The sequence below is a fragment of the Puniceibacterium confluentis genome (assembly GCF_007923445.1).
GTDB classification, from domain to species: Bacteria; Pseudomonadota; Alphaproteobacteria; order Rhodobacterales; family Rhodobacteraceae; genus Puniceibacterium; species Puniceibacterium confluentis.
In genome coordinates this window covers 167899-224261 of record NZ_VOJI01000005.1, presented here as the reverse complement: position 1 = coordinate 224261, position 56363 = coordinate 167899, and the positions used below count along the sequence as shown (strand labels likewise).

Here is a 56363-nt window from a genome sequence, read left to right as displayed (position 1 = left end):
CCAAGGTCATCCTCAAAGGCGGCGTCGCTGGACAGGGTATCATCAAACAGGTTGTCGCCGTCGTCCTGGCTGTCGGTCTCATCTTCCGCTGCCCGGGCGACTGCGGCCACTTCGGTGTCAGCTTCGTCAGTCTCTTCGCTGTCGTCCGCAGGCAAGGCAAAATCGGACAGATCGAGATCGTCCAGATCCTCGTCTTCCACGTCCTGTTCGGCGTCATCCGTTACCACAGGCGAGGCTTCGGCCAGGTCACTCTCGTCTTCGTCCGGGCTGCCAAGGCTGCCCATGAAGGTCGAGATGGCGGCGCTGTCAAAGCCGTCGTCTTCGTCGTCACCGTCCTGGAGCGTGACATCTACAAGCGACGCCTCCGGCTCTTCGGCAGAGGCCGCGATGACGTCTGCATGTTCGTCCTCGGAGTAGGCGGCGGGCGTGCTGCCGCGGCTGGCCGACACGACCGCCCGGATACGTTGCAGCTTGGCGGCGACGCTGTTGGCCTCGGTGGCGACCGGGGCCGAAGCGGGCATCATGACTTCGGCGTCATCCTCATCGCGGTCATCCAGATCGGAGTCGGCCACGTCGGACTCTGCCTCGTCCGCACTGTCGGCTTCTGTAGCCGCGCTGTCGGCCTCGGCTGCCGCATCGTCGGCTTCTGTCGCCATCTCCGGCTCGGCTGCCAGGGGATCGTCTGCATCGGCCACAGGGGCAGGGGTCACGGGGGCAGGGGGCGCCTCGGCAGCGACCGGCGCGGGTTCCTGCGGTTGCATCGCTGCAGCCTGCGGCGCCGGTTGCGCCTCGGCCTCAGGCCGGGCGGCGGCGGGTTCCTGGCGGGGGGCGGGCTCCGCGCGGGGGGCGCCCAGCGATGGCCGCAGCACGTAACTGCCGTTTTCCATCCGCGCTTCGACCCGGCGCTCGATCTCGCGTTCAGCGATTCGGGCCAGCATCTCAGCATCCGGGGTCGGGGGTTCAGCGCCGAAATAACGATCGTCCTGCGCGAGGTCGCGGAAGTATTCCGCGATGGCCTTCATCGTGTCGAACGAGTCGTCGAACCCCTCAAGGGTACACGAAAACGTTCCATAGGAGACCGTTAAGATCTTGCTTGAACTGACCATGTGCTGCTCACTTTCACATTTCTTGCAACAGTGTGTTTAGCATATACCCCAAGACCAAAGCTGACCGAATCTGTGCCTCTGAGGGTATCATTTCGTGGCCAGATTGTGATCTGTTTCCCAAGTGGCCCCTAATAGCATATGAAAAATCCAATTGTTCTCAAAATGGCGACAGTTCTGCTCGTTGGCGGTGGGGCAACCCGTCCGGACGGGCTGATGGCTCTGGCGGCCAAGGTTAACACGGTCATCGCCGCGGATGGGGGAGCAAATGTGCTGCACGCGGCGGGGATCGTGCCGGAAGCGGTGATCGGCGACATGGATTCCGCCAGACCCGAGCTTCTGGCCGCGCTTCCAGAAGGCGTGGTGCACCGGATTTCCGAGCAGGACAGCACCGACTTTGACAAATGCCTGCGTCATGTCACGGCGCCGCTGGTGCTGGGTTACGGGTTCCTGGGCGGGCGGGTGGATCATCAGCTTGCCGCGATGACTGTGCTGGGGCGCTACCCGGAGCGGCGCTGCATCCTGATCGGGGAGGAAGATGTGATGATGCTCTGCCCGCCGGAACTTGACCTGACCCTGCCGCCGGGCACACGGGTGTCGTTGTACCCGCTTGGGCCGGTGCGCGGTCAGTCGCAGGGGCTGCGCTGGCCGATCGACGGCATTGACTTTGCCCCTGACGGGCGGGTCGGGACATCCAACGAGGTGGCGGGGCCGGTGCATCTGCGCTTCGAGGCCGCGAAAATGCTTCTTATTCTGCCAGCGCGCTCACTGGATCAGCTGATACTGGCGCTTGCCGCGACGACTTCATCATGGCCCGCTCTCTGATCACGATGTAAAGTCCTGCGGCGATGGTGATGCAGATCCCGAGAGTGGCAAGCGGGTTGGGGAATTCCGCGAAAACCACAAATCCGATGATCGTCGCGATGGGAATTTCCAGATATTGCATCGGCGCGAGAGTGGCCGCAGGGGCGTAGCGCAGTGACCAGGTCATCAGAAGATGGCCCAGCGTCCCCAGCAGGCCGATGCCGAACAGCAGCTTCCAGGTATGGGCATCCGGCTGTTCCCAGGCAAAGACCGGCAAGATATCGTCCGGCGCCAGCAGCAGGAACGGCGCGATCAGGCAGACGGCCATGACACCGCTGACCGCTTGCAGGCCGACCGGGTCGGTATCCTTGGCGATCTGGCGCGTCACCAGCATGAAGACGGAAAAGTTGACCGCAACGCCCAACGGCAGCAGCGCCGGCCAGCCGACTTCGGCGAACGAGGGCTGGACGACCAGAAGCGTGCCGATGAATCCAACGGCGCAGGCCAGCAGGCGGCGTATTCCAACCTCTTCATCCAGCACAAAATGCCCCAGCACCAGCATCAGGAAAGGCATGATGAAGGCAATGGCCACGGCATCGGCGAGCGGCAGATACATCAGCGCGGTGAACATCATGCCGATGCCGAGAATGTGCAGCACGGTGCGCAGAAACGTCAGCCTCAGCACCCGACCGTGCATCCGCCACACCCGGCCCGTGCACAGAATCAGTGGCAAGAGGACAAGGGCCTGTACCCCAAAGCGGATAAACAGCATCTGCCCCATGGGAACCTGACCGCCCAGCAGCTTCGCCACCGCGTCCCCCATGGGGGCAACGACGCAAAAGCCGAACATCAGCGCGATGCCCAGGAGGGGGTTATCCTTGCTCATTCCGGAAAGCTAGACAGAGTCTGATTGTCTGGCAAGCCACTACTAAGAGCATTGTGCCGCGAAATTGTTCAACTTTTGCGGGAAGGTTCTGAAACTGCGGCAGGTCGGGTCGGGCGACCGGTTTCGGGGGTTGCAGCGGTGTCAGAGTGTCGGGTCACCCTGGGCGACAGAATCAGCAGTTGGGCACATTGACCGCAAGCCCTCCCAGCGAGGTTTCCTTGTAGCGCTCCGACATGTCGGCACCGGTCTGGCGCATGGTTTCGATACAGGCATCCAGCGGCACCAGGTGCACACCATCGCCGCGCAGCGCCAGAGATGCCGCCGAGACTGCCTTGATGGCGCCCAGCCCGTTGCGTTCGATGCAGGGCACCTGCACCAGCCCCTTGACCGGATCGCAGGTCATTCCGAGGTGATGTTCCAGCGCGATTTCCGCGGCGTTCTCGATCTGCGCCGGGGTGCCGCCCATGACGGCGCAGAATCCCGCAGCGGCCATGGCGGCGGCCGAGCCGACTTCGGCCTGGCACCCGGCCTCGGCGCCGCTGATGCTGGCGTTGTACTTTACCAGGCCACCGATGGCGGCGGCGGTCAAAAGGAAATCGGGCACCTTCGACGTGCTGGCCGAGGGCACGTGGTCCAGCCAGTAGCGGATCGTGGCCGGCACCACACCGGCCGCGCCGTTGGTGGGGGCGGTGACGACCTGACCACCGGCGGCGTTCTCTTCGTTCACTGCCATGGCATAGGCCGACATCCAGTCGTTGATCGTATGCGGTGCGTTCTGGTTCAGCCCGCGTTCGGCCAGCAGCGCGTCGTGGATCGCCCGGGCGCGGCGTTTGACCTTCAGCCCGCCTGGCAGGATGCCGTCATTGTGCAGCCCCCGGTCGATGCAGTCGTTCATCACCTGCCAGATCCGCGCCAGACCGGTGTCGAGGCTGTGCGGCGTCCCGCGTGCCAGTTCGTTGGCGCGCTTCATCTGTGCAACCGACAGGCCCGAGGCCTGCGCCATCGCCAGCATCTCGTTCGCGGTCTTGAACGGGTAGGGCACCGGCGGTCCGTCGTCGGTATCCTTGCCCCCGGCCAGTTCGTCGGCGGTCAGGACAAAACCGCCGCCCACCGAGTAATAAGTTTCCTGAAGGATCACGTCGCCCTGTGCGTCCGTGCCCATCAGGATCATGCCGTTGGCATGGCCGGGCAGGTTCGGGCCAAAGTCGAACTTCAGGTCGTGGACCGGATCGAAGATCAGTTCCGGCAACCCTTCGGGATGCAGCCTGTGGGTGTCGCGGATCTGCGCCAACGCTGTCTCGGCGGCGGCGGCATCATAGGTTTCCGGGCGGAACCCGGCGAGGCCGAGCACGGTGGCGCGGTCCGTCGCATGGCCTACGCCGGTAAAGGCCAGACTGCCGTGCAGGGTGGCGCGGACTCCGGCGCACTGAAACGGGGCGGCGCGCAACGCATCCAGAAATCGGGCGGCGGCGACCATCGGACCCATCGTGTGGGAAGAGGAGGGGCCGACGCCCACCTTGAACATGTCGAAAACGGAAAGGAACATGGTTAAGTTGCGCTTCCTATCGGAGGGATTGCGTGTCGTGGAGCGGTAAAGGGGCGGGGGCCGAGCCCTTCGGCGTGTGCAGCCGCGCGCACAGTGTCGCGCGCCTCGAGCCGGGCGGCAAGCTCTGCGAGGGCAGGATAGGTCTGCAGGTCGAACCAATCGGTGTGCCCCGCAGGATAGAGCGCGCACCAGCGCAGCAGGGGCGCGAGATACAGGTCGAGCGCCAGGGCGTGAGCGGAACCGAAACTGCCGGTGTCGGTTGCGGCCTGGCGGTTGAGCAGGCTCAGGTGGCGCTGCAGGCCGGCCGTCAGGGGCGCGCGAATCTGTTCGCCGGCCCCGGGGCCGGCATAGATTTCGGGGTAGAACAGCATGCGCAATTCCGCGTGCAGGGTGTTGGACAGGAAAAACAGCCAGGACAGCGCCGCGCCGCGTGCCGGATCATCGGCGGCGGGCATCAGGGCGCCATGCCGGTCGGCGAGCCACAGCAGTATGGCGGCTGTCTCGAAGATCGGCCCCTGCGGGGTTTCCAGCGCCGGAATCCGTCCCACCGGATTGACCCTGCGGTAGGCGGCGCCGTCCTGTGCCCGGCTGGCGCGGTCGACAAGCACGGTGTCAAACGGCGCGCGCAGTTCCAGAAGCGCCAGCCGGATGATCAGCGACGCATTGTCCGGGGCATAGTGCAGGCGATACTCTGGTGTCATGCGTTGGTGTCTACAGCGCCCTCCGGTCCGGGCAAGGCCGGGAAACGACCTGCGAGGCGTGGAAAGCGCACCGGCCGACGGCGGGCAGGCCGGGCGGGCGGCACCACGCGTGATCCGGTTGAACGCCTGCGGCGCGCCGGTGTCCGGCGGCGGCTGGATCGCACACCGCAGCGGACATCTGCCGGACAGGCGGCACGCCGGTACCGATTCGGCCTCGCACGCGGGGCACATCCTTTCTATAAGCGGCACAAAGCAGAGGAGTCATGCCATGTCCGGAGAACTGTCGCCCATCGACAAGGCCAAGTTTGTCGCCGCCCGTCGCGCTGCGGATTTTGTCGAGGATGGAATGCGTGTCGGTCTGGGGACCGGCTCGACCGCCGCCTGGCTCGTGCGCTGTCTCGGGGAAATGGTGCGCCAGGACGGGTTGAAGATTAAGGGTGTACCCACGTCCACCCGCACCGCCGAACTTGCGCGCGAGGTCGGCATCGAGGTCATCAGCCTGGATGAGGCGCGTTGGCTGGACCTGACCATTGACGGCGCCGACGAGTTTGATTCCGAGCTGAACCTGATCAAGGGCGGCGGTGGCGCGCTGCTGCAGGAAAAGATCGTGGCGACCGCCAGTGACCAGATGATCGTGATCGCGGACGCGGCCAAGGAGGTCGGGACACTGGGAGCCTTTCCGCTGCCGGTCGAGGTCATCCCCTTTGGCTGGCCCACCACGCAGGCATTGATCGAAGAGACGCTGGTGGCAATGGATGTCATGGGCCGCAAGGCCAGTCTGCGGATGAACGGCGAACGCCCCTTCATCACCGACGAGGGCAACCATATCCTTGATCTGCACCTGGGCCGGATCGGCAATGCGCGGCAGCTGGCTATGGTCCTGAACCAGATCCCCGGCGTGGTCGAGAACGGGCTGTTCATCGACATCTGCGATGTGGTGGTGATCGGGCATGGCACTGGCCGGGTCGAATTGCGGGATATCAACGCCGGAACGGTGCAGGAAGATCGGCTGGAATTTGTCGAAACCGACAATCTGTTCAGCGATCTGGGGGACTGAAGGCGCCGGGCGGCAGCAAGGACGAAGCCGCGCTTCTGAGGGTGAGCGGCCAGGCGCGGACAGGTGCCGGATCTTGTGCCCGCGGACCGCGGACGGCTGTCTGTTGCATCTGCCCGGAAGGGCCCCGGCGCAATTCTGACCCGCTGCGGCTTGATGCATCGGGTCGGGTCATCGGGGTTTTTCCGGCTCGGGGCTATGGCCAAGCCGGGGGTCCTGTGGGATATCTGCGCCCCGAGGACGGAGAGGGACACTGCAATGCGTGAATTTGACTACGACCTTTTTGTCATCGGCGGCGGTTCGGGTGGTGTTCGTGCCGCGCGGGTGGCCGCAGGCGAAACCGGAGCAAAGGTCGGGCTGGCAGAAGAGAGCCGCTACGGCGGCACCTGTGTGATCCGCGGCTGCGTGCCGAAAAAGCTGATGGTCTTTGCCAGCGAATTTTCCGGTCTGTCCGAGGACGCGGGCCTCTATGGTTGGGATGTCACCGGCGGCGCCTTTGACTGGGGCCGGTTCTCGACGCGGCTCAACGGCGAACTGGACCGGCTTGAAGGTGTCTACCGCAAGCTGCTCAGCGCGTCGGGGGTCGACACATTCGACTGCCGGGCGACGCTGAAGGATCCGCACACCGTGTCGCTGGCCAATGGCGAAGAGAAAACGGCCAAACATATCCTGGTGGCGACCGGCGGCCGCCCCGTGCGCCCCGACATGAACAACGCCGACCTGGGCATGGTTTCGGATGACATCTTCCATCAGGAGACGCTGCCCAAGTCGATCCTGATCGTCGGCGGCGGCTATATCGCCTGCGAATTTGCCTGCATCCTGCACGGGCTTGGCGTCGAAGTGACGCTATACTATCGCGGGGCACAGATCCTGCGCGGCTTTGACGAAGAGGCCCGTGGCCTGATCGCGGAATCGATGCGCGAGCGCGGCATCGACCTGCACATCGGCACAAACATCGTGGAAATGGACTGCGCCGGGTCAGACGATTCCGACACTGGCATGGGCGGGCCGATTCAGGACACCGGTGAGACCGTGGGCGACAGCGGCATGAGCCACCGGGGCAGGCAGAGCGGCGACACAAGCGACGGGCCGATCCGCGTCAAGGCCACCAACGGCAGTTCCCGGGTGTTCGACCGGGTGCTCTTTGCCACCGGTCGCAGGCCCAACACCGACGGCATGGGGCTCGAGGAACTGGGCGTGAAGCTGGGCCGTGGCGGCCAGATCGAAGTCGATGCCTACAGCCAGACCGCCGTTCCGTCGATCTATGCGATCGGCGATGTGACGGACCGCGTGAACCTGACCCCGGTCGCCATCCGCGAGGGCATGGCCTTTGTCGAGACCGTGTTCAAGGGCAACCCGACGCCGGTCGATCACGCGTTGATCCCCAGTGCGGTTTTCACCCAGCCCGAACTGGGGACCGTCGGGATGAACGAGGAAGACGCCCGCGAGCAGGAGGAGATCGATGTCTATTGCACATCGTTCCGCCCGATGCAGACCGCGTTTATCGGCAAGCCCGACCGGGTGTTGATGAAGCTGATCGTGTCCAAGGCAAACCGCAAGGTCCTGGGGTGCCACATCGTCGCGCCCAATGCCGGCGAAATGATCCAGCTGGCAGGCATCGCGATCAAGATGGGTGCCACCAAAGAAGATTTCGACCGCACCGTGGCAGTTCATCCGACGATGTCGGAAGAGATCGTGACGATGCGCAATCCGGTGCGCAGCGCTTGAATTCCGTGCGCGATTGCACAGGTTAAAGGCACAGCGCCCAAGATGAATTTGACCGAGAGGGAAAGACACCACATGGCAGGCAACAACGGCGGCCCCTGGGGCGGCGGCGGAAGCGGACAGGGCGGCGGCAATCGCGGGAACAACGGCGGTGGCAGACGTCCCGAGGACGGCGGGTCGCAGATTCCCGAGATCGACGAGCTTGTGAAAAAGGGGCAGGAGCGTCTGCGGGTGCTCATGGGCGGGCGTGGCAACACCGGGCCGACCAATGGCTCCGGTGGCTCTGGCGGCGGCGGTCCGATGCTGACCCGCGGCACCCTGACCATCGGCGCGCTGCTGGTCGCCGGGTTCTGGGCGTTCAACAGTTTCTACACCGTCAAGCCGGAAGAGCAGTCGGTCGAACTGTTTCTGGGGGAATATTCCAGCACCGGCGATCCGGGTCTGAACTTTGCGCCCTGGCCACTGGTGACCTACGAAGTGGTCAACGTGACCTCGGAGCGGACCGAAAACATCGGCAGCCGCCGCGGCGGCAATGGTGACGGACTGATGCTGACCACCGATGCCAACATCGTCGACATCGAATTCCAGGTGGTCTGGAACATCAACGACCCTGCCAAGCTGCTGTTCAACATCCGCGATCCGCAGCTGACCGTCGGTGCGGTGTCGGAATCGGTGATGCGCGAGATCATCGCGGCCAGCAACCTTGCGCCGATCCTCAACCGGGACCGCGGATTGATCGCGGATACCGCGATGGCCAATGTGCAGGCCACGCTGGATGAATACGAAAGCGGCATCAACATTGTCCGGGTAAACCTTGAAACCGCCGATCCGCCCCGCGAGGTCATCGACAGCTTCCGCGAAGTGCAGGCCGCCGAACAGGAGCGGGACCGGTTGCAGCGTCAGGCCGATGCCTATGCCAACCGTGTCCTGGCCGAAGCCCGCGGTGAAGCGGCGCAGATCCAGGAAGAGGCCGAAGGCTACCGCGCCCGTGTTGTCAACGAGGCGCTGGGCGACGCCAGTCGCTTTACCTCGGTGCTCGAGGAATACTCCAAGGCCGAGGACGTGACGCGCAAGCGCCTGTACCTTGAAACGATGGAACGTGTTCTGGGCAATGTCGACAAGATGATCCTGGACCCGTCGGTGACCGGCAGAGACGGGCAGGGGGGCGGCGTGGTGCCGTATCTTCCGCTCAACGAACTGGGCCGCAACCGCACGCAGGAAGGGAACTGAGCCATGCAAAAGCTGAATATCATCCTGATCGTCATCGCGGTCATCTTCGTCGGCATCTGGTCCTCGGTCTTTGTTGTGGACGAGCGTGAAAAGGCGCTGGTGCTGCAGTTCGGACAGATCAAGGCCGTGAAGGAAGACCCGGGTCTGGCGTTCAAGATCCCCTTCATCCAGGACGTGGTGAAATATGACGACCGCATCCTGTCGCTGGACACCGAAACCATCGAAGTCACCCCCTCGGACGACCGCCGCCTGGTCGTCGACGCCTTTGCCCGCTACCGCATTGCCGATGTGGTGCAGTTCCGTCAGGCCGTGGGCGTGGGCGGCATCCGGGCCGCCGAGGATCGTCTGTCGTCGGTCCTGAACGCTCAGATCCGCGAAGTGCTGGGTGCCGATCAGGTCACCTCGGACACCATCCTGTCCGAAGACCGGCGCCAGCTGATGACCCGGATCCGCGATCAGGCGCGCAACTCTGCGCGCGGTCTGGGACTCGATGTGGTCGACGTGCGGCTCAAGCAGACCAACCTTCCGGCGCAGAACCTCGAGGCAACGTTCGCAAGGATGCGCGCCGAGCGGGAACGCGAAGCGGCCGACGAGATCGCCCGCGGTAACGAGGCGGCCCAGCGGGTGCGTGCGCTCGCGGATCGTACCGTGACCGAGACCTTGTCGGAGGCAGACCGGGATGCAAACATCATCCGCGGTGAAGCCGACGCCCGTCGCAACCAGGTGTTTGCCGAAGCCTACGGCGCCGATCAGGAGTTCTTTGCCTTCTACCGGTCGCTTCAGGCCTATGAAAAGGCCCTGACCGGCGACAACTCGACCATGGTGATGACGCCGGATTCCGAGTTCTTCGACTACTTCAAGTCCGAACGGCTGGCGGGACCCGCCCGCGCCCCCCGGGCGCAGACGGCACCCGCGTCCAACTGATGTCGGACGTCCTGCTGGGGATCGGAATGGTCCTTGTGATCGAGGGGCTGGTGTACGCACTGGCCCCTTCTCTTGTCGAACGCCTGCTCGAAACGCTGCGCGCCATGCCGGTCGAGGCCCGGCGGACATTCGGGCTGGGCGCCATCGCCTTGGGTCTGGTGTTCCTGTGGGGCGCGCAGCGGTTCCACTGAAGGCACGCGGTCGGAATACCGGCAAATGCGCCCAGTTTTTTTGCTCCATTTTTCCGGTTTTTGCGGTATATTGAATCGGTATCGTCAGACGACGGAATTTCATGGCCCTGCAGGCGTCGGCGCTGCGGGCAGTCACGCCGTGGTCACATCCGCTTGATCGGATAACTCTGGCTTTGAGTGTTGCCCGAACGCCCTTATGTTCCTAACTGTAAGAGGCAAGACCGCCGCCGCGCACCTGATCCTCACAAAGAAGGAGTTCCCTTTGAAACCCGAAGCAATTGCCCGGACATGCGAGTCTGCTACGCCGCTGCGCCTGTTCTGGTTGTCGACGCTGTCGATGATTCTGATCCTGTCGACCTCTCTGATGGCCGCCGCTCAGGGGGCGCCGAAAAGCTTTGCGGACCTCGCCGCACGGATCAGCCCCGCGGTGGTCAACATCACCACTTCGACAACCGTTGCCGGGCGCACCGGCCCGCAGGGCATCGTTCCCGAGGGGTCGCCTTTCGAGGATTTCTTCCGCGAATTTCAGGACCGCAACGGTCAGCAGGGTGATCGGCCGCGCAAATCGTCGGCGCTGGGGTCGGGCTTCGTGATTTCCGAAGACGGCTATGTGGTCACCAACAACCACGTCATCGAAGGTGCCGACGAGATCCAGATCGAATTTTTCGAAGGCTTTGAATTGCCCGCCACCCTTGTCGGCACCGATCCCAACACCGATATCGCGCTGCTCAAGGTCGAGGCGCAGACGCCGCTGAAATTTGTGAATTTCGGCAACAGCGACCTCGCCCGCGTCGGCGACTGGGTCATGGCCATGGGCAATCCGCTGGGGCAGGGCTTCTCGGTCTCGGCGGGAATCGTTTCGGCCCGCAACCGGGCGCTGTCGGGCACATATGACGATTACATCCAGACGGACGCGGCGATCAATCGCGGCAACTCGGGTGGGCCGCTGTTCAACATGGATGGCGACGTGGTCGGGGTGAACACGGCGATCCTGTCACCCAACGGGGGGTCGATCGGGATCGGCTTTTCGATGGCGTCCAATGTCGTGCAGCGGGTGGTCAATCAGCTCAAGGAATTTGGCGAGACGCGCCGTGGCTGGCTGGGCGTGCGCATCCAGGACGTCACAGACGATGTCGCCGAGGCGATGGGGCTTGCCTCCGCCGCCGGGGCGCTGGTGACGGATGTGCCCGAAGGCCCTGCCATGGAGGCGGGCATGAAATCGGGTGACGTGATCCTGAGCTTTGACGGCAAGGACGTGGCGGACACGCGCGGACTGGTCCGGCAGGTCGGCAACACCGAGGTGGGCAAGACCGTGCGCGTGGTCGTCAACCGCGAAGGCAAGACCGAGACGTTGCGGATCACGTTGGGCCGCCGCGAAGAGGCCGAAAGCGCCGTGCCTGCGGCACAGGTTGTCCCCGACGAGGAAGAGCCCGCCGAGGTCGATCTTCTGGGACTGACACTGGTGCCGCTGACCTCGCAGATGCGCGACGAGATGCAACTGGCCGAGACGGTCAAGGGTCTGGCGGTGACCGCGGTCGACGAAAGTTCGGAAGCGTTTGAAAAGGGGCTGCGCACCGGGGATGTCATCACCGAAGCCGGACAAAGCGCGGTGCTGAGCGTGGCCGATCTCCAGGATCGCATCGCCGAGGCGGAAGAGGCCGGGCGCAAGTCGTTGTTGCTGCTTGTCCGGCGCGGCGGCGACCCGCGCTTTGTGGCGCTGAGCCTGGCCAAGAAATAGACCGGCCCGAACCTTTGGGTTGACTGCAAAGCGCTCCGGCAACGGGGCGCTTTTCGTTTTCGGCCTGTCGGCGCGCGGACCCGCAGGGTTGCCGGACCGTCCAGAGCCACGCTGTGACCTGAGTGTCCCGGTGGGCAGCCTGACGGGTGTGCCGGATCCGCGCCATGGTGGCGCGGCGTCGGGGTTCCGCGTCACGGTCATGTTGCGCGGCACCTGTGGTCCGAGGGTGGCATGAGGTGCTGGCGTGCCCGGCCAGAGAGGCCCGGTCTGGTCGAACCGGCGGCCCGGTGCAGAGGCTGAGCCTCTGGGTTCACAGATTTGCTGTTCGCGGCGCTCGCGCCCCAGCCGTCGATGCCGGGGGCGGACCCTGGCGGTGTGCGGCCTCGGGCGGGACGCATGGCCGGGGCGGCGCGGGGCGGTCTCGAACCCGTGGGCGCCGGGGTCAGGGGGCGGGGAGTGCGACCGCGACCAGTCCGAGATCCCGGGCGGTGTCGAGCGCAAGGTGGCCGCTGTCCAACCCCCGTCCCGACTGGTAGCGCCGCACGGCCGCAACCGTGGCGCTGTCCATGCGTCCGGTGATGGCCGCCGTATAGTAGCCCCGGGCCAGCAGGGCGCGCTGCAACGTTGCGATGAATTCGGGGGTCATGGTCTCGGGGCAGGGCACCTCGAAGCGGATCTCGCCGCGGGGTCGCACAATTTTGGGCACGGTGGCGTTGCGGTAGATCGGCGGGCGGATCACGGTGCCGTCGGCGGCGCGCTCAGCCTGGACCACCTGCACCTGCCCTGGGACCTGTTCATAGATCGCCGGCACGATTTCCCGTGCCTGGCACGAGCCATCGGACCGGCGCTCGGCGGCGAGGGCGGCCTGCTCCGGGCCAGACGCACCGGGGCCGCCCTGCGGCGCGCAGGCGACCACAAGGCAAAGCGCGGCGGCGGGTGCCAGTCTGATAATCATGGGCTGCTCGGGCCTCGGGGCGTTTGACGTCTTTGGCGCGCACCCTAACGGCTTTGCCGGTCCGGGGAAAGCGCCTCGGCCGGGCATAGCAGGCGGTCAAGCAAAGGTGAGATATCCTCGATCCGTTCGGCCAGGACGTGGGTCACGCCGCCCTCGCGCTGGAGCCGTCCGGTGACACGCAGCAACCGCCCCGAAATAACGGCGCGGCGGAACGTCTCGTAGAGACTGCGCCAGACGATGATGTTGATGACGCCGGTTTCGTCCTCAAGCGTGAGAAAGATCACCCCCTTGGCTGTCCCGGGCCGCTGGCGCAGGATGACCAGCCCGGCCACGGTGATGCGCGCGCCACTGGGCGGCTGGTCCAGCCCGGCGGCCGGCAGGCAGAACGGCGGCCGCGGCCAGGGCGCATCCTGCGAGGGCCGGGTCTGCGAGGGCCGGGTCTGTGGCGGCTGGGGCCGCGGGGCTGGGCTACGTGCAACTTGCATGAGAACATTTATGGAACATTCGGCAGGGTCACGCAAGTCTCCGCAGACATCTGCTGCAAAAGGGCTGGCAGGTCCGCGCGTGCTTGACTAGGTAGGTCGGCAAGCAAAGTCGAGGAGAGAGATCCACATGGCAAAGATCACCTATATCGAGCACAACGGCACCGAACATGTGGTCGAGGTCGCCAACGGGCTGACCGTCATGGAAGGCGCGCGGGACAACAACATTCCCGGCATCGAGGCGGACTGCGGCGGCGCCTGCGCCTGTTCGACCTGTCACGTTTACGTCGATCCGGCCTGGGCTGACAAACTGCCCGCCAAGGAAGACATGGAAGAGGACATGCTGGATTTTGCCTACGAGCCTGATCCCGCGCGTTCGCGCCTCACCTGCCAGCTGAAGGTCAGCGATGCCCTGGACGGGCTGATCGTGCAGATGCCGGAGAAACAGATCTGATCCCGCACGGATCAGATCCGGCGCGGCGCCCGCTGTCGCGCCGGTGGACCCGGCAGGCCCGCCGCGCGCTGCATGCGCTGCCCCTGTGGCTGGCGTTGCTGGGCGCCTGTGGTGCCGTCCGGGCCGAGATTGTCGCGGCGCGCTACCTGGCACCGACCGAGCGCTATGACCACGGCGTTCTCGGAGACGCGGTGGAGTGGGGCGGGCTTGAGCTGAGCCTGGACGATGGCCGGGTGCTGCGCGCGATCCTGCCCGAGACGCTGGTCTTCGAGGATATCGCGCCGCGGCTGGCGGATGTGGACGGCGACGGCGCGCCCGAGGTGCTGGTGGTGGAAACCAGCCTGACACAGGGCGCGCGGCTGGCGGTCTGGGGCGAACAGGGCCGCATCGCGGCCACGCCGCATATCGGCCAGCGCAACCGTTGGCTGGCACCTCTGGGGGCCGCGGACCTGGATGGCGACGGCCGGATCGAGATCGCCTATATCGACCGCCCGCACCTGGCCCGCACCCTGCGGCTGTGGCGGCTGGAGCAGGGGGCGCTGAGTCCGGTGGCGGAGCTGGGCGGGCTGACAAACCACCGCATCGGCTGGGATTACATCCTCGGGGGCATCCGCGGTTGCGGCGGCAGTGCGGAAATCATCGCCGCCAATGCCGACTGGACGGCGGTCATGGCCGTGCGGTTCTCGGACGGAAGGCTGGAGGCGCGGCGGCTCGGGCCCTACCGCAGCCGCCAGAGCATCGACGCCGCCCTGGCCTGCCGGTAGCGCCGGAAGGCGTGCTGCCCTGGCGGGAAAGTCTGGGGTCCGGCTCAGACAGGGAGGTTTGCCCGGCGCCACGGACAGGGCGCGGACGGCAGGGCCGACCGGCGCCGCGATGTCACCGCGATGTCAGAGCGCGCGCCAGCCGATATCGTCGCGGCAGAAGCCGCCCGGCCAGTTGACCTGATCCAGCAGCGCATAGGCTCTGTCGCGGGCCTCTTGCAGCGTGGCGCCGCGGGCGGTGGCGTTGAGAACACGCCCCCCCGCAGCAAGGATGCGGCCTTCTGACTGCGCGGTGCCGGCGTGAAACATCATAGTAAAGCTGTCTTCCGGCAGCGTGGTCAGGCCGTTGATGACATCACCCTTGGCATAATCGCCGGGATAGCCCCGGGCCGCCATCACCACGGTCATCGCGTGGTCGTCGGCCCAGTTCACCTGCATCTCGCCGAGGCGCTGTTCGGCGCAGGCGTGGATCAGGTCCAGCGCCTGCGCGCCGAGGCGCATCATCAGCACCTGGCATTCGGGGTCACCGAAGCGGGCGTTGTATTCCACCAGCCGCGGGCCGTGGTCCGAAATCATCAGGCCGACGTAGAGCACGCCCTGATAGGGAGTGCCCCGGCGGGCCATTTCAGCGATGGTCGGGCGGACGATTTCGGCCATCGCCTGTTCGGCCAGCGCGTCGGTCAGCACCGGGGCCGGCGAATAGGCGCCCATGCCGCCGGTGTTGGGGCCGGTGTCGCCGGCGCCGACACGCTTGTGATCCTGCGCGGTGCCGATGGGCAGGGCGTCGGTGCCATCGCAGAGCACGAAGAACGAAGCCTCTTCACCGGTCATGAATTCTTCGATCACCACTTCGGCGCCGGCGCCGCCGAACGCGCCGCCGAACATGTCGTCGATGGCAGCCTCGGCCTCGGGCACGGTTTCGGCAATGATCACGCCCTTGCCGGCCGCGAGGCCGTCCGCCTTGATCACGATGGGGGCACCCTGGGTCCGGACATGGTCCTTGGCGGCATCGGCATCGGTGAAATGGCCGTAGGCGGCGGTGGGCGCGTTGCAGGCGTCGCAGATTTCCTTGGTGAAGCTTTTGGAAGCTTCGAGCCGGGCGGCCGCGGCGGAGGGGCCGAAGACCAGCAGGCCCGCGTCCCGCAGCCGGTCGGCGACGCCGGCGGCCAGCGGAGCTTCGGGGCCGATGATCACCAGGTCGATGGCATTGTCACCGGCGAATTCTGCCACCGCGCCACCATCGTTGATGTCGAGCCGGGCGCATTCGGCGATCATCGCGATCCCGGCATTGCCCGGCGCCACGATCAGCTTGTCACATTTCGGATTCTGCAGCGCCGCCCAGGCCAGCGCATGTTCGCGCCCGCCGCTGCCGAGGATGAGGATGTTCATGGGGCGCGCTCTCCTGCTTGGCCTTCGTCGCCCCGCGTTCTAAGGTTGCGGACAGGCAAGAGCAAGCGAGGCATCATGTCCGATCTGATTGACGACGCACCCGAGGGGCTGAACGCGCCGGAGTTCACCGTTTCCGAGCTGTCGGGCGCGGTCAAGCGGGTGATCGAGGGCGAGTTCGGATTCGTCCGGGTCAAAGGCGAAGTGGGACGGGTGTCGCGGCCGCGTTCCGGGCATGTGTACCTCGATCTCAAGGATGACCGGTCGGTGATTTCCGGTGTGATGTGGAAGGGCACGGCCTCAAGGTTGCAGACCCAGCCCGAGGAAGGCATGGAAGTGGTCGCCACCGGGCGGCTGACGACCTTTCCGGGACAATCCAAATATCAGATCGTGATCGAGGACATCCGCCCGGCGGGCATGGGCGCGCTGATGGCAATGCTGGAAAAGCGCAAGGCGGCGTTGCAGGCCGAGGGGCTGTTCGAGGCGTCGCGCAAGCGGGCGCTGCCCTATCTGCCCGAGGTGATCGGGGTTGTGACCTCGCCCAGTGGCGCGGTGATCCGCGACATCCTGCACCGCCTGCGCGAGCGGTTCCCGCGCCGGGTGCTGATCTGGCCGGTGGCGGTGCAGGGCGCGAAATGTGCGCCCGAGGTGGCCCGGGCAATCGCCGGGTTCAACGCGCTGACGCCGGGCGGGGCGATTCCGCGTCCCGACCTGCTGATTGTGGCGCGGGGGGGCGGGTCGATCGAGGATCTCTGGGGCTTCAACGAAGAAATCGTGGCGCGGGCGGCGGCGGCGAGTGACATCCCGCTGATTTCCGCCGTGGGGCATGAGACGGATACCACGCTGATCGACCATGTCTCGGACCGGCGTGCGCCGACTCCGACCGCGGCTGCGGAACTGGCGGTGCCGGTGCGGCTGGAACTGCTGGCCTGGGTCGGGGACATGCAGGCCCGGCTGGGCCGGGCGCTGGGGCAGCGGCTGGAGGTGCGCGGCCAGCGTCTGCGCGATCTGGCACGTGCCCTGCCGCGGGCGGAAACACTGCTGGACCAGCCGCGTCAGCGGCTCGATTCGGCAGGCACCGGGTTGGGGCAGGCCCTGATCCGTTCGGTCCAGATCCGCCGGGTCCGGCTGTCGCAAACCGCCGGGTCGCTGCGGCCTGCCACCCTGGCGATGCGGATCGGACAGGGGCGCGGGCGGCTTGAGGACCGGGGGGAGAGGCTGGCGCCGGGGCTGAACCGGCTGATCGCCGCCAGGCGCGAAGCGCTGGGGCGGCGGGCGGACCGCCTGAGCCTGCGTCCGATCGTGCGGGACCTTCAGGCCGGGCGGGACCGTCTCGACACGGTTGGCAAGCGCTTTGACGAGGCGGCCCAAGGGCAGATGGACGACCTGCGTCGCCGGCTGGAGACACTGGACCGGCTGCGCGAGACCCTGAGCTACAAGGCGACGCTGGAGCGCGGCTATGCGGTGGTGCGCGGCGACGGTGCGGTTGTGACCGGCAAGGCGGCGGCGGCGGCGGCCTCGGGACTGGAGATCGAATTTGCCGACGGACGGTTCAGGATCGGCGGCAGTGCGCCGAGGAAAGCCGCACGCAAACCGCCCGAGCAGGGCACGCTGATCTGATCTGTCCGGCCCCTGGTCGCCCCCCGGTCCGCTGGCCTGATCCCCCGGCCACCCTGATCCCAGGGAGCGCGCGATGCGCGCGCCGGCTGCCTCCTTACCGGCCTGTGGCCGGTGCGTCAGGCGCCAGCGTCACCCTGACGCCATGACCCGGCAGAGGCACCTGCGGCACACTCAGACGCCGAGGTCCGGGCCGTAGCACAGCATCGGCCTGTCGTCCTGGCGCGCTTCGTAGAGAGTTGTCGCTTCGGGGTCGTTTTCGAACACGGCGCGCAGACCCGCGCCGTCGCGGTAGAAGGTCCAGCATTGCGGCGCGGGTCTGTCGTCATAGACAAAGCAGATCTGCCCGGCCTCTTCGTACCAGACGCCGTCCTTGCACTGGCCGTCCAGGAAGGACCAGCGCACGCGACGGTCGGGAAGGTATTCCTCGACGCCGTAGGATTGGCCGTCCTGGCCGAAATACAGGGTCTTGCCGGTGGCATAGGCCTCGAATTCGGCAGCCGTCATCGGCTGCTGCGCCGCTGCGGGCAGGGCGAGGCACAGGCAGGCGAGGAGGCTGGATATCTGTCGCATGCCCCGCACTGTGCCAGAGACCGCGGGCGCGGGGAATGCCCGAATGGTCGCGCGGCGGCAGCGGAAGGTCAGGTCGGGGCGGCCCAGTCCCGCGCCCGATGGTCCATGATCCGGCGCCACAGCGGCGGGATCAGGGCAACGGTGGCCATGACCGGCAGGGAGTGCGGCAGCAGCGGCATGGCGGCGCGGTCCAGGGTCAGGCCGGGAAACGCGCGTTGCGGGCGGGCATGGTGATCAGAGTGGCGCGGGGCGTTCAGCATCAGCGCCGAAGAGAATCCCTGCGGTGCGTTCCAGCTGTGCGCCGGGCCCACCGGTTCCCACCCGCGCGGGGTCTGGCGGCGGCGCAGTCCGTAATGCTGGACATAATCCGAGAGCAGCAGCTGCATCTGGGCATAGGCGGCAAGCGCCAGCAGCCAGAGCAGGCCGGTGACACCCGCGATCAGCAGTGCCGTGACACAGGACGCCAGCGCGCCGAAGCCGTAGACCGCGTAGGGCGGCAGGCCCCGGGCCGCGGCGTTGCGGGCGCGCCGGGTGCGTTCGGCGGCCAGTCCCTGCCGGAACGAGCCGATCCAGGCACGCAGGGCAAAGGCGTAGAATCCCTCGCCGAGGCGGGCGGAGTTGGGGTCGCGGTCGGTGGCCGCATGCACATGGTGCACGTACCGGTGGGCCGAGGCATGGTGGCCGAACAGCAGCGTGCAGTAGACCGCTACCCCCAGCCGTCGCGGCCAGCGCGATGTCCGGTGGATCAGTTCGTGGGCGTTCGAATTGCTGACCTGTCCCAGAAACAGCGCCAGAGCAAAGAAGCAGAGCGCCTTTTCCACAGGCGCGAGCGTCGCGCCGTTCAGGGCAGCAACGCCGCCATAAAGCAGCGGAAAATGCAGCAGGCCGAGCAGCAGGGACAGGCCGTGGCCCGCGGGAAATTCCTGACCCGCGGGAGCATCGGGGGCGGTCAGCGCCGCAATCCGGTCCATGAAATAGGTGAACAGGGTGATATAGAGCAGTGCCAGACCGGCAAAGATACCGCCACGCGCCAGACCCAGCGCCAGAAGCGCCGCCATGGCCAGCGTGATGATGGTAAAGCGCGCCATGCCCAATCCTTTTGGCTGCCTTAAGGCTTTGCCGCCTGCATGTTACTTCTATCGGAAAATTCCGACACCTATCGGGCCGAACCGCGACAATTTGGAGCCGTTTCACTGTGCTCCTGCGTCGTTTTTGGCGTCCCGTCCGTGTTAGGGTCGGCTAGGGTGCAGGCACCAAGGGAGAAGGACCGCAGATGGCACTGGATGAGCGCAAGGGTGTGTGGAAATCGGGCAAGGGCAAGGGGCGCACGACGCCCAAGGGTCGTCAGCTGGATGAAACCGCCTGGGCCGAGGTGCGCGCCTTGCTGGGCGATGCCCCGCGCCGCCGGGATCTGCTGATCGAACATCTGCATCTGATACAGGACAGATACGGACACCTGTCCGCCGCCCATCTGCGCGCCCTGGGCGAGGAGATGCGGCTGTCGATGGCAGAAGTCTATGAAGTCGCGAGCTTTTACGCGCATTTCGATATCGTCAAGGAGGGCGAGGCGGCGCCCCCTGCGCTGACAATCCGGGTCTGCGATTCGCTGTCCTGCGAGATGGCCGGGGCCGAGACGCTGCGCGCCGCGCTCGAGGACGGGCTGGACCCTGCCGCGGTGCGGGTGCTGCGTGCGCCCTGCATGGGACGCTGCGACACGGCGCCGGTGCTGGAGCTGGGCCACGCGCATATCGATCACGCCACGCCGCAAAAGGTGCAGGCGGCGATCGCGGCCGGGGACACCCATGCACATGTGCCCGACTACGAAACCTATGCCGCCTACAGCGCGGCGGGCGGCTATGCAAAGCTGGCCGAACTGCGCGCCACCGGCGACTGGGAGGCCGTGCAGCAGACCGTGCTCGAGTCGGGTCTGCGCGGACTGGGGGGCGCCGGGTTCCCGTCGGGCAAGAAATGGGGCTTTGTGCGCGGCAATCCCGGTCCGCGTTATCTGGCGGTGAACGGCGACGAGGGTGAGCCGGGAACCTTCAAGGATCGCTATTACCTGGAACGCACACCGCATCTGTTCCTCGAAGGGATGCTGATTGCCGCCTGGGCGGTCGAGGCCGAGACCTGTTTCATCTACATGCGCGACGAATATCCGGCGGTGCTCGAGATCCTGCGGCGCGAGATCGCGGCGCTGGAGGCGGCCGGGGTGGTGCCCGCGGGGTATGTCGATCTGCGGCGCGGGGCCGGCGCCTACATCTGCGGAGAGGAATCCGCGATGATCGAATCCCTGGAAGGCAAGCGCGGCATCCCGCGCCACCGTCCGCCCTATGTGGCTCAGGTCGGGGTTTTTGACCGGCCGACGCTGGTGCACAATGTCGAGACCCTGCACTGGGTCGCGCGGGTCTGCCGAGACGGGCCGCAGGTGCTCAGCAGTGTCGAAAGGAACGGACGCAGGGGCCTGCGGTCCTATTCGGTCTCGGGGCGCGTCGCCGCGCCGGGGGTGCATCTTCTGCCCGCGGGGTCGACCATTCTGGATGTGATTGCGGCCGCTGGCGGCATGGCGGAGGGGCATGTGTTCAAGGCCTATCAGCCCGGCGGACCCTCATCGGGGCTGCTGCCGGCCAGCATGGACGGTATTCCGCTGGATTTCGATACCTTGCAGCCCCATGGCAGTTTCATCGGCTCGGCCGCCGTGGTGGTGCTGTCGGATCAGGATTCGGCCCGGGATGCGGCGCTGAACATGCTGCGGTTCTTTGAGGACGAAAGCTGCGGCCAGTGCACGCCCTGCCGGGTCGGCTGTGAAAAGGCCGTCAAGCTGATGCAGGCGCCACAGTGGGACACGGCGTTGCTGGAGGAGGTCTGCCAGGCGATGGCGGATGCCTCGATCTGCGGACTGGGGCAGGCGGCCCCGAATCCGATCCGGCTGACGATGAAGCACTTTCCCGGCGAGGTCTGAGCCTGTCGCGGCCGGGCTGAGTGAGTATTTGACAAGAGAAGAATCCGGCGGAAGGGCCAGATCCGGCGCCGCCGGACTCAGCCGTTGCGGTAGACGGCGCAGATGCAGCCGTTGGCCTTGAGTGTGTCACAATAGCTCCACGCGGCCTTTTGTGCGTCGCGCCCGACGCGGGCCATATAGTATCCGCCGCGTGGGCTGGCGCGGCTTTTCTGGTAGATATAGTCGACGGTTTCGCCACGGAGCGCCGCGCGGCAGCTGGGACCGAATCTCGAAATCTTGTCCCGGGCTGCGGATTTGCTGGTGCCGAAGGCGATCTGCACCCCCCAGGGTTTCAGCGCGGGCTCGGGCCGCGGATAGGCTGTCAGCCGACGGTTGCGGGCAAGGTCGTGGCAGGCCTCGTCAAAGGGTTTGTCCCCTTGCAGCCGGAAGTCATGGGTCCGGGGCGGCGCGTCGCGCCAGGTTTCCGCCGTCAGGCCGGTGATGATCTCGATATAGTCGATGGTCTCCTGCGCGAGACCGCCGGTTTCGGCGACCAGGCCTTCGGCGCGCCGTTCGCCGCCGTTGTAGGCCACCGCCGCAAGACCGGCATTGCCGAAGCGGCGCACCAGTTCGCCGAGGTATTCCGCCGAATGCTCGAGCGCCAGCGCCGGATTGTAGCTGTCGCGCAATCCGCGCAGCGCGGCAGTGGAATCGATGAACTGCGCGATGCCGCGTGCCCGCGCCGGGCTGAGCGCGTTGGGGTCGAACCGGCTTTCCTGCCAGATCAGACGCGCGAAGAACCCCGGGTCAAGGTCGTTGTCGCGCGCGAAGATCCCGATCGCCTGGCAGGTATCAAACACGAAATGGGCCGGGCGGATGCATTGCACATGGCCCCATCTTCCGCTGCTGCACAGGGTGCCGGGATCACCCCGTGCCGCCGGTGGAGCCGCCAACATCAACAGGAAAAATACCATCCGCCACATGTCCGTCACTAGGCCCGGGTGCGCGATCTGCGTCAACAGACTTTCATCTCGGCGCTGGGCGTATTAGGTCAAAGCCACGTGATCAGGAGCGGTTGAGATGTCCTTTTTCGGCAAGCTAAAAAGCAAATTGTTCAAATCGTCCTCGCGGCTGGAGGAGGGGCTCGATGCCATCGTCGGCGATGGTGGCAGCGCCGAGCCGGAGCCCGATCTTCCGGCGCCGGTCGGCCCCGAAGTGCCGGGTCCCGCCAGCCCGGATGTCACGCCACCGCTGGATCCGGTCCCCGGGGCACCGGACGAGCGCCCGGTGCCGGGCCCGGTCGAGGTGCCGCAGCCTGCCGATCCCGCGCCGGATGTGACGCCGGCGCCCGATCCGGGCCCGCAGGTGCCTGCCCCGCATGACCCAGTGCCCCATGACCCTGTGCCCGCGCCCGCCCCCGCGCCGACCGCGCCGCCGCGCGAAATTCCGCAGCCCGGTCACGAGACACCGGCCGGGAACCCGCAGGAGGTGCCGGCCACGCCAGACCGGCCGCAGGGCGGCGGCGTGCTGGGGCGGCTGTTCCGGCGCGGTGACGGCGCGCCGGTCATGCGCCGGACGCTGGACGACGACATGCTGGAACAGATCGAGGAACTGCTGATCGCCGCCGACATGGGGGTGGATACCGCCCTGCGCGTCACCTCGAACATGGCGGAGGGGCGGATGGGGCGCAAGGTTTCGACCCGCGAAATCAAGGAGCTGCTGGCCGCCGAGGTGGCGCGGATCATGGACAGCGTTGCCAGGCCGATGCCGCTTTATGCGACCAGGCCGCAGGTGGTGTTGGTGGTGGGGGTGAACGGGTCGGGCAAGACCACGACCATCGGCAAGCTCGCGTCGCAGTTCCGGGCGGCCGGCAAGAAGGTCGTGATCGCCGCCGGTGACACCTTTCGCGCCGCCGCCGTGGAGCAGCTTCAGGTCTGGGGCGAACGGGCCGGGGTGCCGGTGCTGACCGCGCCCGAAGGCTCGGATCCCGCCAGCCTGGCGTTCGATGCGATGACGCGGGCGCAGTCCGAGGGGGCGGATCTGCTGCTGATCGACACTGCCGGGCGGTTGCAGAACCGGGCCGACCTGATGGAGGAACTGGCCAAGATTGTCCGGGTCATCCGCAAGAAGGACCCCGACGCGCCGCACAACACCCTGCTGGTGCTGGATGCCACCACCGGCCAGAATGCCCTGCGTCAGGTCGAGACCTTCCAGAAGCTCGCCGATGTCAGCGGTCTGGTGATGACAAAGCTGGACGGCACCGCCAAGGGCGGGGTGCTGGTGGCGCTGGCCGACAGGTTCGGCCTGCCGATCCACGCCATCGGTGTCGGCGAGCAGATCGACGACCTGCAACCGTTCGACCCCGAAGAATTCGCCGCAGCCCTCACGGGGCTGGACGCTTGAATTGCTCAGTCGTTGCGGCTGTGGTTTTCCAGCAGCCGCAGCAGCGACAGCACCGCCACGACGATCAGGGTCGCCATCACCGCAAGCCCGAGGCGCCCGGCGCCACAGCCCAGCCCGACGGCGCCTACCAGCCAGAGCGATGCGCCCGTGGTGACATTGCGCACCTCGCCATCGGCCTTGAAGATCATCCCCGCAGCAAGGAAGGCGACACCGGCGGTCACCGCCTCGATCATGCGCAGCGGGTCGTTGCGCTGCTCTCCGTCGGCGCCGAACTGCAGCGCGCTCAGCTCCTGGCCGATGATCACGAACAGGCAGGCCGCGACGCTGACCAGGATGTGGGTGCGCAGGCCGGCGGGTTTGTTGCGCCACTCGCGCTCGGCACCGATCACGGCGCCCAGGGTGATGGCGGCGCTCAGGCGCGCAAGGGCGACCGGGGCGGAAACCACCGAAAAGCTGTTGGCGAATTCTGCGGTGATCTGTTCCAGCATCTGGCTGTTCTCCCGGGTGTTGCGGGTACAACGTGCCGCCGGTGGCGCAGTTCCCGCGCCGCGCGGGGATGAGCGCCTGGCTGATCTCGCTGGAAGGCACCGAGGCCGGGCACCGATTGGCCCTGGGCCTTGCTGTGCTGGCGGCCTTTCTGCACGCGGTCTTTGGTGCGCTGCAGAAAGGGCGTCACGACCCCTGGCTCACCCGTGGCGCGATCGACGCCAGCGTCTTTGTCATGGCGCTGCCGGTGGCGCTGTTCGCGGTGCCGTTCCCCGAGCCGCACATGTGGCCGGTCTTTGCCGTCGTCTGGCTGATCCACATCGTCTACAAATCGCTGCAGGCTGCGGCCTACACCAAGGGGGCCTATACCGTGGTCTACCCGGTGGTGCGCGGCACCGGGCCGCTGTTTACGGTGATCGGGGCCTATCTTCTGTTTGGCGAGGTGTTCAACATCTGGCAGTGGCTGGGGGTTGGCGTCTTGTTGTCGGGGATCTTCGGCCTTGCCCTCTACAACATGATCTATCTCGAACCGCAGCGCGACACGCTGCCGGTTGCAATGGGCCTGGCCTTTGTCACCGGCCTGTTTGTCGCGCTTTACACCACCTATGACGCCTACGGCATCCGCGCCACGGCCGATCCGTTTACCTTTTTGGCCTGGTTCTTTGTGATCGACGGGGTCGCGCTGCCGTTCTTTGCCGCACGCCGCTGGCAGCGGATGGCAGACCGCCCGGCACCGGGGCCGCTCATGCTGCGCGGCGTTCTGGGGGGCGTGGTCGCGTTTTTCAGTTTCGGGTCGATCATGTTGGCCACCCGGCTGGACAAGGTCGGCGAGGCGGCGGTGCTGCGCGAAACCTCGACGGTGTTTGCGGCGCTGATCGGCTGGCTGGTGCTGAAGGAAACCGTGGGGCCGCGACGCATCGCTTTGATGACGTTGATCGCCCTGGGTGCAGTGATTGTTGAGTTCTCGGGCTGAGCCCCCCATATAGAGCACGAAACGGAGGCCCTGATGCCAGAACGCAAGATCAACCCGACCCTCAAGACCGCACTCGAACTGGGGCCTGTGCTGTTGTTCTTTGTGGCCTATCTCTGGCTCAAGGACGAGACATTCAACATCGCCGGGACCGCCTATGCCGGGTTCATCATCGTCACTGCCGGCTTCATCCCGGTGATCATCGCCTCGACGGCGGCGCTCTGGGCGCTGACCGGCAAGCTTGGCCGGATGCAGGTGGTCACGGTGGTGCTCATCACCGTGTTCGGCGGGCTGTCGGTCTGGCTGAACGACGACCGGTTCTTCAAGATGAAGCCGACACTGATCTACCTGCTGTTCGGCGGCATCCTTGGGGTCGGGTTGCTCAAGGGCGAAAGTTACCTCAAGTTTGTGATGGAGGGGCTGATGCCGCTGGAGCAAGCGGGCTGGATGCTGCTGACCAAACGTGTCTGCGCCCTGTTCCTTGGCCTTGCGCTGGCCAACGAGGTGATCTGGCGCAGCATGAGCACCGAGACATGGGTCTATTTCAAGACGTTCGGGCTGACGGCGGCGATCTTTGTGTTCTTTTTCACCCAGGGCGGGTTGTTCAAGCGCTACGGGATCGAAAAGCCGGAAAAAGGCTGAACCGCACGCGTGGGCCTCAGCGCCCGCGATCGATCTTGGTGCTGAGGTGAATCAGGCTTTCTGAACTGCGCACGCCCTTGGCGTCGCCGATGCGATCCAGCGTTTCGTCCAGCTCCTGTGTGGTCTGGGCGCAGATCTCCGCGATCAGGTCGACCCGGCCCGACGTCGTGTGCACCAGCACGACACCCGGCAGGGCGCGCAGACGCGCCAGCACCGCCGGACCCGAGCGCGGTTCGATCGTGACCAGCGCCGTGGCGCGGATCGGGGCGCGCAGCGCCGGGCTGCCCTTGAGCGTGAACCCGGCGATCACGCCACCTTCGACCAGTCGGTCGATCCGTGCCTGCACGGTTGTGCGCGCAATGCCCAGGGTGCGGGCCAGCGTGGCCACCGGCGTGCGGGCATTGTCCGACAGCAGCGACAGAAGTTTTTCATCCGTTTGATCAATCTGCATCCTCAGACCTGCGATATGACGAAAGATTTGGTCATAATGCGCTAAGTGCTGCGTGAAAGCGACAAGTATTCCCGGCACACTTTTGCGAAACAAACAATCGCAAAGGTGCGGAAATGGTCTCAGAGGTACGGCAGTGGGCATCGCCGATGGATTTCCTGACACAGGTCCGCCCGGACGTGCCGGTGTTGTTCTTTGATCCCGGCGTCCTGCAGCGCACGGCAAAACGGTTTCTGCAACGATTTCCCGGCATGGTGACCTATGCGGTCAAGGCCAACCCGGCGCCCGAAATCCTCGACAATCTGGTGGCGGCGGGGGTTCGGGCCTTCGACGTCGCCTCTCCCGCCGAGATGACAGCGGTGCGCCGCGCCCTGCCGGCGGCACGGCTGCACTACCACAACCCGGTGCGCTCGCGCACCGAGATTGCTATGGCGCGCGAGCACGGCATCGCCTCCTGGTCGGTCGACCGGCAAGCGGAATACGACAAGCTCGCCGACCTGTCCGCAGGGTCCGAGATCGCGGTGCGCCTGAAGCTTCCGGTCTCCGGCGCAGCGTATGATTTCGGCACCAAATTCGGGGCCACCCCGGACGAGGCCGTCGCCCTGTTGCGGGCGACCCGTGCCCGGGGCCATGTGCCGGCGATGACCTTTCACCCCGGCACCCAATGCGCCGACGGTGCCCCCTGGGCGCGGTACATCGCGGTTTGTGCCGAAGTGGCGCAGGCCGCGGGTGTCCGGCTGGCCCGGCTCAACGTCGGTGGCGGCTTTGCGGCGCACCGCTCCGGCATTGCCCCGGATCTCGAAGCGGTCTTTGCGGAAATCTCCGGCGCGACGGCGACGGCGTTTGGCGCCATGCCGCCGCCCCTGTGTTGCGAACCCGGCCGGGCGATGGTGGCCGAAGCGGTGCAGCTGGCCCTGCGGATCAAGGCGCTGGACCCGGAGTCGGTCACATTGAACGATGGCGTCTATGGCGCGCTGGGAGAGTGGCGGGACTTGCCCGCGGGCGACCGCATTGCCGTGTTCGCGCCCACGGGACAAAGGCGCAGTGGCGCGTTGCGCGAACGGGTTGTGTTCGGTCCGACCTGCGACAGTGTCGACCGGCTTCCGCATCCGCTGCCGCTGCCGCGGGACAGCGCCGAAGACGACTACCTGCTGTTTGATGCGATGGGGGCCTATGCGCAGGCGCTGGTGACCGGCTTTAACGGCTATGGCGCGCGCCGGGTTGTCACGCTGAATGGCGCACCGTCATCGGGATAGCCGGCGGCAGCGGCAGGGCAGGGAACGGCGTGCCGCCAAATGCCGCCGTGGGCTGCATTATTTCGAAGGGACGGCTTCATCGAAGGACCCCCGCTCTGGACACTTGGACTCCGAAGGCTAATGTCCGGGCAAAGCGGACAGCGACGAGGGGCCCGGGCATGGACAAATTTGGCAAAAGCCAATCGGTGAAACGCGTCGAGGACACCCGGTTCCTGATCGGGCAGGGGCGCTACGTCGACGACATCACTCCGCAGGGTGCCTTGCACGGCTATGTCCTGCGGTCGCCGGTGGCGCATGCAGAGATCACGACGCTCGACGTCAGCGAGGCGCGGTCGGCCGAAGGGGTGCATCTGGTGCTCACGGCGCAGGACCTGCTGGACGCCGGTGTGCAGCTGGGTATCGGCGCGACCCTGGCCAGGAACCAGGACGGCACGCCGGGGGCCGCACCGGAACGCCCGGTGCTGGCACGCGGTCGGGTGCGCTTTGTCGGCGAGCCGGTGGCGATGATCTTTGCCGACACGCTGCAGCAGGCCCGGGATGCCGCCGAACTGATCGTGTTGGACTATGACGATCTGCCTGTGCATCTGGCGCTCGAGGTCGGCGGCGCGGCGATCCACCCCGAGGCCCCGCAGAACCGCGCCTTTGACTGGGCCATGGGCGACCGGGAGGCGACGGACAAGGCGTTTGAGGCAGCGGCGCGCACCGTCAGCCTCGAGGTGGGCGACAACCGGATCATCGTCAATTCGATGGAGCCGCGCGGCTGTTTCGCCGAATGGGACGGCACCCGGTTGCATCTGGCGTTCAACGGCCAGGGGGTCTGGGGGCTCAAGCAGAATCTGGTCGACATGCTGGGGCTCGCTGCGGACAACGTGCGCGTGACCAACCCGGACGTCGGCGGCGGTTTTGGCATGAAGGGCATGCCCTATCCCGAGTATTTTGTCTGCGCACAGGCGGCGCGGGTGCTGGGGCGTCCGGTGCGCTGGATGTCGGACCGTGGCGAAGCGATGCTGAGCGACAATGCCGGGCGCGATCTGGTGACGCGGGCCGAGCTGGCCTTTGACGCGCAACATCGCATCACCGGTTACCGGCTGAACACCGTGTGCAACCTCGGTGCCTACAACTCGAACTTCGCGCAGATGATCCAGACCATGCTGTTCTCCCGGGTACTGCCCGGGGTCTACGATATTCCGGCGATCTGGCTGCATGTCGACGGCATCTTTACCAACACCACCCAGGTCGACGCCTATCGCGGCGCAGGACGACCCGAGGCGATCTATGTGCTGGAGCGCATCATGGACCGCGCCGCGCGCGAACTGGACGTGGACCCGTGGGAGCTGCGCCGGATCAATTTCATCCGCCCCGAACAGTTCCCGTTCAAGACCGTCGTCGGCGAAACCTATGACGTGGGTGAATTTGCCCGGGTGCTGGACCACGCGGCCCGCAACGCTGATCTCGACGGCTATGCCGCGCGCAAGGCGGCCTCGGCCAGGGCGGGGCTGCTGCGCGGCCAGGGATTGTGTTACTATATCGAAAGCATTCTGGGGTCTCCTAGCGAAAATGTGCAGGTCACATTCGAAGAGGATGGCAGCGCGGTGATCTATGTCGGCACCCAATCCAACGGTCAGGGGCACGAAACGGTGTTTGCGCAGTTCCTGTCGGATCAGACTGGTATACCGGCCGATCGCATTCGCGTGGTGCAGGGCGACAGCGATCTGATCGCGGCGGGCGGCGGCACCGGCGGGTCCCGGTCGGTCACGGTGCAGACCAATGTGACGCTGGCCGCGGTCAATGACATCATCACAAGATTCTCTGAATTCCTGTCCGACGAGATGGGCGTTCCCGCTGCCGAGATCCGCTTTGACGATGAACGGTTCCGCGCCGAGGGGTCAAACCTGACACCCACCATGCTTGACGTCGCTGAAATGGCCCGCGCGGCCGGGCGACCGGATCTGCTCAGCCACAAGGCGACGGCGCAGCTGCCTGCGCGCTCCTACCCGAACGGGGCGCATGTCGCCGAGGTGGAAATTGATCCCGAGACTGGCGTGGTCACGGTGGCGCGGTATACTGTGGTCGATGACTTTGGTAATCTCATCAACCCGATGCTGGCCGAAGGTCAGGTGCACGGCGGTGTCGTGCAGGGTATCGGCCAGGCGCTGCAGGAACGGGTGGTCTATGATGAAACCGGGCAACTGCTCTCGGCAAGTTTCATGGACTACGCCATGCCACGGGCGGATGATGTGCCGATGATCGGCTTTGATACCGAACCGGTGCCATCGACGGCGAATCCGATGGGAATGAAGGGCTGTGGCGAGGCCGGGACCGTGGGCGCGCTCGCGGCCGTGGCGAACGCAGTACAGGATGCGCTTTGGGACCGGGGAATCCGGCAGGCCGACATGCCGTTTACCCCGGTGCGCGTATGGGAAATGTTGCAGGATGAGCAGATCGCGGCTGAGTGACAGGGTACTTGGGTGGCTGAGCAGGCGGTTTTCCTCGAGCCACTCGAACCTGTCTGTCGCGCGCGGCCCGCGCGACCATGTGATCATTCTGGACGGCACAATGTCGTCGCTGACACCGGGACAGGAAACCAACGTCGGCCTGACCTACGGGCTATTGCGTGAACAGGGGGGCGCGGTGTCGGTCTATTACGAGGCGGGTGTGCAGTGGCCCGACTGGGCCTCGACCCTGAACGTGATGACCGGACGCGGCATCAACCGGCAGATCCGGCGGGCCTACGGGTATCTGGCGTCGCGTTACCGGCCCGGCGACCGGATCTTTCTGATGGGGTATTCGCGGGGGGCCTATGCGGTGCGCTCGCTTGCGGGAATCATCGACCGTATCGGGCTGATCCGGCGGAACGATGCCACCGAAAGCAACATCCGCCAGATCTATCGCCTGTACCAGATTGATCCGGGCGGGGCCGCGGCGCAGGCGTTTGCCCGGCTCTACTGTCACCCGAAGACCGAGATCGAAATGGTCGGGGTGTGGGACACGGTCAAGGCTCTGGGCCTGCGGATGCCTTTGCTCTGGCGGTTGCAGCCCGACGCCCATGCGTTTCACAATCACACGCTGGGGCCGTCGGTGCGGCATGGCTATCATGCGCTGGCGCTGGACGAACGGCGCCGGGCCTATGCGCCGGTGCTGTGGGAATGCCCGCAGGATTGGCAGGGCACCGTCGAACAGGTGTGGTTTCCGGGAACCCATGGCGATATCGGCGGCCAGTTGGGCGGCTTTTCCGCCGCGCGCGGGCGTTCCAACATTCCGCTGGTCTGGATGCTGGGCAAGCTGGAAGCCCGCGGCGTTGCCCTGCCGCCGGACTGGCGCGAGCGATTCCGCTGTGATCCCGACGCGCCGTCGGTCGGAACCTGGAACGGTGTGGGCAAGCTTTTCCTGCTGCGTGCCGCCCGCGAAGTGGGGCGCGACCCGTCCGAACAACTGCACGAGTCGGTGCGTCCGGGCGAGGCGGAAAACATGGAGCCGGTTTTGTGAGGATTGGCAAGCGCTTTGTTCACAGTTACTTGACATGACTTTAAACTGTGGCGCCGCTACCTATCTACACTGCAGGCTCGCGGGAACGGAACCCCCGCGACACCTTCACTGTCCCTCGTTCCGCACTGGCGCCCAGGGTTTACCCTGGGCGCTTTTTTCTTTGGATTTTGCAGGGTAATCTGCGGACATGACCTATTCCGACCCTTTTCTCAAAGATATCCTGACGCGCACCAAGGTGATTGCCGTGGTCGGCGTGTCGATGAATCCGGTGCGGCCGTCCTATTATGTGGCCCGCTACCTGGGTCTGCGGGGCTATACGGTCATTCCGGTCAATCCCGGGCACACCGGACAGCGGCTGTTCGGGCAGGTGGTGCGGGCATCGCTGCGGGACATCTCCGAGCCGGTGGATATGGTGGACATCTTCAGGCGTTCCGAGGCGGTGCCGGAAATCGTGGACGAGGCACTGGCGGTCCTGCCGGGGCTGCGCACGATCTGGATGCAGATCGGGGTGCGCCACGCGGCTGCCGCGGCGCGGGCGGCGGCGCGGGGCGTGGATGTCGTGCAGGACCGGTGTCCGAAGATCGAATACCAGCGGTTGTTTGGCGAGCTGCGCAAGGGCGGTTTTTCGACCGGGGTGATTTCGTCTAAGCTGTGACGGCCTGCGGCGCTGTTCCGGCAGAGCCGGAAGGCGCCCCGCCCGCCGTCCCGTCACTGCTCCGGACGGGCGGCCTTTTCGCTCAGCCCGGATGTGCCCTGACGGCGGGCAAGTTCGGCCATGACGTCCGACAGCGGCACGTCGCGTGCGCGCAGCATCACCAGCAGGTGGAACAGCACGTCCGCGGCTTCGGAGGTGAGGCGGGCACGATCCCCCTTCACCGCTTCGATGATCGCTTCGATCGCCTCTTCGCCGAACTTTTCCGCACATTTTTCCGGACCCTTGGCCAACAGCTTGGCGGTCCAGCTGGTGTCGGGGTCCGCAGCGGCCCGCAGGGCGATGGTGGCGGCAAGCTCGTCCAGGGTCATGACAGACGCACCGGCACACCGGCGGCCTGCATGTGGGCCTTGGCCTCGGCGATCGTGTGGTCGCCGAAGTGGAAAATCGATGCTGCAAGCACCGCGCTGGCGCCGCCCAGGGTCACGCCTTCGACAAGGTGGTCGAGGGTGCCGACGCCGCCACTTGCGATGACCGGCACACTGACCGCATCGCTGATGGCGCGGGTCAGCGGCAGGTTGAAGCCCGCGCGGGTGCCGTCCCGGTCCATGGAGGTGAGCAGGATTTCCCCGGCGCCCTTGGCGGTTATGGTCATGGCGAAATCGACCGCATCGATGCCGGTGGCGCGGCGTCCGCCGTGGGTGAAGATTTCCCACTTGCCGGGGGCCACGGTCTTGGCGTCGATGGCGACAACGATACACTGGCTGCCGAACTGGTCGGCGGCCTGGGTCACGACGTCAGGGGTGGCCACAGCGGCCGAGTTGAAGCTGACCTTGTCCGCGCCTGCGAGCAGCAAGGCGCGGACATCGGCCACCGTCCGCACACCGCCGCCGACGGTGAGGGGGATGAAACACTGTTCCGCAGTGCGGGTGACCACGTCGAACATGGTGCCACGATTTTCGTGGGTGGCATGGATGTCGAGAAAACAGATCTCGTCGGCGCCGGCCGCGTCATAGGCCCGCGCAGCGTCGACCGGATCGCCGGCATCGCGCAGATCGACAAAGTTCACGCCCTTGACCACGCGGCCATCGGCGACATCCAGACAGGGAATGATACGGGTCTTGAGCATGGTCTCGCCCATGTGTTTTGCGTGTTGCGGCCTTTTAGGATGGAATGTCCGGTGATGCCAGAGGCGGGCGGCATTTCTGCGTCCGGAATGCGGACGCGGCCGAGTTTGACGGGACATGTGGTTTTGAGCGCACTGTTGCTGGCGCCGGTGGCGGCGTGCGCGACGGTGTTTGTGCTCGTGGACCGCGGCGCAGGTGCGGTATCGGTCGGCGCCTCGCAGCTGGTGGTTTTCGGCAACCCGAAACCGGGCACGCCTGCGAACACGGCCAGTCGGCTGGCCGCGTTGTATCTGCCGCTGATGATGCTGGTGTTCGGGGGTGCCGACGGTTCAGGCGGTTTTCAGCGCCGCAAGGGCGGCACCGAGGTCCAGCGCACCATCGTACAGCGCCCGCCCCGAAATCGCCCCCGCGATCACGCCGGTGTCGCGCAGAGCGGTGAGATCGCCGAGCGAGCTGACGCCACCCGAGGCGATCACGGGGATGTTCACGGCGCGGGCCAGTGCCTCGGTCGCGGTGATGTTGGGGCCCTGCATCGCGCCATCGCGGTTGATGTCGGTGTAGATGATCGCCGCGACCCCGGCGTCCTCGAAGGATTTCGCCAGGTCGGTCACCATCACATCGGTTTCCGTCGCCCAGCCCTTGGTCGCCACACGGCCGTTGCGGGCGTCAATGCCAACAGCGACCTGACCGGGAAAGGCGCGGGCGGCTTCACGCACGAGGGCGGGGTTTTCGACTGCGACGGTGCCGAGGATCACCCGGGCAAGCCCCTTGGCGAGCCAGGACTCGATTGTCGCCATGTCCCGGATGCCGCCGCCAAGCTGGGCCGGCACATCGCAGGTGGCGAGGATCGCCTCGACTGCCGCGGCATTTACCGGGGTGCCTGCAAAGGCGCCGTTCAGGTCGACGAGGTGCAGCCATTCGCAACCCGCCTGGACAAAGGCGCGGGCCTGGGCGGCGGGGTCGTCGCTGAAGACGGTGGATTTCTCCATGTCGCCGCGCAGCAGGCGGACGGCCTGACCATCCTTGAGATCAATGGCGGGGTAGAGGATCATCGCGGGCACCCTTGGTTCGGTTTTCGCCGGTTTGGCATGACGGCACGGCAGATGCAACGCGACCTCACGTCAGACTTGATTGCCCAACAGCTCGGCGGCACCGTTGCCGCAGACATTTCGGGAGGAGATGCAAGATGAAGAAACTGTGCGCGGCGGCCCTGGGGCTGGTGCTTTTGGGCGGCGCGGCCTGGGCGGATCCGGTTGAGGGGACGTGGAAGACCGAGCCGGATGACGGAGCCTACGCGATTGTCGGGATAAAACCCTGCGGGCCGAATTTCTGCGGCACCATCGACCGGACCTTCAATGACACCGGGGAATACAAGTCGCCCAATCTGGGCAAGACCCTGGTGATCGACATGGCGCCTCAGGGCAAGGGCAAGTACCAGGGCAAGGTCTGGCGCCCGTCCAACAACAAGGTCTACATGGGAAAAATGTTGCTGAATGGCAATTCGCTGCAACTGTCGGGCTGTGTGGCCGGCGGTCTGCTGTGTTCCAAGCAGACCTGGAACCGGGTTAAGTAAGCGCGACCGGACCTGCGTCGGACGAACCGGAGAGGCCGACACCTGGTGTCGGCCTTTTGCATGTTTGCCCGATTTGGGTGTCAGGGGGCCCAGGCCAGAAAGTTGGCGATCATGCGCAGCCCGTTTCCCGCCGATTTCTCGGGATGGAACTGCAGGCCCAGCATGTTGTCGCGCCCGACGATGGCGGTGATTTCTTCGGCATAGTCCACATGGGCGATGCGCTGGGCCATGTCCGCCATGCGGATCTGGTAGGAATGCACGAAATAGGCGTGGTCGCCGGTTGCGATCCCGGCCAGCACCGGATGCGGGTGATTCAGCACCAGATCGTTCCAGCCCATGTGCGGCACCTTGAACGACCGGTCCTTGGGCGCGATGTGCATCACTTCGCCGTCGATCCAGCCAAGGCCGTCGGTTTCGCGGTACTCATGCCCCTTGCGCGCCATCAGCTGCATGCCGACGCAGATGCCCAGGAAGGGGCGGGCCTTGACCTCGACCGCCTCGATCATCGCAGAGTAGAGGCCGCTGTCACCGCGCAGGGCGGCGGCGCAGGCCGGAAAAGCCCCGTCGCCGGGCAGCACGATACGGTCGGCCCTGGCCACGACGTCGGCGTCGGTGGTGACGATGACCGTTCCGGCGTCGGTCTCGGCCGCCATCCGCTCGAACGCCTTCTGGGCCGAGTGCAGGTTGCCGCTTTCATAATCGATGATTGCTGTGAGCATGGGGTGCTCCGGTCTGGAAATTTCGGTGCTGGCGCGGGGTTAAAGCGCGCCTTTGGTCGAGGGAATCGCCTTGGAGGTACGCGGATCGGTCTCGACCGCTTCGCGCAGGGCGCGGGCGACGGATTTGAATGTCGCCTCGGCGATGTGGTGGCTGTTGATCCCGTGCAGCATGTCGACGTGCAGGGTGATGCCGCCGTGGGTGCTGAGCGCCTGAAAGAATTCCCGCACCAGTTCGGTGTCGAAGGTGCCGATCTTGGCGGTCGGAATCGCCACGTTCCAGATGAGGTAGGGCCGTGCCGAAAGATCCAGGGCACAGCGCACCTGTGCGTCATCCATCGCCAGCAGGCAGGATCCGTAGCGGCGGATGCCGGTCTTGTCGCCCAGAGCCGTGCGCAGCGCCTGGCCAAGGGCGATGCCGGTGTCCTCGACAGTGTGGTGGTCGTCAATGTGCAGGTCGCCCGTCGCGCGGAGCGTCATGTCGATCAGCGAATGCCGCGCCAGCTGGTCCAGCATGTGGTCAAAGAAACCGACGCCGGTCTGATTGTCGTAGACGCCGGTGCCATCAAGGTTGATCTCGACGGAAATGTCGGTCTCGGCGGTGGCGCGGGTGACGGTGGCTCTGCGCATGGGGCTCTCCTGCCGTAAGCGTTCGGGGGGCTTATAGGCGGCGGGACCGACCGCGCCAAGGGGCGTGCGTTTTGCGATTGTGCGGGCGTGGTGCCTGTGCCAGCTTTCGGGGCAGTCAACAGGAGCGCTTTATGACCACCTGCGTCTTTGTCCAGATCCGCTGCACGCCCGGGACCACCTACGCGGTCGCCGAAGAAATCGCCCTGCGCGAGGTGCATTCAGAGTTGTACTCGACCAGCGGCGAATATGATCTGCTGGTCAAGCTGTATGTTCCCGAAGGCCAGGACGTGGGCCATTTCATCAACGAGAACATGACTGGCATCAAGGGGTTGGAGCGCACGCTGACCACGCTGACCTTCAAGGCGTTCTGAGCGGACGGCGCTACAGGTCCAGGGCGGGTTGCCGCGGCGGCCAGCTCAGTGGAGCCCCCATGCGGGTGGCAAGATCCGCCTCGTCCCGGCTGCGTGGCAGATACGAGATGAATTCGCTGCCGGTGCAGGCCGGAAGCCCCAGCGCCGCGATCAGGGGCGCATCGTAATGACCCGAGAGCAGCAGGATTCCCTCCGCGGCCAGATGGTCCCGGGTGCCGCGTCCCTTGTCCGAGCGGATGCGGCGCATGAAATCCTGCTGCCGGGCCACGGCTTCGACCACATCGCGGGTGATCGGGCGGCCCTGAATCTCGCGGAACAGCGTCGCCATGCGCTGGTTGCCGGTGCCGCCTGCAAAGATGCGTGTCACCGCCTCCGGCGGCACGGTGCGCCAGAAGTTCGCGGGATAGGGATGATTGCAGAGCAACCAGAGAATATGGGCAAAGCCCTCGGCTGAAACGGTTTTCTTGGCGTCCTTGTTCTGCCCGGCGGTCAGGTATTCGGGCCGGGCAACGATCAGTCCCAGATAACAGGCGGCGCGTGCCTCGTCGGCGGCGACCAGCAGGCAGGGGTGGCCGATCGCCTCGGTCGGGATCATCCAGTTGCTGCCCATGGTGTTCTTGATGTCGACATCCTGACCCAGGATTTCGGTATCGAGCCGCCCGCGCGGCAATTGAAGCAGGGCGCGCAGCTCGATTTCGACCCGGGTGCCGATATAGGTCTTTTCGGTTTTCTCGAGCTCGTCGTAAGACCGCCGCCCGGTCTTTGGCGTCATGATCACATCGTCGATGCAGCGGCGCAGCATGGTCGGGAAGGATTCGGCCAGCAGCCTGGGGCCGCCGGCGCGTCGGGTGATCTCGGCGCCGAGTTGGTCGAGCCGGGCAAGGTCCGGATGCCCGGGGAGGACACGGCTGTCGGGGAGGGTCCGTTTCATGCGGCGACCCGAGCGGTCAGGCGCCCACGGTCCGCAGCATCCGCTTGCGCAGGGTGCGCGCGATCTGGGCCGACACCGCCTGCGCCACCGGCGGCGGAAAGGCGTTGCCGACCTGACGGTAGGCGTTGGTCTTGGCGCCGGTAAAGTGCCAGTCGTCGGGAAAGCCCTGAATCCGGGCGACCATCGGCACGGTCAGGCGCGGCATGCCGTCGTGAAACGGATCCGGCGCCTCGGGTGCGATGGTACGCCCCTCGACCCCCAGCGTAGCCCAGGCGGCGCGGGCACGGGTGGGGCCCAGGTCGGGACCGCCGTGCTTCTTGGATCCGCCCACGATCGTGGGGGCAATCTCGTCGGCTCTGGCCGCCCAGTCCCTGGCACCGCGCCAGCCGCGGGCGGCCATCAGGTCACACAGGGTTTCGCCGACAGTCGGCGGGTTGTGCGGGTTGGGATCGGGCCATTCGAACAGATCGGCGCGGGATTTCTGGATCGCCACGATCACCACCCGCGGGCGCAGCTGCGGCACCCCATAGTCCGACGCGTTGAGCAGGCGCCAGTCGGCCCGGTATCCAAGCTTGTCGAGCTGGCCCTTGAGCTTTTCGCGGTAGTCGTGAAACACGGCGTCCAGAAAGCCGCGCACATTCTCGATCATCACCGCGCGCGGGCGGGCAACGTCGATGATGTCGATGGCATCGTTGAACAGGTTGCGCTCGTCCTTTTCGCCCAGTTGCTTGCCTGCGACCGAAAACGGCGGACAGGGCAGGCCGCCGGCCAGCAGGTCAAGCCCCTTGTAGGCAGCGGCCTGATCCTTGAACAGGCGCATGTCCTGTTCCAGCACGTTCCAGGCCGGGCGGTTGTGGCGCAGGGTGTTGCAGCAATGGTGGTCGATCTCGACCAGAGCGGTGTGATCGAATCCCGCCTTTTCCAGGCCAAGAGCCTGGCCGCCGGCGCCGGCGCAAAGTTCCACTGATGTCAGCATCTTGCCGGCCCTCTTTTTGCAGATACAACCCGTTGTGCGCGCCGTGCGCAACCCGCGAATGGCCGATCCGTGCGTGTTCCGTCTTCGTTCTAGCGGTCGGCGCGCCCTCGGGCAAGGGTGGTTTTCCGCGCGGCCCGCAAAAGCAAAGGCCGCCCCGAAGGGCGGCCTTGAATGCTGGTCCGACTGGAGCGGGCGAGGCGATTCGAACGCCCGACCCTAACCTTGGCAAGGTTATGCTCTACCCCTGAGCTACGCCCGCGCTTCAGTCGTTTACCGTCCCATTGGAGCGGGCGAGGCGATTCGAACGCCCGACCCTAACCTTGGCAAGGTTATGCTCTACCCCTGAGCTACGCCCGCTTACCGATGGGTGGGCTGGATTTAGTGCCATGTGCGGCGGGCTGCAAGAGGAAAATTGGCTCTTGCCGGGGAATTCTTCGCGCCCCGAAGCCGGGCACCGTTCCGGCAGACTTGCGCCATGCTGCCATGGTGCGTCCGGGCCGGAACCGGGCCGGGACTCACATCCCGGCCCGGTTCACGGCCGTCCGGTCTCACTCCAGTTCGATCAGCAGGTCCTTTGCGTCGATCTGGCCGCCTGCCTGTACATGCACCGCCTTGATCGTGGCGTTGCGTTCGGCGTGCAGGCCGGTTTCCATCTTCATCGCTTCGATCGTCAGCAGAAGATCGCCCTCCTTGACCTTTTTGCCGACCTGCGCGGCGACAGTGGCCACCACACCCGGCATCGGCGCACCGATATGGTTGGGGTGGCCGGGTTCGGCCTTGGGGCGCGCGGTCGACGACGCCTTGGCCTTGCGGTTGGGCACGCGGATGGTGCGCGGCTGGCCGTTGAGTTCAAAGAACACCCGTGCCTCGCCGTCCTCCTGGGTCTCGCCGATGGCCTGCAGGCGGATTTCCATGATCTTGCCGGGGTCGATTTCGGCGGTGATCTCCTCGCCCGGCTCCATGCCATAAAAGAAGGTCCGCGTCGGCAGCACCCGGACCGGGCCGTAGATGCGGTGACGGCCCATGTAGTCCAGGAACACCTTGGGGTACATCATGTAGCCCATCAGATCCTCGTCATCGACCTCCTTGCCTTCCATCTCCTTGATGACTTCGGCGCGGGTCTGTTCGATGTCGGCGGGGGGCACGCTTTTGCCGGGCCGTTCGGTGTTGGGCTTTTCACCTTTCAGCACCTTCTTGACGATTCCCTTGGGAAAGCCGCCCGGGGGTTGGCCGAGATTGCCGCGCATCATGTCGATCACCGAATCCGGGAAGCTGACGTCGCTCTTGGGGTCTTCGACCTGAGCCCGCGTCAGGCCCTGGCTGACCATCATCAGCGCCATGTCACCGACCACCTTGGACGAGGGCGTCACCTTGACGATGTCCCCGAACATCTGGTTGACGTCGGCATAGGTCTGGGCGACCTCGTGCCAGCGCTCTTCCAGACCCAGCGAGCGCGCCTGCGCCTTGAGGTTGGTGAACTGGCCGCCCGGCATCTCGTGCAGGTAGACCTCGGAGGCGGGGGCCTGCAGCGAGGATTCGAACGCGGCATACTGGCCGCGCACCGCTTCCCAGTAGTTCGATATTTCGCGGATCACCGACATGTCGAGCCCGGTGTCACGCTCGGTAAAGCGCAGCGCCTCGACGACGGAACCAAGCGTCGGCTGCGAGGTGTTGCCCGAGAGCGCATCCATCGCGGCATCGACCGCGTCGACACCGGCGGCCGCCGCCGCCATGATCGAGCCGATGGCCGCGCCGCTGGTGTCGTGGGTGTGGAAGTGGATCGGCAGGCCGACCTCTTCCTTCAGCGCCTTGACCAGCGGACCGGCGGCCGAAGGTTTCAGCAGGCCGGCCATGTCCTTGAGACCCAGGATATGAGAGCCTGCGGCCTTCAGTTCCTTGCCCATCTCGACATAATATTTCAGCGAATACTTGGCGCGGTCGGGGTCGAGGATGTCGCCGGTATAGCAGATCGACCCTTCGAGCACCTTGCCGGATTCCAGCACCGCATCCATTGCGACGCGCATGTTTTCGACCCAGTTGAGCGAGTCAAAGACCCGGAAGACATCGACACCGGACAGGGCGGCGCGGGCGACAAATGCCTGCACGACGTTGTCGGGGTAATTGGTGTACCCGACGCCGTTGGAGCCGCGCAGCAGCATCTGGGTCATGATGTTCGGCATTGCGTTGCGGATGTCGCGCAGGCGCTGCCAGGGGCATTCCTGCAGGAACCGGTAGGCCACGTCAAAGGTCGCGCCGCCCCAGCATTCGACCGAAAACAGGCCCGGCAGGTTGGCGGCATAGGCCGGCGCCACCTTGATCATGTCGATCGAGCGCATGCGGGTGGCGAGCAGCGACTGGTGACCGTCGCGCATGGTCGTGTCGGTGATCAGCAGCTGTTTCTGCGCCGCCATCCAGTCGGCCACGGCCTGGGGGCCCTTTTCATCCAGCAGGTTGCGGGTGCCATGGGCGGGGGACTCGGCGCGCAGATCCGGCGCGCGCGCGGGTTTCAGATCGGGATGCGGCCTGGCACGGCCCGCAACCTCGGGGTGGCCGTTCACGGTGATGTCGGCGATGTAGGTCAGCACCTTGGTGCCGCGGTCCCGGCGTTTCTTGAAGTGGAACAGCTCGGGCGTCTCGTCGATGAACTTGGTGTGGTACTGGTTGTTCAGGAACGTCGGATGCTTGAGCAGGTTCTCGACAAAGGCGATGTTGGTGCTGACCCCGCGGATGCGGAATTCGCGCAGGGCGCGGTCCATCCGGGCGATGGCCTTTTCCGGGGTCTGGGCGCTGGCGGTGATCTTGACCAGCAGCGAATCGTAATAGCGGGTGATGACGCCGCCTGCGTAGGCGGTGCCGCCGTCCAGGCGGATGCCCATGCCGGTGGCCGAGCGGTAGGCGGTCAGACGGCCATAGTCGGGAATGAAGTTGTTCTGCGGATCCTCGGTGGTGATCCGGGTCTGCAACGCGTGGCCGGTCAGGCGGATGTCATACTGGCTGGCCTTGCCGGTGGCCTCGGACAGCGACTTGCCTTCGGCAATCATGATCTGCGCCTGGACGATGTCGATACCGGTCACTTCTTCCGTCACCGTGTGTTCGACCTGGACCCGGGGGTTCACTTCGATGAAGTAGAACTTGCCGGTGTCCATATCCATCAGGAATTCGACGGTGCCGGCGCATTCATAGTTCACATGGGCACAGATCTTGCGGCCGAGCTCGCAGATTTCCTCGCGCTGCGCTTCGCTCAGATACGGGGCGGGCGCGCGTTCGACCACCTTCTGGTTGCGGCGCTGCACGGAACAGTCACGTTCGTACAGGTGATAGATGTGACCGTGGCTGTCGCCGAGGATCTGCACCTCGACGTGACGGGCACGCATGATCATCTTCTCGAGATAACCTTCGTCATTGCCAAAGGCCGCGGCGGCTTCGCGCCGGCCTTCCTTGACCTTCTCTTCCAGTTCCTTCTCGCCCATGATTGGACGCATGCCGCGACCGCCGCCGCCCCACGAGGCCTTGAGCATCAGCGGATAGCCGACCTCGGCCGCCTGTTTCCGGATCAGGTCCATGTCATCGCCCAGCACCTCGGTGGCGGGAATGACCGGCACGCCGGCCTCGATCGCGACACGCCGCGCGCTGGCCTTGTCGCCCAGCTGGCGCATGGTCTTGGCCTTGGGGCCGATAAAGGTGATCCCGGCCGCGTCGCAGGCATCGACAAAATCGGGGTTTTCCGACAGCAGGCCATAGCCCGGGTGGATGGCGTCGGCGCCCGAAGCCTTGGCGACGCGGATGATCTCGGGAATGCTCAGGTAGGCTGCGACCGGCCCCAGACCGGCCCCGATGCGATAGGCTTCGTCCGCCTTGAAGCGGTGCAGGCCCAACTTGTCCTCTTCGGCAAAGACCGCGACGGTCTTTTTGCCCATTTCATTGGCAGCACGCATGATGCGGATGGCAATCTCGCCACGGTTAGCGATGAGGATCTTTTTGAAGTCGGGCATGGAGTGGTCTTCCTGGGAATGAGGATTCGCATAACGTTACGTAAGAAGTCTGGGGTTCACAACTGGCCGGAACGGGTAGGTCGGGAGTGTCCGATCGGATGCCTGTATTTGCAGCACCATGTCTAATGCCGTGTCGCGCGGCCACGCAGATCCGTCGGACGCACGACCCCGAGCTGGCCCAGATTGGCCGCCATATCGCGGCTCAGGATGTCGATAAGATGGGCCGGACCGTCGGCGCCAAGTGCCGCAAGCGCATAGTGGAATGGCCGTCCGAGCATGACAAAATCCGCGCCCTGCGCGATGGCCCGCAGGATGTCCAGCCCGCCCTCGACGCCGCTGTCAAAAATCAGCGGCAGGCCGGTTGCGGCGCGGATGGCCGGCAGAACCTCGATGCTGGCGGGGGCGGCGTCGAACTGGCGACCGGCGTGATTTGACACCCAGATGGCATCGACGCCGGCCTGTTCCAGCCGCGGCGCGTCGTCGGCGTTCAGAACCCCCTTGACCACCAGCTTGCCCGCCCAGTGTGCGCGCAGCCAGTCAAGATAGTCCCAGTCCGGCGAGGTGCGCAGCAGATAACCGACGTGGGCAGTCGAATCCTTGGACCCGGTGTCGCTGGAGTAGGCATCCAGCGTGCGCATGTGCGGCATTCCCAACCGGGCGGTGCCAAGCGCCCAGGCCGGCCGTTGTGCGACCTGCGCCAGCAGGCGCGGGGTCAGGCGGGGCGGCTGCGTCAGCCCCGAGCGCAACTGGCGTTCCCGACGCGAGGCGACGGGCACGTCGACGGTCAGGATCAGGGTCGAAAACCCCGACCCGGCGGCACGGCGCAGCATGTCGGCGCGAATCTCCGGATCGCGCGGCGGATATAGCTGGAACCAGCCCCGGCCACCCGTCAGCGGCCCGATGACTTCGGGCGTCTGCGTGGCGACGGTCGACAGGCCATAGGGGATGCCAGCCCGGGCAGCGGCAGTCGCCAGCAGACGCTCGGCGTCGGGCCAGATCAGCCCGGACATGCCCAGCGGCGCGATGCCCACGGGCAGCGGGTGAGAGTCGCCCAGAAGGGTGGTGGTGAGGTCCGAAACGATCTCGCCGTGCAGGATGCTGGGCAGGAAGGTCAGCCGGTCCAGAGCCGCGCGGTTGCGTCGCAGCGTCGCCTCTGATCCGGTGGCACTGTCGAGGTATTCCCAGACGAAATGCGGGATGCGCCGTCGCGCGCGGGCGCGCAGGTCGGCGATGGCGGGGTATCGGGCATTGCGATCCATGGCGGCATATGGATGTGTGGATTCCGGAATGTCCAGACAGCGGACACGGGTTTCTGCGACCGTGGCGCGCGGGCACGGGTCCGCCCGGCAGGCCGCGGCACACTCTGCCGACGTCGTCTCGGGGTGGATTTCTGTGAACGTGTGCGGAACATTGCCTGAACATCCCTTTATCTCGGCCGCAGGCCGCGCTATCTTGGGCAGATGAGCAGTTTCGATGAAATGGACGCCTTCGAAGGCGCATCGCTGTCCGCGCGCGCCATGGCCGCCCGGCCGGCCCCCTATCTGGACGAACTGAACCCGGCGCAGCGGCAGGCGGTTGAAACGCTGGACGGCCCGGTTCTGATGCTGGCCGGTGCCGGGACGGGCAAGACCAAGGCGCTGACCGCGCGCATCGTGCATCTGCTCAACACCGGGCGGGCCCGCCCGAACGAGATTCTCGCCGTGACCTTCACCAACAAGGCGGCGCGCGAGATGAAGACCCGCGTCGGCCGGCTGCTGGGGGAAACCGTCGAGGGCATGCCCTGGCTGGGCACGTTCCATTCGATCTGCGTCAAGCTGTTGCGGCGGCATGCGGAACTGGTTGGGCTGAAGTCGAATTTCACCATTCTGGACACTGACGACCAGATCCGCCTGCTCAAGCAGCTGGTCGCGGCCGAGGGCATCGACGACAAGCGCTGGCCGGCGCGGATGCTGGCCAACATCATCGACGGCTGGAAGAACCGCGCGTTGACACCCGACAAGGTGCCCGCCGCGGATGCCGGGGCGTACAACGACAAGGGTCCGAAGCTCTATGCCGCCTATCAGGCGCGGCTGCGTGAACTCAACGCGGTCGATTTCGGCGATCTGCTGCTGCATGTGGTGGTGATCTTTCAGCAGCACGGCGATGTGCTGGAACAGTACCAGCGCTGGTTCCGCTACATTCTGGTGGACGAATACCAGGACACCAACGTGGCGCAGTATCTCTGGCTGCGGTTGCTGGCGGCGTCGCACAAGAACATCTGCTGCGTTGGCGACGACGACCAGTCGATCTATGGCTGGCGCGGGGCAGAGGTCGGCAACATCCTGCGGTTCGAAAAGGATTTTCCCGGTGCCCATGTGGTCCGGCTCGAGCAGAATTACCGCTCGACCCCGCATATCCTCAAGGCGGCCGGCGGCGTGATCCGCGGCAACAAGGGCCGCCTTGGCAAGGAACTGTGGACCGAGGTGCCGGACGGCGAGAAAGTCCGGCTGATCGGTCACTGGGACGGCGAGGAAGAGGCGCGCTGGATCGGCGAAGAGGTCGAATCGATGCAATCCGGCACCCGCGGGATGCGCGGCATGTCGCTGGACGAGATGGCGATCCTGGTGCGGGCCAGCCATCAGATGCGCGCCTTCGAGGACCGGTTCCTGACCATCGGACTGCCCTACCGGGTGATCGGCGGGCCGCGGTTCTATGAACGGTTGGAGATCCGCGACGCCATGGCCTATTTTCGGCTGGTGGTGTCGCCCGACGACGATCTGGCATTCGAGCGGGTGGTGAACACGCCCAAGCGCGGATTGGGCGACAAGGCGCAGCAGACCATTCAGGTGGCGGCCCGCGCGGCAGGCGTCTCTCTGGTCGAGGGCGCACGTCTGGCCGTGGATCAGGGGCTGATCAAGGGCAAGGGCGGCACAGAACTGCGCAAGCTGGTCGACGGGCTGGCGCGCTGGCACGGCAAGCTGCGCGGACCGCTGCGGGCGGTGGGGCTGGGCGAGGACGATGTGCTCGACGATGGCGCCGAGGGGCCGCAATACGAATACGGTCCGCCCGAAATCAGCCATATGGAACTGGCCGAGATCATACTGGACGAAAGCGGCTACACCGGCATGTGGCAAAACGACAAGACCCCCGAGGCGCCGGGGCGGCTGGAAAACCTCAAGGAACTGGTCAAGGCGCTGGAAGGCTTTGAGAACCTTCAGGGGTTTCTGGAACACGTCAGCCTGATCATGGACAATTCGACCGACGATGCCGGGGAAAAGATTTCGATCATGACGCTGCACGCCGCCAAGGGGCTGGAGTTTCCGGCAGTGTTCCTGCCCGGCTGGGAGGACGGGCTGTTTCCGTCGCAGCGCTCGATGGATGAAAGCGGCGTCAAGGGGTTGGAAGAGGAGCGGCGGCTGGCCTATGTCGGCATCACCCGCGCCGAACAGCTGTGCACGATCTCCTTTGCCGCCAATCGCCGCGTCTATGGCCAGTGGCAGTCGGCGCTGCCGTCGCGGTTTATCGACGAGTTGCCCGAGGAACATGTGGATGTGCTGACCCCGCCGGGACTATACGGCGGCGGCTACGGCGCGGCGGGCATGGGCAGCCCGTCGTCAGGCGTCGAGAAGCGGGCGATGGAGGCAAACGTCTACAACTCGCCGGGCTGGAAACGGTTGCAGGAGCGCGCGGCGCAGCGCCCGGTGAGCCAGCCCAGGGAAAGCCGCAACACGGTGATCGACCTGAATGCGGTGTCGTCCTATGTGATGGGCGAGCGGGTGTTCCACCAGAAATTCGGCTACGGCGCCATCGTCGGGATCGAGGGCGACAAGCTCGAGATCGCCTTCGAGAAGTCGGGGACCAAGAAGGTCGTCGCCCGCTTCATCTGTGCCGCGGATGATGTGCCGTTCTGAACCCGGCCGGGATCTCAGGACGGTTTCGGCGGCGCGTGCAACGGCGGTTCCACCCGCGTCCGCAGCAGCGGAGGCGGCACCAGACGCGACCAGCGCGGGGCGGTGTCGCGCGGCAGGAGGGCGCGCAGCTGCTCCAGTGACAGGTGGCCCGACAACAGCGATCGGTAGAGGTGAAAAATCCCGGGGCGGGAATAGGGCGACCAGTGGCAGATGCGCCGGGCCGCAGGTCTGATCGGATAGCCATGCTGCCGCAATGCCCGCAACGCGCCTGGGTGATCCAGTTGCAGCGTCACCAGATTGCGGGCCGACAGGCTGCCGTGACCCAGCATCCGGTCTCCCGGTCGCGGCGGTGGCATCAGGGCTTCCATCAGACCGTCGAACAGATCATTTTCGCGGCTGGTGACGTTGAGGATTTCCGCTGACGTGCCCGCCGGGCTGTTCAGTGCAGCCCGGGCGGTGGTGCAGAACTCTGCCGCCGCCAGCAGCAGCAGCCTGTTGACCGTGCCGGGTCCGGACTGCGCCAGTGCCGACAACGCCACGCGGCATCCGAGCGAATGCGCGATGATGTGCAGCGGCCGCGTCGGGGCGATTCGGTGCAGCGCCGCGACCAGACGGGCAAGGGCCGTGCCCGCCGCCCCCGCTGACCGGGCCGCCTGCCAGATCGACCCGCGTGCGGACCAGCCGAACGCCAGCGCCAGACCTTCGTTTGCTTCCCCCCGCCCGAACCCCAGATGCTGCGGCCAGCTGATGGCGCCATCGCTGCCGCATCCCCCCGAGAGCGATAGCAGGCTGCCGTGCGGACAGTGCGTCGGATGGCCCGGCTGGTATCGGTAGCCGTGCACCATCACCACGATCGGTCCGCCGCCGCAGGATGGCAAGGACAGCGCCCGGACCAGAGCGGGTTGCAGCGCGGCGCTGGACCCGTGCAGCCGGGGGCACAGCGCGTCATCGGCGGTGATCTGCAAGAGGGGCATGTCTCGACAACTCTCTACATCTTGGGGAGAGGCGTTTTCATGACGCTAAGCCGCGTCCGTGAACGGCCTGTTACGCGACCGTGACGGTCTTGACCGGGGCACGGCGCGGTCCTAAAAGCGGCCTGTGGCGATTTGTTACCGGATTGCGGGCCACTCGGGGGGCAGGCGACGACGCGTCAGCCCATCCCCGGAAAACATGCCGCTAAAGAGGTCAGACGACGAGGGAGCCCCCTTGCGCTTGGCCGCAACGGGGTTTTTTTGTGGGCGCGGGCCCGGGAGACAGGACAATGAAGAAACGCACGCAACTGGTGCACGGTGGATCGAAACGCAGCCAGTGGGGCGAGCTGAGCGAGGCAATCTTTCTCACCCAGGGGTTTGCCTACGACAGCGCAGAACAGGCCGAAGGCCGGTTCATCGAGGCCGGACCGGACGAATACATCTACGCCCGCTACGGCAACCCGACGGTGCGGATGTTCGAAGAGCGCATCGCCCTGCTGGAAGGCGCCGAGGACGGCTTTGCCACCGCGTCCGGCATGGCGGCGGTCAACGGTGCACTGGTGTCGATGCTGAAGGCCGGTGACCATGTGGTGTCGGCCCGGGCGCTTTTCGGCTCGTGTCTGTACATCCTCGAGACGATCCTGCCGCGGTTTGGCGTCGAGGTGACCTTTGTCGACGGCGCCGATCTGGAGCAGTGGCGGGCAGCGGTGCGGCCGGACACCAAGGCGGTGTTCTTTGAATCGATGTCCAACCCGACGCTGGAACTGGTTGATATCGAAGGTGTCGCCAGGATCGCCCATGCGCAGGGCGCTCTGGTGCTGGTCGACAACGTGTTTTCCACGCCGGTCTATTCCGATGCCCTCGCGCAGGGCGCGGATGTGGTGATTTATTCGGCGACCAAACACATCGACGGCCAGGGCCGGGTGCTGGGCGGGGTGATCCTCGGCTCCAGAGAGTTCATCCGCAAGACGGTCGAACCCTACATGAAACACACCGGCGGCTCGATGAGCCCGTTCACCGCCTGGGTACTGCTCAAGGGGCTGGAAACCATCGACCTGCGGGTGCGGGCACAGACCGACAGTGCGCTGGACATCGCCACGGCGCTTGTCGGCAAGCCGGGCGTGGTCCAGGTGATCTATCCCGGGCTCGAGAGCCATCCGCAACATGCCCTGATGCTGCGGCAGATGGGCAAGGGCGGCACCATGCTGGCCATTGACCTGGAAGGCGGCAAGGCGGCGGCGTTCCGGTTCCTGAACGCGCTTGAGGTCGTGCTGATCTCGAACAACCTGGGCGACGCCAAATCCATTGCCACCCATCCGGCAACCACGACGCACCAGCGACTGGCCCCGGAGTTGCGCGAATCGCTGGGCATCACCGAAGGATTGATCCGCCTGTCCGTGGGCATTGAAGACCCCGAGGATCTGGTGGCGGATGTGTTGCAGGCGCTGGCGGCGATCTAGCGGCGGCAACCAGCGAAACCAATGCGTCACAGCCGATTTCCGGCACGTTTCCAGTCCCGCGGCCCGGCGCGGGCCGCGGACGCGTGCTGACGCGAATCCGGTGTTTTGGGTCGCGGTGAGGTCTATGGCAGAGGCATCCCATCGTATTAGGATGCGGAAATGGAAATCCTGCACTGTATCGCCTATATAAGCAGGGAACGCCGCGGCGAGGGGACCCTCTGATGAACATTCACACGCCCGAGATCGACCGCAAGCCCAGCCGCGAAGATGCGGCTGCGGCACTGGAGCTGTTGCGCCAGTGGGCCGGCAAGGCGCAGGACAGTGAAATCGAGGCTCTGGACCCCGTGCTGTCGCGTCTGGTGCCCGGCGCGCCCGTGGATGCCTATCCGGCGATGTCGCGGCAATATCCCGGCGTGTTCGTCGCGACCCCGGACTACAAGGACACGCTTCCCGATCTTCAGAACGGCCCCTCTGCCCTCATCAAGGGCGCGCACCGGGCGATCCAGCATGTCGGTATCTCGAATTTCCGCCTGCCGCTGCAATACCATACCCGTGACAAGGGTGACCTGACGCTGGAAACCAGTGTGACCGGTACGGTCAGCCTCGAGGCTGACAAGAAGGGCATCAACATGTCCCGGATCATGCGGTCGTTTTACAAACATGCCGAGCGCACCTTCAGCTTCGAGGTGATCGAGGCGGCGCTGGACGATTACAAATCCGACCTCGGCTCGTTCGATGCCCGCATCAACATGCGGCTGTCCTTTCCGGTGCGCCTCGACAGCCTGCGCTCCGGTCTGTCCGGGTATCAGTATTACGACATCGCGCTGGAACTGGTCGAGACTGCCGGCGTGCGCCGCAAGATCATGCACCTGGACTATATCTACAGCTCGACCTGCCCGTGCTCGCTTGAACTGTCCGAACATGCCCGCCGCACGCGCGGCCAGTTGGCGACGCCGCATTCGCAACGTTCGGTGGCGCGGATCTCGGTCGAGGTGACCGGCGGTGACTGCCTGTGGTTCGAAGATCTGATCGACATGTGCCGCCGTGCCGTGCCGACGGAAACACAGGTCATGGTCAAACGCGAGGATGAACAGGCGTTTGCCGAACTCAACGCCGCGAATCCGATCTTTGTCGAAGACGCGGCCCGGCTGTTTGCCGAGCAACTGCAACAGGATGCGCGCGTGGGTGACTACCGCGTTCTGGCCTCGCACCAGGAGAGCCTGCACAGCCACGATGCGGTGTCTGTGCTGACCGAAGGCAGCACATTCGCGGCCGATTCTCTGGATCCAAAGCTGTTTTCAACGCTGTTCCATGTCGGCTGACATGTGGCGCGGCTGACGCGGTGATCCAGGTCTTTGCGCGGCGGCTTGACTTCGCGCGCGGCTGAGTTCAACGCTGCGCCTCATGTTTGATCTGCGCCCTGTCTGTTACGTGATTGGCATTCTGGTCGCCATTTTGGGCGCCACCATGCTGTTGCCGATGCTGGTGGACATCGCCGAGGGCCGCGGCGAGTGGACGGTGTTCGCACAAAGCGCAATCGTCACCATGTTCTGCGGCGGACTGATCGCTCTGGCCTGCGCCAACGCCCTGCCGGACCGGCTGTCGATCCAGCAGACCTTTCTGCTGACCACCGGGGTCTGGGTGGCACTGCCGATCTTTGGCGCACTGCCCTTCATGCTGGGCGCGACCGAGGCGCGGTTCGTGAACGCCTTTTTCGAGGCGATGTCGGGCTTGACCACCACCGGATCGACGGTGCTCACCGGGCTGGAAGCGCTCCCCAAGGGACTCCTGCTCTGGCGCGGACTGCTGCAATGGCTGGGCGGCATCGGGATCATCGTCGTCGCCATGGTGTTCCTGCCCGAACTCCGTGTCGGCGGCATGCAGGTCTTTCGCTCGGAAGCCTTTGACACAATGGGAAAAATCCTGCCAAGGGCGACGCAGATCGCTTCGTCCATTTCGACGATCTACGTCACCATCACCCTGGCTTGCGCGCTGGCCTACCTGCTGTGCGGGATGAACGCCTTTGACGCCTCGGTGCATGCGCTCAGCACCGTGTCGACGGGGGGATTTTCCAACTACGACGCGTCGTTCGCAACGTTTTCAGGATCTGCCGAATATGTCGCCTCGGTGTTCATGATTCTCGCGGCACTGCCATTTGTGCGCTACGTACAGATGCTGAACGGCAACGAGCGTGCAATTTTCCGCGACAGTCAGGTGCGCACCTTCCTTGCCATCATCGTGGTTCTGGTTTCCGTCACCGTCCTGGTGCTGTTGCGGGTGTTTCCCCACCATCCCGAGCAGGCCTTCCGTGAGGCGCTGTTCAACATCACCTCGATCATCTCCGGCACCGGCTACGCATCCGTCGACTACATGACCTGGGGCCCGTTCCTGATCGCGCTGTTCTTTTTCATCGGTCTGATCGGCGGATGCGCCGGATCAACCGCCTGTTCGATCAAGGTTTTCCGGTATCAGCTGCTGTTCGCCTCGATCGGGGTCCAGCTGCGCAAGATTCGCGCGCCACACGGGATTTTCACGCCGCGCTACGATGGACGTGTGGTGGGCGACGATGTGATGTCGTCGGTGATCTCGTTCTTTGTCTTCTTTGTGGTGACGCTGGGGGTCCTGTCGGTGGCGCTGGGCATGACCGGGTTGGACTTTGTCACCGCGATTTCCGGCGCGGCGACCGCGCTGGGCAACATCGGCCCCGGGCTGGGCGACAGAATCGGCCCGGCCGGCAATTTCCAGAGCCTGAACGACACCGCCAAATGGATCCTCATCATCGCCATGCTGCTGGGACGTCTGGAGCTTTTGTCGGTCTACGCGATCCTGACCGTCGGCTTCTGGCGCGCGTGACTCTCGCCGCGACGCGCCTGTACCGGCTGGACAGGACACCAAGGCGTCCGTCCCCGGGGGAAGAGGGGGCGGACGCCTTTTGTTCAGACCGGCGTTTCGGGACACATTGTCAGTGGCGGGTCTGAAGTCTGCTGCTCCCAAGGGGTAACAAGCAGGTGTTAGCAAATTGCTAACGGATCAGATCAGCCGAGTTCGGCAAGGCGGGCCAGAGCCGCCCTGAGGGTGGATTCCTCTTCTTCGCGGGCGGCCAGATTTTCGCGGGCCTCGGCGACCACTTCGTCGGGGGCGCTTTCGGCGAATTTCGGGTTATTGAGGCGTCCCTTCAGGCCGCCGATTTCCTTGCCGAGTTTGCCCAGGGTCTTTTCCAGCCGCGCCTTTTCCTCGGCCACGTCGATGATGCCGGCCAGCGGCAGGCCAAAAGTGCCGCCCGCGACGGGCACCGTCACACATCCCTTGGGAAAGTCGGCGGTCTTTTCAAGGCTGTCGATCCGGGCGAGACGCATGATCAGCGCCTCGTTGCGCTGCCATGCAGCCTGACCGGCGGCATCGAGATCCGTGACCAGCATCGGCACCTTGAGGCCGGCGGGCACATGCATCTGCGCCCGGGCCGAGCGGACACCGTCGATCAGCGAAATCACCCAGGTCATTTCGGAGTCGGCCTGTGCATCGACCAGAACATTGGCCTGGTAAGTCGGCCAATCAGCGTGGATCAGCATGTGGTCGCGTGTCGCCAGCGTGCCCCAAAGCTCTTCGGTGATGAAGGGCATGATCGGGTGCAGCAGGATCAGGCACTGATCCAGAACCCATGCCATCGTGGCGCGGGTTTCGGCAATGATCTCGGCGTCCTGGCTGTCAAACAGCGGCTTCGAGAATTCCACGTACCAGTCACAGACACGGCCCCAGACAAAGGCGTAAAGTGCGCTGGCCGCGTCGTTGAAGCGGTAGCTTTCAAAGGCGTCGTTGACCTCGGCCAGCACCTTGGCGGTTTCCCCGATGATCCATTTGTTCGCGGTCTGGCCGGGCGTCGGGCGCTGGCCGGTGGCGCCGTCGAACACGCCGTTCATTTCGGCAAAGCGGCAGGCATTCCACAGCTTGGTGCTGAAATTGCGGTAACCGGCAATGCGCTGGGTGTCGAGCTTCAGGGCGCCGCCAAGCGAAGCCATCGCGGCATTGGTAAAGCGCAGCGCATCCGCGCCGAATTCGTCGATCAGGTCGAGCGGGTCAACGACGTTGCCGAGCGACTTGGACATCTTCTTGCCCTTGGCGTCGCGCACGAGGCCGTGCAGGTAGACCGTCTTGAACGGCACCTCGTCGACCACCGCCAGCTGCATCATCATCATCCGGGCAACCCAGAAAAAGATGATGTCCTGTCCGGTGATCAGCGTGGATGTCGGGAAATACTTCCGTAGTTCCGGTGTCTGTTCCGGCCAGCCGAGCGTGCCGATTGGCCAGAGTCCCGACGAGAACCAGGTGTCGAGCACGTCCGGATCGCGGAACACCGGGATGGCCTGCGCGCGGCGGCGCTGGTCGACGCCGGTATAGTCCGTGCCCTGTGAGAGCAGGTCCGCCAGCATGTCCTCGGCTGCGGCCGCATCTTCCACCAGCAGGAATTCGGCCTCGTCACCAAAGAAATCGTGCATCTGGCGCAGGGCTTCCTCTTCGTTCACGGCGCAGAAGCTGCGCCATTCGCCGCCCAAGCCCGGGGTGTGCCAAACCGGGATCTGGTGCCCCCACCACAACTGCCGCGAGATGCACCAGGGTTCGATGTTCTCCAGCCAGTTGAAATAGGTCTTTTCGCCCGACTGCGGCACGATGGCCACATCGCCGTTGCGCACCGCATCCAGCGCCGGGCCGACGATCTTGCCGGTATCGACAAACCACTGATCGGTGAGCATCGGCTCGATCACCACCTTGGAACGGTCGCCGAAGGGCTGCATGATCATCTTGGCCTCGACCAGCGGCACCAGCGTGTCTTCGCGTGCCTCACCGCCCTCTTCGGGGGCGAGCGGTTTCTGCGCGGCCTTGCCAAGACGGGGGTCGTTTTCCGGCGTCATCACCGCCAGACCTTCGGCGGTGATGTCGGCAATGACCGCTTCGCGGGCCTCAAAGCGGTCAAGGCCGCGATACGCCTCGGGGACGAGGTTGATCGAATCGATCTCCGACTCGGTAAATTCCGCGCCGTCGATGATCGCCTGCGCCTTGGCGGCCTCTTCTTCATAGGGCGCGCCGTCATCACGCATCTGCGCGCGGGTGTCCATCAGGCGATAACAGGGAATGTTGCCGCGCTTGGCGACGGCATAGTCGTTGAAATCATGCGCGCCGGTGATCTTGACCGCGCCCGAGCCGAAAGTCCGGTCCGGGTATTCGTCGGTGATGATCGGAATCAGGCGGCGGTGTTCCTTGGGGCCGATCGGGATCTCGCAGAGCTTGCCGACAATCGGCGCATAGCGGTCATCCTCGGGGTGGACCGCCACGGCGCCATCGCCGAGCATGGTCTCGGGGCGGGTGGTGGCAATGGAAATATAGTCGCGGATTTCCTCGAACAGGGTGTTCCCGTCCGCGTCGCGTTCGACATAGGTATAGGTTTCGCCCCCGGCGAGCGGGTATTTGAAGTGCCACATGTGGCCGGCGGTGTCGATGTTCTCGACCTCGAGATCGGAAATCGCGGTTTCGAACTGCGGATCCCAGTTCACCAACCGTTTGCCGCGATAGATCAGCCCCTTGTCGTACATCTCGACAAAGACCTTGATCACGGCGTCGTGGAAGTTGCCCTCTTCACCCTCCGGTGCGCCGGGAGCGCCCGACATGGTGAAGGCTTCGCGTGACCAGTCGCAAGAGGCGCCAAGGCGTTTGAGCTGGCCGATGATGGTGCCGCGCGACTTGATCTTCTGTTGCCAGACGCGGGCGAGAAAATCGTCGCGCCCCATGTCGCGGCGGTCAGGTTCGCCATTGGCGGCCATGTCGCGTTCGGTCACCATCTGGGTGGCGATGCCGGCGTGGTCGGTGCCGGGCTGCCAGAGCGTGTCAAAGCCCTGCATCCGCTTCCAGCGGACAAGGATGTCCTGCAGGGTGTTGTTGAAGGCGTGGCCCATGTGCAGCGAACCGGTGACATTGGGCGGCGGGATCATGACCGAGAACGGCCGCGCATCCGGATTGGCCCGCGCCGGGCCCGCACCGGCCGCAAAGGCGCCGGACTCTTCCCACGCGCTGTAGAGTCGCTGTTCGGCCTCGGCCGCGTCGAATGTCTTTTCCATCGCCATGGGGTCGTTTCCGTTCTTCGTGAAATTGGTTTCCAGATGTCTATCGAAGCCATGGGCCAAGGGGAAGCGGGGGCCGGGCAAAAAGCCCGATGGGTCGCAAACAGGCTGGCGACTCGGGGGGCGGCGGGATTAGGCTGCGGTTCTCAGGGTGCCGCGCGGTCCATCGGTTCGGAACGCGCGGAGAATTGGGAAGCCGGTGCAAGTCCGGCGCTGCCCCCGCAACGGTGAGGGCGGGATGTCTGCCGCTACAGGCCACTGGGATTTCCCCGGGAAGGCGCGGCAGGCGGGGCGCGATGCCCACCCGCCTCAGTCCGGAAACCAGCCCCGGGAAAACGTCAAACCGCGGGGTGCGGGGACGGGTGCATCCGGGTCTGACGCCCTGCGCCTGTTTCCGTGCACCGCCCGGACGGCCACGGGGCGTGGTCAGGCAAAGGCAAGAGAATGGACTGGTTCCGGTATCTCATCCCGGTGCGAATGCACCCCACACACGCCGCAGGGCGCGGATCCTCAGGTCGCGAGGTTCCGGGGTGCCGGATCAGCGGCCCTGGCTGCGGGGGACGGCTGCGATGACCGCCCGGCAGATCTTCGAGGGGCTGCAGGATTTGCGCGACATGCCCGCGCGGGATGCGGCGCGGGCAGGGTTCCTGGAGTGGGCCTTTGCCCTGCCGATGGATGTGCCGCCGCGCCAGGCGGCCCGCGAGGCTCTGGCCGGGATCAACGGCGTGCGCGCGCAAAGCGCCGCGGCGCAGGCCTTCGTCGAACTGCTGGAAGAAACGGTGCTGTGGCCATCTGTGGCGCCGTCGCGGCGTGGCGGGCGGGCCGGGCGGCAGCGCTTGCTGCATTAGGCGGGGAATGTGACCGTCCGATCCGGACCGTCGCCATGGCCAGAACACAAAAAAACGACGGTGCGAGGGAAGTTGCACCGTCGTTTAAGTTCACGAAACCCCAGGGAGGAGGAGAGGGGCCCCGATACATGTGGTCCGCCGTGGCGCACCGATATCCAGGTGCGGCGACACCAGGGAGGAGGAGAGGTGCCGCCGCGTTATCGACCGACCCAGGGAGGAGGAGAGGGCCGCCGAACCGTTGTGGGAGTGGGTCCAGTGGGACCGATCCCGGAAGGGGTGCGGCGACACCAGGGAGGAGGAGAGGTGCCGCCGCGTTATCGACCGACCCAGGGAGGAGGAGAGGGCCGCCGAACCGTTGTGGGAGTGGGTCCAGTGGGACCGATCCCGGAAGGGGTGCGGCGACACCAGGGAGGAGGAGAGGTGCCGCCGCGTTATCGACCGACCCAGGGAGGAGGAGAGGGCCGCCGAACCGTTGTGGGAGTGGGTCCTGTGGGACCGATCCCGGAAGAGGTGCGGCGACACCAGGGAGGAGGAGAGGTGCCGCCGCGTTATCGACCGACCCAGGGAGGAGGAGAGGGTCGCCGAATTCTGTTCTTGGAACTCTGCATTCCGTGATCTTGTTCCGCCGCCGTGCCAGAAAGAACTGTGCCGTGGCGTCACACGCGGGGCCGTTGGCCCCGGTGCGGGAAAATCAGGCTTCGTATGCCGCCTCGTACGCAATGCGACGGATCATCGAGCGGGCCAGGCCCAGATCGGCGAGTTCGCGATCGGACAGGGTCTGAAGCTCGTTCAGCGTGTTGTGGTAGACCTTGCGCTTGGCAAAGCCGGTGCGCAGGCTGTGGATAAGAGCCGAAAAGCGCGATACGACTGCGCCTTGCGATGTGGTGTTGATGTTGGTTGCGTAGGCCATTGTGCTTTGCCTCGGATCATGTGTTTCGTTTCGTTGCACTGAAGATGGGGCAAATGCTGCAGTTGCACAATGGCTTTTGACCTCAATGCTGCTATGCAGAAACTGCATGGGGAATGCTGACCTATTTCGGGCGATTGCCCACTTGGTGGGCGCGAAATTCGTCGCGGGCCTCGTTCGTGTGCAAGCAATCGACACAACAGCCGCTGCGGCGCGCATAACAGGCGGGAGAGTAACATGGACGTGACTGAAACGGAGGTTCGCGCAGAGCTTGCCAGGCTGGTTTTGCCGGACGGGGGCGATCTGATTTCGCGGGACATGATTCGAGCCCTGAGCATCGAAGCGGGGCGCGTGCGCTTTGTGATCGAGGCACCGTCGCCCGAGATTGCCCGCCAGATGGAGCCGCTGCGCCAGGCTGCCGAAAAGATTGTGGCGGCAGTCGCAGGCGTC

The 56363-nt window shown here is 65.5% G+C and carries 50 protein-coding genes, 2 tRNA genes and 1 riboswitch (2 of these 53 only partly in view); of the genes, 26 read left to right on the top strand and 26 right to left on the bottom strand.

The window, feature by feature from the left end; translation table 11 throughout:
* Window positions 1–1106, bottom strand: partial view of a hypothetical protein gene (locus FOY53_RS08215; RefSeq protein WP_146587623.1) — the beginning only. Its footprint begins 1447 nt before the window's first position; 1106 of the gene's 2553 nt are visible here — the first part of the coding sequence; it begins with the start codon at window positions 1104–1106; its stop codon lies beyond the left edge, outside the window.
* Window positions 1107–1268: 162 nt separating this feature from the next.
* Between FOY53_RS08215 and FOY53_RS08210 the strand changes: the two genes are divergently transcribed.
* Window positions 1269–1928: a thiamine diphosphokinase gene (locus FOY53_RS08210; protein ID WP_246107325.1), complete on the top strand. Its 660-nt coding sequence runs from the start codon at window positions 1269–1271 to the stop codon at window positions 1926–1928.
* Here the strand turns inward: FOY53_RS08210 and FOY53_RS08205 are convergent.
* From FOY53_RS08205 to FOY53_RS08195, 3 genes are all read right to left on the bottom strand, one after another.
* On the bottom strand, window positions 1852–2793 hold the full coding sequence (locus tag FOY53_RS08205) for a DMT family transporter (RefSeq protein ID WP_146587619.1): 942 nt from the start codon (window positions 2791–2793) through the stop codon (window positions 1852–1854). The two genes, FOY53_RS08210 and FOY53_RS08205, sit on opposite strands and share 77 nt — an antisense overlap.
* Before the next feature lie 172 nt (window positions 2794–2965).
* Window positions 2966–4339: an L-serine ammonia-lyase gene (locus FOY53_RS08200; RefSeq protein ID WP_146587617.1), complete on the bottom strand. Its 1374-nt coding sequence runs from the start codon at window positions 4337–4339 to the stop codon at window positions 2966–2968.
* 2 nt (window positions 4340–4341) lie between these two features.
* Window positions 4342–5040: a glutathione S-transferase family protein gene (locus tag FOY53_RS08195; protein ID WP_146587615.1), complete on the bottom strand. Its 699-nt coding sequence runs from the start codon at window positions 5038–5040 to the stop codon at window positions 4342–4344.
* A gap of 268 nt (window positions 5041–5308) precedes the next feature.
* On the opposite strand from FOY53_RS08195, the gene rpiA reads away from it, so the two are divergent.
* The 6 genes from rpiA to FOY53_RS08165 all read left to right on the top strand — a co-directional run bounded on the left by rpiA (window position 5309) and on the right by FOY53_RS08165 (window position 11902).
* Entirely contained in the window at window positions 5309–6097 is a 789-nt protein-coding gene (gene rpiA / locus FOY53_RS08190) for a ribose-5-phosphate isomerase RpiA (RefSeq protein WP_146587612.1), read from the top strand.
* Between the two features lie 255 nt (window positions 6098–6352).
* Entirely contained in the window at window positions 6353–7822 is a 1470-nt protein-coding gene (locus tag FOY53_RS08185; protein WP_146587610.1) for an FAD-dependent oxidoreductase, read from the top strand.
* Window positions 7823–7894: 72 nt separating this feature from the next.
* Window positions 7895–9049 (top strand): FtsH protease activity modulator HflK, encoded by a 1155-nt coding sequence (gene hflK, locus FOY53_RS08180; protein ID WP_146587607.1) that lies wholly within the window; start codon window positions 7895–7897, stop codon window positions 9047–9049.
* Window positions 9050–9052: 3 nt separating this feature from the next.
* On the top strand, window positions 9053–9973 hold the full coding sequence (gene hflC, locus FOY53_RS08175; protein WP_146587605.1) for a protease modulator HflC: 921 nt from the start codon (window positions 9053–9055) through the stop codon (window positions 9971–9973).
* Window positions 9973–10164, top strand: coding sequence for a DUF2065 domain-containing protein (locus FOY53_RS08170; protein WP_146587604.1), 192 nt, complete (start codon window positions 9973–9975; stop codon window positions 10162–10164). Before hflC ends, FOY53_RS08170 begins: the two co-directional genes overlap by 1 nt.
* Window positions 10165–10501: 337 nt before the next feature.
* A complete protein-coding gene (locus tag FOY53_RS08165) occupies window positions 10502–11902 on the top strand; it encodes a DegQ family serine endoprotease (protein ID WP_439332537.1) in 1401 nt (466 codons plus the stop codon).
* A 442-nt stretch (window positions 11903–12344) separates the two neighbouring features.
* Here the strand turns inward: FOY53_RS08165 and FOY53_RS08155 are convergent, their stop codons facing one another.
* Together FOY53_RS08155 and FOY53_RS08150 are read right to left on the bottom strand one after the other, a co-directional pair.
* Window positions 12345–12857, bottom strand: coding sequence for a peptidoglycan-binding domain-containing protein (locus tag FOY53_RS08155; protein WP_146587598.1), 513 nt, complete (start codon window positions 12855–12857; stop codon window positions 12345–12347).
* A 44-nt stretch (window positions 12858–12901) separates the two neighbouring features.
* Window positions 12902–13342 (bottom strand): OB-fold nucleic acid binding domain-containing protein, encoded by a 441-nt coding sequence (locus tag FOY53_RS08150; protein WP_146587596.1) that lies wholly within the window; start codon window positions 13340–13342, stop codon window positions 12902–12904.
* A gap of 127 nt (window positions 13343–13469) precedes the next feature.
* On the opposite strand from FOY53_RS08150, the gene FOY53_RS08145 reads away from it, so the two are divergent.
* Window positions 13470–13793 carry a 2Fe-2S iron-sulfur cluster-binding protein gene (locus FOY53_RS08145; protein WP_146587594.1) on the top strand — a complete coding sequence of 108 codons (324 nt, stop codon included), beginning with the start codon at window positions 13470–13472 and terminating at the stop codon, window positions 13791–13793.
* A 95-nt stretch (window positions 13794–13888) separates the two neighbouring features.
* Complete coding sequence (locus tag FOY53_RS08140; protein WP_246107324.1) at window positions 13889–14557, top strand: FG-GAP repeat domain-containing protein; 669 nt, start codon at window positions 13889–13891, stop codon at window positions 14555–14557.
* A gap of 123 nt (window positions 14558–14680) precedes the next feature.
* On the opposite strand, the gene purD is transcribed toward FOY53_RS08140, so the two are convergent.
* A complete protein-coding gene (purD, locus tag FOY53_RS08135; protein WP_146587590.1) occupies window positions 14681–15943 on the bottom strand; it encodes a phosphoribosylamine--glycine ligase in 1263 nt (420 codons plus the stop codon).
* A gap of 75 nt (window positions 15944–16018) precedes the next feature.
* On the opposite strand from purD, the gene xseA reads away from it, so the two are divergent.
* Entirely contained in the window at window positions 16019–17560 is a 1542-nt protein-coding gene (gene xseA / locus FOY53_RS08130; RefSeq protein ID WP_146587588.1) for an exodeoxyribonuclease VII large subunit, read from the top strand.
* Between the two features lie 171 nt (window positions 17561–17731).
* Here xseA and FOY53_RS08125 read toward each other — a convergent pair whose 3' ends face one another.
* Together FOY53_RS08125 and FOY53_RS08120 are read right to left on the bottom strand one after the other, a co-directional pair.
* A complete protein-coding gene (locus FOY53_RS08125; RefSeq protein ID WP_146587586.1) occupies window positions 17732–18130 on the bottom strand; it encodes a hypothetical protein in 399 nt (132 codons plus the stop codon).
* A gap of 68 nt (window positions 18131–18198) precedes the next feature.
* Complete coding sequence (locus tag FOY53_RS08120) at window positions 18199–19218, bottom strand: alkane 1-monooxygenase (RefSeq protein WP_146587583.1); 1020 nt, start codon at window positions 19216–19218, stop codon at window positions 18199–18201.
* A 185-nt stretch (window positions 19219–19403) separates the two neighbouring features.
* Here FOY53_RS08120 and FOY53_RS08115 point away from each other — a divergent pair, with 185 nt between their 5' ends.
* Window positions 19404–21089 (top strand): NAD(P)H-dependent oxidoreductase subunit E, encoded by a 1686-nt coding sequence (locus FOY53_RS08115; RefSeq protein WP_146587580.1) that lies wholly within the window; start codon window positions 19404–19406, stop codon window positions 21087–21089.
* A gap of 77 nt (window positions 21090–21166) precedes the next feature.
* Here FOY53_RS08115 and FOY53_RS08110 read toward each other — a convergent pair whose 3' ends face one another.
* Window positions 21167–21928, bottom strand: a complete 762-nt coding sequence (locus FOY53_RS08110; protein ID WP_342783980.1) for a lytic transglycosylase domain-containing protein — start codon at window positions 21926–21928, stop codon at window positions 21167–21169.
* A 220-nt stretch (window positions 21929–22148) separates the two neighbouring features.
* On the opposite strand from FOY53_RS08110, the gene ftsY reads away from it, so the two are divergent.
* A complete protein-coding gene (gene ftsY / locus FOY53_RS08105) occupies window positions 22149–23471 on the top strand; it encodes a signal recognition particle-docking protein FtsY (protein WP_146587575.1) in 1323 nt (440 codons plus the stop codon).
* A 5-nt stretch (window positions 23472–23476) separates the two neighbouring features.
* Here ftsY and FOY53_RS08100 read toward each other — a convergent pair whose 3' ends face one another.
* Window positions 23477–23959, bottom strand: coding sequence for an MgtC/SapB family protein (locus FOY53_RS08100; protein WP_146587573.1), 483 nt, complete (start codon window positions 23957–23959; stop codon window positions 23477–23479).
* A gap of 68 nt (window positions 23960–24027) precedes the next feature.
* On the opposite strand from FOY53_RS08100, the gene FOY53_RS08095 reads away from it, so the two are divergent.
* Both FOY53_RS08095 and FOY53_RS08090 read left to right on the top strand, forming a co-directional pair.
* Window positions 24028–24930, top strand: coding sequence for an EamA family transporter (locus tag FOY53_RS08095; protein WP_146587571.1), 903 nt, complete (start codon window positions 24028–24030; stop codon window positions 24928–24930).
* Window positions 24931–24963: 33 nt separating this feature from the next.
* Window positions 24964–25569 (top strand): inner membrane-spanning protein YciB, encoded by a 606-nt coding sequence (locus FOY53_RS08090; RefSeq protein ID WP_186766543.1) that lies wholly within the window; start codon window positions 24964–24966, stop codon window positions 25567–25569.
* Window positions 25570–25585: 16 nt separating this feature from the next.
* On the opposite strand, the gene FOY53_RS08085 is transcribed toward FOY53_RS08090, so the two are convergent.
* Window positions 25586–26020 carry an Lrp/AsnC family transcriptional regulator gene (locus FOY53_RS08085; RefSeq protein WP_146587568.1) on the bottom strand — a complete coding sequence of 145 codons (435 nt, stop codon included), beginning with the start codon at window positions 26018–26020 and terminating at the stop codon, window positions 25586–25588.
* Between the two features lie 113 nt (window positions 26021–26133).
* Between FOY53_RS08085 and FOY53_RS08080 the strand changes: the two genes are divergently transcribed.
* From FOY53_RS08080 to FOY53_RS08065, 4 genes are all read left to right on the top strand, one after another.
* Window positions 26134–27273: a type III PLP-dependent enzyme gene (locus FOY53_RS08080; protein ID WP_146587566.1), complete on the top strand. Its 1140-nt coding sequence runs from the start codon at window positions 26134–26136 to the stop codon at window positions 27271–27273.
* Between the two features lie 158 nt (window positions 27274–27431).
* Window positions 27432–29729, top strand: a complete 2298-nt coding sequence (locus tag FOY53_RS08075; protein WP_146587563.1) for a xanthine dehydrogenase family protein molybdopterin-binding subunit — start codon at window positions 27432–27434, stop codon at window positions 29727–29729.
* Window positions 29707–30759, top strand: coding sequence for a T6SS phospholipase effector Tle1-like catalytic domain-containing protein (locus FOY53_RS08070; RefSeq protein WP_146587561.1), 1053 nt, complete (start codon window positions 29707–29709; stop codon window positions 30757–30759). The genes FOY53_RS08075 and FOY53_RS08070 overlap by 23 nt, the downstream gene beginning before the upstream one ends.
* A 187-nt stretch (window positions 30760–30946) precedes the next feature.
* Window positions 30947–31414, top strand: a complete 468-nt coding sequence (locus FOY53_RS08065; RefSeq protein ID WP_146587559.1) for a CoA-binding protein — start codon at window positions 30947–30949, stop codon at window positions 31412–31414.
* Between the two features lie 53 nt (window positions 31415–31467).
* Here the strand turns inward: FOY53_RS08065 and FOY53_RS08060 are convergent, their stop codons facing one another.
* From FOY53_RS08060 to hisA, 3 genes are all read right to left on the bottom strand, one after another.
* Window positions 31468–31782, bottom strand: coding sequence for a phosphoribosyl-ATP diphosphatase (locus FOY53_RS08060; protein WP_146587557.1), 315 nt, complete (start codon window positions 31780–31782; stop codon window positions 31468–31470).
* Complete coding sequence (gene hisF / locus FOY53_RS08055; RefSeq protein ID WP_146587722.1) at window positions 31779–32540, bottom strand: imidazole glycerol phosphate synthase subunit HisF; 762 nt, start codon at window positions 32538–32540, stop codon at window positions 31779–31781. Before hisF ends, FOY53_RS08060 begins: the two co-directional genes overlap by 4 nt.
* Window positions 32541–32867: 327 nt before the next feature.
* The gene (hisA, locus tag FOY53_RS08050; RefSeq protein ID WP_146587555.1) at window positions 32868–33590 is read right to left on the bottom strand and encodes a 1-(5-phosphoribosyl)-5-[(5-phosphoribosylamino)methylideneamino]imidazole-4-carboxamide isomerase; all 723 of its coding nucleotides are present in this window, start codon (window positions 33588–33590) and stop codon (window positions 32868–32870) included.
* Between the two features lie 134 nt (window positions 33591–33724).
* On the opposite strand from hisA, the gene FOY53_RS08045 reads away from it, so the two are divergent.
* A complete protein-coding gene (locus tag FOY53_RS08045) occupies window positions 33725–34111 on the top strand; it encodes a DUF2147 domain-containing protein (RefSeq protein WP_146587553.1) in 387 nt (128 codons plus the stop codon).
* Between the two features lie 80 nt (window positions 34112–34191).
* Here FOY53_RS08045 and hisH read toward each other — a convergent pair whose 3' ends face one another.
* Complete coding sequence (gene hisH, locus FOY53_RS08040) at window positions 34192–34830, bottom strand: imidazole glycerol phosphate synthase subunit HisH (protein WP_146587551.1); 639 nt, start codon at window positions 34828–34830, stop codon at window positions 34192–34194.
* Between the two features lie 39 nt (window positions 34831–34869).
* A complete protein-coding gene (hisB, locus tag FOY53_RS08035) occupies window positions 34870–35457 on the bottom strand; it encodes an imidazoleglycerol-phosphate dehydratase HisB (protein ID WP_146587549.1) in 588 nt (195 codons plus the stop codon).
* Window positions 35458–35588: 131 nt separating this feature from the next.
* On the opposite strand from hisB, the gene FOY53_RS08030 reads away from it, so the two are divergent.
* Window positions 35589–35828, top strand: coding sequence for an Lrp/AsnC family transcriptional regulator (locus FOY53_RS08030; RefSeq protein WP_146587547.1), 240 nt, complete (start codon window positions 35589–35591; stop codon window positions 35826–35828).
* Window positions 35829–35838: 10 nt separating this feature from the next.
* On the opposite strand, the gene FOY53_RS08025 is transcribed toward FOY53_RS08030, so the two are convergent.
* From FOY53_RS08025 to FOY53_RS08000, 6 genes are all read right to left on the bottom strand, one after another.
* The gene (locus FOY53_RS08025) at window positions 35839–36759 is read right to left on the bottom strand and encodes a NaeI family type II restriction endonuclease (protein ID WP_146587545.1); all 921 of its coding nucleotides are present in this window, start codon (window positions 36757–36759) and stop codon (window positions 35839–35841) included.
* A 16-nt stretch (window positions 36760–36775) separates the two neighbouring features.
* The gene (locus tag FOY53_RS08020; RefSeq protein ID WP_146587543.1) at window positions 36776–37735 is read right to left on the bottom strand and encodes a DNA cytosine methyltransferase; all 960 of its coding nucleotides are present in this window, start codon (window positions 37733–37735) and stop codon (window positions 36776–36778) included.
* 184 nt (window positions 37736–37919) lie between these two features.
* Window positions 37920–37994, bottom strand: a tRNA-Gly gene (locus FOY53_RS08015).
* A gap of 23 nt (window positions 37995–38017) precedes the next feature.
* A tRNA-Gly gene (locus FOY53_RS08010) sits at window positions 38018–38092 on the bottom strand.
* Between the two features lie 191 nt (window positions 38093–38283).
* Window positions 38284–41727 carry a pyruvate carboxylase gene (locus FOY53_RS08005; RefSeq protein WP_146587541.1) on the bottom strand — a complete coding sequence of 1148 codons (3444 nt, stop codon included), beginning with the start codon at window positions 41725–41727 and terminating at the stop codon, window positions 38284–38286.
* A gap of 122 nt (window positions 41728–41849) precedes the next feature.
* Entirely contained in the window at window positions 41850–42986 is a 1137-nt protein-coding gene (locus FOY53_RS08000; protein WP_146587539.1) for an alpha-hydroxy acid oxidase, read from the bottom strand.
* A gap of 201 nt (window positions 42987–43187) precedes the next feature.
* On the opposite strand from FOY53_RS08000, the gene FOY53_RS07995 reads away from it, so the two are divergent.
* A complete protein-coding gene (locus tag FOY53_RS07995; protein ID WP_146587536.1) occupies window positions 43188–45617 on the top strand; it encodes an ATP-dependent helicase in 2430 nt (809 codons plus the stop codon).
* Window positions 45618–45631: 14 nt separating this feature from the next.
* On the opposite strand, the gene FOY53_RS07990 is transcribed toward FOY53_RS07995, so the two are convergent.
* Window positions 45632–46591, bottom strand: coding sequence for an alpha/beta hydrolase (locus FOY53_RS07990; protein WP_146587534.1), 960 nt, complete (start codon window positions 46589–46591; stop codon window positions 45632–45634).
* Between the two features lie 287 nt (window positions 46592–46878).
* Here FOY53_RS07990 and metZ point away from each other — a divergent pair, with 287 nt between their 5' ends.
* From metZ to FOY53_RS07975, 3 genes are all read left to right on the top strand, one after another.
* Window positions 46879–48048: an O-succinylhomoserine sulfhydrylase gene (gene metZ / locus FOY53_RS07985; protein WP_146587532.1), complete on the top strand. Its 1170-nt coding sequence runs from the start codon at window positions 46879–46881 to the stop codon at window positions 48046–48048.
* A 221-nt stretch (window positions 48049–48269) separates the two neighbouring features.
* Complete coding sequence (gene folE2, locus FOY53_RS07980) at window positions 48270–49370, top strand: GTP cyclohydrolase FolE2 (RefSeq protein WP_146587530.1); 1101 nt, start codon at window positions 48270–48272, stop codon at window positions 49368–49370.
* Between the two features lie 82 nt (window positions 49371–49452).
* Entirely contained in the window at window positions 49453–50901 is a 1449-nt protein-coding gene (locus tag FOY53_RS07975; RefSeq protein WP_146587528.1) for a TrkH family potassium uptake protein, read from the top strand.
* Window positions 50902–51083: 182 nt separating this feature from the next.
* Here FOY53_RS07975 and FOY53_RS07970 read toward each other — a convergent pair whose 3' ends face one another.
* Complete coding sequence (locus FOY53_RS07970) at window positions 51084–54161, bottom strand: valine--tRNA ligase (protein ID WP_146587526.1); 3078 nt, start codon at window positions 54159–54161, stop codon at window positions 51084–51086.
* Window positions 54162–54290: 129 nt separating this feature from the next.
* Window positions 54291–54502: riboswitch (cobalamin riboswitch) on the top strand.
* Between the two features lie 225 nt (window positions 54503–54727).
* On the opposite strand from FOY53_RS07970, the gene FOY53_RS07965 reads away from it, so the two are divergent.
* The gene (locus tag FOY53_RS07965; protein WP_146587525.1) at window positions 54728–55006 is read left to right on the top strand and encodes a hypothetical protein; all 279 of its coding nucleotides are present in this window, start codon (window positions 54728–54730) and stop codon (window positions 55004–55006) included.
* Window positions 55007–55697: 691 nt separating this feature from the next.
* Here FOY53_RS07965 and FOY53_RS07960 read toward each other — a convergent pair.
* Window positions 55698–55916, bottom strand: a complete 219-nt coding sequence (locus FOY53_RS07960) for a DUF1127 domain-containing protein (RefSeq protein ID WP_146587524.1) — start codon at window positions 55914–55916, stop codon at window positions 55698–55700.
* A 234-nt stretch (window positions 55917–56150) separates the two neighbouring features.
* Between FOY53_RS07960 and FOY53_RS07955 the strand changes: the two genes are divergently transcribed.
* Window positions 56151–56363, top strand: the 5' portion of a protein-coding gene (locus FOY53_RS07955; RefSeq protein WP_146587522.1) for an Mrp/NBP35 family ATP-binding protein. Its footprint extends 852 nt past the window's final position; the window shows 213 of its 1065 coding nt (coding positions 1–213); its start codon is at window positions 56151–56153; its stop codon lies beyond the right edge, outside the window.

Coding starts and splice junctions, on each gene's coding strand:
- FOY53_RS08210 (WP_246107325.1), top strand. CDS start 1,269: ATGGCGACAGTTCTGCTCGTTGGCGGTGGGGCAACCCGTCCGGACGGG.
- FOY53_RS08205 (WP_146587619.1), bottom strand. CDS start 2,793: ATGAGCAAGGATAACCCCCTCCTGGGCATCGCGCTGATGTTCGGCTTT.
- FOY53_RS08200 (WP_146587617.1), bottom strand. CDS start 4,339: ATGTTCCTTTCCGTTTTCGACATGTTCAAGGTGGGCGTCGGCCCCTCC.
- FOY53_RS08195 (WP_146587615.1), bottom strand. CDS start 5,040: ATGACACCAGAGTATCGCCTGCACTATGCCCCGGACAATGCGTCGCTG.
- rpiA (WP_146587612.1), top strand. CDS start 5,309: ATGTCCGGAGAACTGTCGCCCATCGACAAGGCCAAGTTTGTCGCCGCC.
- FOY53_RS08185 (WP_146587610.1), top strand. CDS start 6,353: ATGCGTGAATTTGACTACGACCTTTTTGTCATCGGCGGCGGTTCGGGT.
- hflK (WP_146587607.1), top strand. CDS start 7,895: ATGGCAGGCAACAACGGCGGCCCCTGGGGCGGCGGCGGAAGCGGACAG.
- hflC (WP_146587605.1), top strand. CDS start 9,053: ATGCAAAAGCTGAATATCATCCTGATCGTCATCGCGGTCATCTTCGTC.
- FOY53_RS08170 (WP_146587604.1), top strand. CDS start 9,973: ATGTCGGACGTCCTGCTGGGGATCGGAATGGTCCTTGTGATCGAGGGG.
- FOY53_RS08165 (WP_439332537.1), top strand. CDS start 10,502: ATGATTCTGATCCTGTCGACCTCTCTGATGGCCGCCGCTCAGGGGGCG.
- FOY53_RS08155 (WP_146587598.1), bottom strand. CDS start 12,857: ATGATTATCAGACTGGCACCCGCCGCCGCGCTTTGCCTTGTGGTCGCC.
- FOY53_RS08150 (WP_146587596.1), bottom strand. CDS start 13,342: ATGCAAGTTGCACGTAGCCCAGCCCCGCGGCCCCAGCCGCCACAGACC.
- FOY53_RS08145 (WP_146587594.1), top strand. CDS start 13,470: ATGGCAAAGATCACCTATATCGAGCACAACGGCACCGAACATGTGGTC.
- purD (WP_146587590.1), bottom strand. CDS start 15,943: ATGAACATCCTCATCCTCGGCAGCGGCGGGCGCGAACATGCGCTGGCC.
- xseA (WP_146587588.1), top strand. CDS start 16,019: ATGTCCGATCTGATTGACGACGCACCCGAGGGGCTGAACGCGCCGGAG.
- FOY53_RS08125 (WP_146587586.1), bottom strand. CDS start 18,130: ATGCGACAGATATCCAGCCTCCTCGCCTGCCTGTGCCTCGCCCTGCCC.
- FOY53_RS08120 (WP_146587583.1), bottom strand. CDS start 19,218: ATGGCGCGCTTTACCATCATCACGCTGGCCATGGCGGCGCTTCTGGCG.
- FOY53_RS08115 (WP_146587580.1), top strand. CDS start 19,404: ATGGCACTGGATGAGCGCAAGGGTGTGTGGAAATCGGGCAAGGGCAAG.
- ftsY (WP_146587575.1), top strand. CDS start 22,149: ATGTCCTTTTTCGGCAAGCTAAAAAGCAAATTGTTCAAATCGTCCTCG.
- FOY53_RS08100 (WP_146587573.1), bottom strand. CDS start 23,959: ATGCTGGAACAGATCACCGCAGAATTCGCCAACAGCTTTTCGGTGGTT.
- FOY53_RS08095 (WP_146587571.1), top strand. CDS start 24,028: ATGAGCGCCTGGCTGATCTCGCTGGAAGGCACCGAGGCCGGGCACCGA.
- FOY53_RS08090 (WP_186766543.1), top strand. CDS start 24,964: ATGCCAGAACGCAAGATCAACCCGACCCTCAAGACCGCACTCGAACTG.
- FOY53_RS08085 (WP_146587568.1), bottom strand. CDS start 26,020: ATGCAGATTGATCAAACGGATGAAAAACTTCTGTCGCTGCTGTCGGAC.
- FOY53_RS08080 (WP_146587566.1), top strand. CDS start 26,134: ATGGTCTCAGAGGTACGGCAGTGGGCATCGCCGATGGATTTCCTGACA.
- FOY53_RS08075 (WP_146587563.1), top strand. CDS start 27,432: ATGGACAAATTTGGCAAAAGCCAATCGGTGAAACGCGTCGAGGACACC.
- FOY53_RS08070 (WP_146587561.1), top strand. CDS start 29,707: ATGAGCAGATCGCGGCTGAGTGACAGGGTACTTGGGTGGCTGAGCAGG.
- FOY53_RS08065 (WP_146587559.1), top strand. CDS start 30,947: ATGACCTATTCCGACCCTTTTCTCAAAGATATCCTGACGCGCACCAAG.
- FOY53_RS08060 (WP_146587557.1), bottom strand. CDS start 31,782: ATGACCCTGGACGAGCTTGCCGCCACCATCGCCCTGCGGGCCGCTGCG.
- hisF (WP_146587722.1), bottom strand. CDS start 32,540: ATGCTCAAGACCCGTATCATTCCCTGTCTGGATGTCGCCGATGGCCGC.
- hisA (WP_146587555.1), bottom strand. CDS start 33,590: ATGATCCTCTACCCCGCCATTGATCTCAAGGATGGTCAGGCCGTCCGC.
- FOY53_RS08045 (WP_146587553.1), top strand. CDS start 33,725: ATGAAGAAACTGTGCGCGGCGGCCCTGGGGCTGGTGCTTTTGGGCGGC.
- hisH (WP_146587551.1), bottom strand. CDS start 34,830: ATGCTCACAGCAATCATCGATTATGAAAGCGGCAACCTGCACTCGGCC.
- hisB (WP_146587549.1), bottom strand. CDS start 35,457: ATGCGCAGAGCCACCGTCACCCGCGCCACCGCCGAGACCGACATTTCC.
- FOY53_RS08030 (WP_146587547.1), top strand. CDS start 35,589: ATGACCACCTGCGTCTTTGTCCAGATCCGCTGCACGCCCGGGACCACC.
- FOY53_RS08025 (WP_146587545.1), bottom strand. CDS start 36,759: ATGAAACGGACCCTCCCCGACAGCCGTGTCCTCCCCGGGCATCCGGAC.
- FOY53_RS08020 (WP_146587543.1), bottom strand. CDS start 37,735: ATGCTGACATCAGTGGAACTTTGCGCCGGCGCCGGCGGCCAGGCTCTT.
- FOY53_RS08005 (WP_146587541.1), bottom strand. CDS start 41,727: ATGCCCGACTTCAAAAAGATCCTCATCGCTAACCGTGGCGAGATTGCC.
- FOY53_RS08000 (WP_146587539.1), bottom strand. CDS start 42,986: ATGGATCGCAATGCCCGATACCCCGCCATCGCCGACCTGCGCGCCCGC.
- FOY53_RS07995 (WP_146587536.1), top strand. CDS start 43,188: ATGAGCAGTTTCGATGAAATGGACGCCTTCGAAGGCGCATCGCTGTCC.
- FOY53_RS07990 (WP_146587534.1), bottom strand. CDS start 46,591: ATGCCCCTCTTGCAGATCACCGCCGATGACGCGCTGTGCCCCCGGCTG.
- metZ (WP_146587532.1), top strand. CDS start 46,879: ATGAAGAAACGCACGCAACTGGTGCACGGTGGATCGAAACGCAGCCAG.
- folE2 (WP_146587530.1), top strand. CDS start 48,270: ATGAACATTCACACGCCCGAGATCGACCGCAAGCCCAGCCGCGAAGAT.
- FOY53_RS07975 (WP_146587528.1), top strand. CDS start 49,453: ATGTTTGATCTGCGCCCTGTCTGTTACGTGATTGGCATTCTGGTCGCC.
- FOY53_RS07970 (WP_146587526.1), bottom strand. CDS start 54,161: ATGGCGATGGAAAAGACATTCGACGCGGCCGAGGCCGAACAGCGACTC.
- FOY53_RS07965 (WP_146587525.1), top strand. CDS start 54,728: ATGACCGCCCGGCAGATCTTCGAGGGGCTGCAGGATTTGCGCGACATG.
- FOY53_RS07960 (WP_146587524.1), bottom strand. CDS start 55,916: ATGGCCTACGCAACCAACATCAACACCACATCGCAAGGCGCAGTCGTA.